The following is a 57,671-nucleotide window of genomic DNA, read 5'->3' as shown; positions in this document are numbered from 1 at the left end:
ATTCATTTTTCCTCCTAATTATTTAGCTAATCTATAGATTGCTTCTATGTATATTTTTAATAATGTATCCAAAGTTTCTAAAGGAATACATTCATTTTTTTGATGCATTGTATCAGGTGTTTCTTTAAGTAATGCTCCAAAAGCTACACAATTTTTAACAGCCTTAGCATAAGTTCCACCACCTATAGCAATAGGTTCACAATCTTCATCTTTTGTAATCTCTTTATAAATATTTGTAAGTTCTTGTACTAAGAAACTATCTTTTTTAACATATAAAGGAGTTTCTTTTTTTCCACCAACAAATTCAATTCCATATTTATTAAGTAATGCAAATAATTTATTCTCTAGTTCTTCGACTTTTAATGTAACAGGATATCTTGTATCAAGAGATACATATAAATATCCATCTTCAACATACGCTTTTCCATAATTCATAGTTATTTCACCAGAAGGCTCATCTTTAAAATAAAGTCCTGCTGATTTTCCATTAAATTCAAGCTTTATATTTTCTCCAAAATATTTAGCCATTTGAGAAAGTCCTGTAATTTTTATTCCAGTAACATAAATAAATGATAATAACGCCGAAAGAGAATTATATCCTAATTCTGGATGAGCAGCATGGGCTGCCTTCCCATAAGAAATAAGCTCTAATTTATTATCTTTTTCTTCACAAGTTATTTTATATTCATTTGCAAAATTATATTTTTCTAGTTCTTCTATAATAAGATTTTTATATTCTAAAGGTAAAGTTAAAAAAGTTTTTTCAGGAACAGCATTAAATACTTTTCCTCCTTGAATAGAAAAATTGTCATCACATTTTATTTTTAAAAGTCCTCTTAATATTCCTTTTTCTGCAAAAGTAACAGGAAAACTACTGTCTGGTGTAAATGATAAAGTAGGCTCAGGCATTTTTAATGTATCAAAATAATGTTTCATACAACCCCATTCTGTTTCTTCATTTGCTCCAATTATCATTCTAATTTGTTTTTTTAGAGGAACTCCCATATCTTTTAAACATTTCATTGCATAAAGACATATCATTAAAGGCCCTTTATCATCTAAAGTCCCTCTACCATACATTTTATTATCAACAATCATTCCAGAATAAGGCGGATAATCCCAACCAGTTCCTTCTGGTACAACATCAACGTGCCCTAATATTCCTAAAGATTCTTCTCCTTCTCCAAAAATTATATGTCCAACATAATTATCAAAATTTTCAGCTTTAAATCCTAATTCTTCTCCTACTTTTAAAAAATGTTGTAAAGCTTTAGCTGGTCCTTCACCGAAAGGCATTCCAGGTTTTGGTTCTTCTTCAACACTTTTTATTTGAATTGATTCTTGAAGTGATGAGATTAATTGTTCTCTATATTTTAATACTTCTTTTTGAATATCCATTTACTTGACACCTCTTATTAATTATTATGGCGGAAGCGTATAGGAATCGAACCTATCATGGAACTATGTCCCACCAATACAGTTTTGAAGACTGTTGAAAACACCAGTTTTCTGCCGCTTCCATCTTTCTAAGAATAGTATATCAAAAATTTTAAAAAAAATAAACAAATTACATATGTATTTTATCTATTTTTTTGATTTATGTCAATATAATTTTTTTATTAATAAAGAATAATTTGTAATTTTTTTTTAAATATGATAAAATAATAAGGATGTACTATAGAATTTAACAATTTTTAATAATGTAATTAGGAGGTTGATAAGTGGAAAAAAAAGGTATTTCTATTGAGAATCTTTCAAAAACTTTTGACGGAGTTCAAGTTTTAAAGAATATTAATTTAAATATTCAGCCAGGAGAATTCTTTTCTATTTTAGGTCCTTCTGGATGTGGAAAAACTACTCTTTTAAGAATTCTTGCTGGATTTACAGAGCCTGACTCTGGTATAGTTTATTTAGGAGATAAGGAGATAACCAAGTTGCCCCCAAATCTAAGACCTATAAATACTATATTTCAAAAATATGCTCTTTTTCCTCATTTGACTGTATTTGAAAACATAGCATTTTCTTTAAGATTAAAAAAAGAAAATGAAGAATATATAAAAACAGAAGTTGCTAAAATGTTAAAGATGATTGACTTAGAAGAACATGCAAATAAAAAACCAAATCAATTATCTGGAGGACAACAACAAAGAGTATCTATTGCTAGAGCACTTATAAACAAACCTGAAGTATTACTTTTAGATGAGCCTTTATCAGCATTAGATGCTAAACTTAGACAAAATTTACTTATTGAGTTAGACAATATTCATGAGGAAGTTGGAATTACATTTATATTTATAACTCATGACCAACAAGAAGCTCTTTCTATTTCTGATAGAATAGCTATTATGAATCAAGGAAATGTTTTACAAGTTGGAACTCCAGCAGAAGTTTATGAATCTCCAGCAGATATATTTGTTGCTGATTTTATAGGAGAAAATAATTTCATTGAAGGAGAAGTTATAAAAATAAATGGTGATACTTGTGCTACTCTTGTAAATCCTAATTTTGGAGAAATTCTTTTTGAAATGGATAGAAATGTAAAAGTAGGAGATAAAGTTGTAGTATCAGTTAGACCTGAAAAAATAAAAGTTACTAAGAAAAAACCTGAAAATTTAAACTGGAAATATAATACATTGAGTGTTTATGTTGATGAAGTTATTTATACAGGTTTCCAAAGTAAATATTTTACATGGGTAAATGGAGATAAAAACTTACTTATAAAAGCATTTAAACAACATGACATTTTCTTTGAAGATGATGATACAGATGTAAGCTGGGATGAAGAAGCATTTATATCATGGAACTTTGAAGATAGTTATCTTGTTGAGGTAAAGTAAAATGAAAAATAATAAAAAAGGTATTCTTTATACTGTACCTATAACAATATGGCTAACAGCTTTCTTCTTAATCCCTATGCTTATTGTTTTGGTATATTCTTTTCTAAAAAAGGGTATTTATGGTGGAGTAGAATTAAAATTTACTCTTGAATCTTTTAATATTTTTAAAAATCCAATATTTTTATCAATTGTTTATAAAACTCTTTTTATAAGTATATTAGTAACTGTAATTACAATAATTATTGCAATACCTACAGCATATTTTATTGTTCGTTCTAAATACAAAGAAAAACTTATTTATTTAATAATAATTCCATTTTGGACAAATTTTCTTATAAGAATATATGCTTGGATGGCAATTTTGGGAAGTAATGGATTTATTAATATGTTATTAAAAAAATTTGGATTTATAGATAACTCTATACAATTTCTTTACAATACTTGGGCTGTAATATTAATTTCTGTATATACAAGTTTACCATTTGCAATATTACCATTATATGCTACTATAGATAAATTTGATTTTTCTCTTATGGAAGCTGCCAGAGATTTGGGTGCTACTAATAAACAATCTTTCTTTAAAATATTTTTACCTAATATAAAAAATGGTATAATGACAGCTAGTATTTTTACTTTTGTTCCTATGTTAGGTTCTTATATAGTTCCAAAACTTGTTGGAGGAACAAATTCTATATTCCTAGGTAATGTTATAGCTCGTCATCTAACAGAAACAAGAAACTGGCCAATGGCTTCTACTATCTCATCTGTGCTTATTTTAGTTACAATTATAATCCTTGTAATAGGACTTATAAAACAAGAGAGAGGTGAGTTAAATGGATAAAAGGAGAACATCATTATTTTTCTTTTTATTTTCTATGATATTTTTCTATTTACCACTTATAGTCTTAGTAATTTATTCTTTTAATGATAGTAAAGCTATGGTATGGCAAAATTTTTCTTTAAGATGGTATAAAGAGCTTTTCCTTTATTCTAATGAACTTTGGAGAGCTTTTAGATATAGTGTGTTCATAGCTCTAATTTCTAGTTCAATTTCTACAATCATTGGAACTTTAGGAGCTATAGGACTTCATTGGCATAATTTTAAATTTAAAAAATATTTAAAAATAATCGTATTTTTACCATTAATTGTTCCTGAAATAATTATGGGAGTTTCATTATTAATATTATTTGTAACTGTAAAACTACAACTTGGACTTATGAGTATTATAATAGTTCATACAACAGTTAACATTCCATTTGTTCTTTTTATAGTTTTATCAAGATTAGCTGAAATTGATTATTCATTAGTAGAAGCTTCCTATGATTTAGGAGCTACAGAATTTCAAACTTTGAAAAAAATAATATTACCACTTCTTATCCCAGCAATAATTTCTGGATTTTTAATTGCTTTTACTCTATCTTTTGATGATTTTGTGGCAACATTCTTTGTAGCTGGACCAGGTTCTACTACATTACCACTTAGAATTTATTCTATGATAAGAATTGGGGTATCTCCTGTAATAAATGCTTTATCCGTATTATTTATAGGATTTGCAATTGTACTTACATTATCTACAACAAAATTACAAAAATATTTTATTCATTAAAATAAAAAAGAGGGTGTTGAATTTCAACATCCTCATTTTTTTCTATTTTTTATAAATAGCCCTACTATCAGCTTGATTTTGAGCCACAATAGTTACTTCTGATACTTGCACTCTATTTGGATAACTAGCAGTAGAAACTATTATATCAGCTATATCATCTGGAGTCAAAGCTTCAATTCCCTTATAAACATTTTTTGCTTTTTCAACATCTCCATTAAATCTTGTTAAACTAAAATCTGTTTCTACTATTCCTGGTTGAATATTTGTAACTTTTACTGGAGTTTCTATAAGTTCAAGTCTTAAAGCATCAGATATAAATTTAACAGCAGCTTTTGTAGCACAATAAACTCCTCCTCCAGCATAAGCATTAACTCCAGCTACAGAACCTAAATTTATAATATGCCCTTTATTGTATTTTACCATAAGAGGTACAATAACTCTTGTAACAAATAAAAGTCCCTTTATATTTGTATCTATCATTGTATTAATATCTTCAATAGAATTTTCATAAACTTTATTTAAACCTTTAGCTAATCCAGCATTATTTACCAATATATCTATATCTTTTAATTCTTCTGGTAGTGAATTTACAAGTTCTTCACAAACTTTTCCATCTCTTACATCTCCTATTAATAAAATTACCTCTACTTCAGGATATTTTATATTTATCTCTTCTACTAATTTTTTTCCTTTTTCTTCATTTCTAACCATTAGGATTAAACGAGCCTTTTCATCAGCAAACTTCATAGCACAACTTTTTCCAATACCAGCTGTTGCTCCAGTAATAAACACTTTTTTTCCTTCTAATTTACCCATTTTCTTCCTCCTACTAACTATTGATATATTTGTTTTTTATTTTCTCTACAGTATCATAAAGGTAACTGTTACTATTTATATCCACACTAAAATCACAAGATATTTTATAAAGAATTTCTCTTTTATTATATAATTCTACAATTTTTTTATAAGGGTCATCAACATTTAAAAGAGGCCTATGTTTTTTATTTTTTACTCTCTCAAAAATACAATCTATATCACAGTTAAGATATACAACAAAAGATGTATTTTTTAATTTTTTTATATTTTCATTATCTATAATTACTCCTCCGCCAGTAGAAATAACTATATTATTATCTCTAGATTCTTTATCTATTATTTTTCTTTCAAGCTCTCTAAAATATTCTTCACCATTTTCTTGAAAAATTTCAGCTACACTTCTTTTTTCAAGTTTTACAATTTCTTTATCTATATCTACAAATTTCATTTCTAAAGCTTTTGCTAAAGCTCTACCTACAGTAGTTTTCCCACTACCCATAAAGCCTATTAATGCAATATTCTCTTTCATACTTCACCTTCCATTTTCTAGTATAACATATTTCAACTATTATAACAAATTTTTTTATTTAACTATAATTTTAGTTTTTACTTATATTTAGAAAAGAATCTTTTTTATTAAAATAATTTGCTCATTCTTAAAATATAGGTTATAATACTAATATATTGAGATAAATTATAAAGGAGGATTTTTATGGACCCTATATTAGTTTTTGGACATAGGCACCCTGATACAGATTCTATATGTTCTTCTATTGCTTTAGCAAATTTAAAAAATCAACTTGGAGAAGAAGCAGTCCCTTGTAGATTAGGTGAAACTAATAATGAAACAAATTTTGTACTAGATTATTTTAATATAGAAAAACCTAAATTTTTATCTACAGTTAGCGCACAAATTTCTGACTTAACAAGAGTAGAAAAAAAAGTTTTATCTATTAATGATTCTTTAAAAGGTGCTTTAGATATCATGACTAAAGAAAACTTTTCAAGCTTACCTGTAATTGATGAAAATAGACAATTAAAAGGTTTATTACATGTATCAGATATAGCTAATACTTATCTTAACTTAGAGCATTCAGATTTATTTAGTAAATATACTACGACTTATGAAAACTTAATGAATGTATTAAAAGGTGAAATTGTAAGTGGAAACTATCCTTCTGGAATTATTCAAGGAAATTTAAAATCAGTTTCAGAACTTGATGAGGTTTTACCAGGAGATATAGTTGTTACAACTTATATAGCTGATGGAATTGATAGGTCTATAAAAGCAGGAGCTAAAGTCATTATAGTTTCTTGTAGTGAAGAAGATTTTATAAGCCCAAGAGTAACTTCTGAGTGTGCTATTATGAGAGTTCATTCAAATCTATTTAAGATTATAAGCCTTATAAGTCAATCTCTTTCTGTTTCGTCTATCATTCCAAAAGAAAAATTTTATTCTTTTAAAATAGATGAATTTTTACATGATATAAGAGATATTATGAAAGAAGCAACACAAACAAATTTCCCTGTTACAAAAAAAGATGGAACAGTTTATGGAACTATTAGAACTAAAAATTTAATTAACTTCACAAGAAAAAAAGTTATTTTAGTGGACCACAATGAAAAAGAACAATCTGTAGATGGATTACAAGATGCAAAAATTCTTCAAGTAGTTGACCATCATAAATTTGGAAACTTTATAACAGATGAACCTGTACAAATAAATGCTGAAATAGTTGGATGTACTTCTACAATCATCTATGATTTATATAAAGCTGCTAGAATTACACCATCTAAAGAAATGGCTGGACTTATGATGAGTGCTATTCTTTCAGATACACTTCTTTTTAAGTCACCTACTTGTACAACTAAAGATATTGAAGCTGTAAAAGAGCTTTCAAAACTTTGTGGAGAAACTGATTTTGAAGCTTATGGAATGAAGATGTTAATAGCTGGAACTTCATTAAAAAATATGACTTCACAAGATATCTTATCTATAGATATGAAAGAATTTACAATGAATGGAGTAAAAATTTCTATATCTCAAATAAATACTGTAGACATTGAAGGTATTTTAGAAAAGAAAAAAGATTTTGAAGATATAATGAATGTCAATAATGAAATTCATGATTATTCTCTATCAATATTAATAATTACAGATATTATTAAGTCTGGTTCTTATTTCTTAGCCGTAGGAGAAAAACAAAATTTAGTAGAAAAAGCTTTTGATGTAAAACTAGAAAATAATATTGTATGGCTTAATGGAATTATTTCTAGAAAGAAACAAGTAGTTCCTGTTCTTATGGTTACTAGCCAAACTCTTGATTAAAAAATATAATTTTAAGATAAAATAGTAAAGAGGTTATTGTAAAAAACACAATAACCTCTTATTTTTATTAAGAAAATTATATAACATTATTTTAATAGTTTATTAATTTTTTTATATACATTTTAAAAAATTTATTTTATAATATAACTATATAAAATTACATATAATTAAGGGGGAATAACTATGGTAGAACTTTTAAATTTAGCTTGGGATGATAATTATATATTTTTTAACTCACAAGATACAAATTATAAGTCTATTTTTGGTGCTGCTCCTTGTAATGAGTCAGTTACTTTTAATATAAAAATAAATGAAAAAGCTATGATAGATTCTGTATTTATCCATTTTTTTATAGATAATTTAGATATATCTCAACCTCCAAGAGAATATAGATATCATATGACATGTAAAAAAAATCTAGGAGAACCTGATGATATATACACATACACTTATAAAGTTGAAGATAAGCCTAGACTTGTTTTTTATTACTTTGAAATTATTTTAAAAAATGGTGAATTCAAATATTATGGAAATAATTATGATGGACTAGGTGGAATCGGTCAAGTTTATTCTAATAATCCTCGTAGTTATCAAATGACAACTTTTTATCCAGATAGTAAGACACCTGATTGGTATAAAGAATCCATTATCTATCAGATTTTTCCAGATAGATTTTTTAATGGAAACCCTTATGGAAATTTGTCAGCACAAAAAGAGAATACTTTTATCTATGGAAATTGGTACGATACTCCCATTTATATAAAGGGAGCTCAAGGAGAAATTCTTCGTTGGGACTTTTTTGGCGGAAATTTTAAAGGAATAGAAAAGAAAATAGATTACTTTAAAGAGTTAGGAATAAATTTAATATATTTAAACCCAATTTTCCAAGCTGCTAGTAATCATAGATATGATACTGGCGATTATAAAAAAGTAGATTCTATATTAGGAACAGAAGAAGATTTTAATAGTTTAATAACTACTTTAAAAGAAAATAATATCAATGTTATACTAGACGGAGTATTTAGTCACACAGGTAGGGATAGTAAATATTTTAATAGATTTAATCATTATGATTCAGTAGGAGCTTATAATTCTGTAGGTTCACCATATTATGATTGGTATACCTTTAAAAATTATCCAAATGAATATGTTTCATGGTGGGGAAATGATGATTTGCCTTGTGTAAATGAATTAAATCCTAGTTTTTTAGATTATATTATAAGAGATGAAGATAGCGTAGTAGCCAAATGGTTGGGTGTTGGTATAAAAGGTTGGCGTTTAGATGTTGCTGATGAATTACCAGGAGAATTTTTAAAAATTTTAAGAAAAAGATGTCACGAAATAGATAAAGAATCTATTCTTCTTGGAGAAGTTTGGGAAGATGCAACTAATAAAATTAGTTATAACCAAAGAAGAGAATACATGTGTGGAGAAGAATTGGATACTGTAACAAATTACCCATTCAAAAAAATTCTTTTAGACTTCTTTTATAATAAAGGAAATGCTGAAAAAGTCTGTAAATTATTTATGAATTTAAGAGAAAATTATCCAAAAGAAAATTTTTATGCTTTGACTAATATTATTGGAAGCCATGATGTTGAAAGAATATTATCTGTTTGTGAAGATATAGGAAAGTTCATGCAAGATTATCTTTATAAAAGAGGACTTCATAAAGATAAATTAATTATGAAAGATGACTTAGTAAAAAAATTAGGTCTTGATTTATTGAAATTATTTAGCCTTGTACAACTTACATTCCCAGGAGTTCCTCTTATTTATTATGGAGATGAAGTTGGTTTGAGAGGTGGAAAAGACCCTGATAATCGTAGAACTTATCCTTGGGGTAGAGAGAATCAAGAAATTTTATCTTGGTATAAATTTTTAACAAGAATGAGAAATAAACACTCCTTACTTTCTACTGGAGATTTTAGACAGTTTTATCTAAATGAAGATATTTATGGATATATTCGTTTCTTAGATAATGGAGTTGACCAATTTGGAAAAAATAGAGGAATGGATAACTTTATCATAGTTATAATTAGTAGAAATCCCCTTACATCATTTGATATAGATATAGATTTTTCTAATTTTGACGATATTCCATCTGTTAAAAAATGTAAATTTATATATGAATTAACTGATGGAAAAAGAAATATTCCAGCTTGTAGAAAATTGACTTTTAATATAAAAGATTTAGGATTTTTAGTTATTTCAAATACAGATATTTGTAGTTTATAAAAAATTTATAAATAAAAAAGAAGCATATAAATTTTTAATTAAAATAATAAATAAGGGATTTCACAAATTCTTTGTTAGAAAATGTGATATCCCTTATTTTTTTTATTTCTTACAAAATTTTATTATTTTTCAATATTATCTATATATTTTTTTATTCTAGTTAAAGCTTCTACTACAACCTCTCTAGGACAAGCAAAATTCATTCTTATAAATCCTTTTCCTTCTTCTCCAAACCAATGACCATAATCAATTCCTACTTTAATTTGCTCTTCAAAAGCATCTTCCATATCTTTTCCATATAAGTTATAAGCATTAAAATCTATCCATCCTAAATATGTTCCTTGAGGTATATTATATTTTAATTTAGGTAAGTTCTTATCAATATATTCTTTTGCAAACACCATATTACTATAAATATATTCTTTCATTTCTTCATACCATTCATCACTTTCTAAATAAGCCCCTTTTACAGCTTCAATGGCAAAAGCATTTGGTGCTCCAATATTATAAAGAGCCAAGGTTTGTTTATATTTTTCTCTCAATACAACATTGTGAATAATTATATTAGATACTTGCATTCCTGCTAGATTAAAAGTTTTACTTACAGCATTACAGATAATTCCATTTTCTAAATATTTCTCATCTAAATTTCCATAAGAGACAAATTTATTATCTCCAAAAATTAAATCAGAATGAATTTCATCACATATCATTAAAACTTTATTATTTAAACAAATATCTGCTACTTTCTCTATTTCTTCTTTTCTCCATACTCTCCCAATAGGATTATGAGGAGAACAGAAGATTATCATTTTAACATCTTTTTCTTTTATTAACATTTCCATTTTTTGAAAATCTAAATTATAATTATTATTTTCATCTTTTAATAATGGGCATGTTACTACAGTTCTTTTATTATTTATAATACTTCTTTTAAAAGGTCCATAAACTGGAGTAAATATCATTACACTATCCTTTTCTTTTGTATAAGTTTGTAAAATATAATTTATAGCTGGTACTACTCCCGGAGTATGACATATAGCTTCTTTAGGAATATCCCAACCATTTCTAAGTTTATTCCATCTTATGATTGCCTCATAATATTCATCATCTATTGCTCCATATCCATATATTCCATGATCTATAAGTTTTTTTAATCTATTTTGTATTCCATCAGATACTCTAAAATCCATATCTGCTACCCACATAGAAAGTAAATCTTCATGATTATTAAACATAGCCTTATAATATTTACTATTCCATTTTATAGAATTTCTTTTTCCACGTTTAATTATTTCATCAAAATTATATTTCATTTTTCCCTCCTCTATTCATTTAACTTATATTTAAATTATAACATATTTTTTTATCTTTATTATATATTTTTATTAAAACATTTTTATAATTTTCAGACATTATAGTTTTGAAATGATGCACTAATATATATTTTTTTATTCAAAAGTGTACTTTTTTCAAAATAATACTGTACTTTTTTTTTTATTATATGATATAATTATTTCATAAGGGATAATTCAAAACCCCATACTCCCTACATAAGTAATGTTATCTATGTCTCGCCCGCATTGATAACATTACTTTTTTTATTTCACTTTTTATTAATAAAAGAGAGACCTTCAGATTTCTCTATAAGTCTCTCTTCTTGAGGTTATACTATGATACTATTTTTCTTCTTTATCTTTTTTAACTTCTTCAATAACCTTATCTGCTACCTCATTTGGTACATAATCATATTTTAAAAATTCAAATTCAAATCTTCCTTTAGATTGAGTCATAGCTTTTAAATCAATAGCATATTCTAGTACTTCTTTTTGTGGAACCTCAACAGAAATTTTTTGTTCTCCATAAGTTAATGGGTCTATTCCTAAAATTTTACCTCTTCTTTTATTCATATCTCCCATTACATCTCCTGTATATTCTTCAGGAACTATTATTTCCATTTTTACAATTGGCTCTAACAATACTGGTGATGCTCCACTTTCCATAGCCTTTCTAAAAGCAAGAATTGCTGCCTGTTTAAATGAAATTTCATTAGAATCTACTGGGTGATAAGATCCATCAAATAATGTTGCTTTAAAGTTTATAACAGGATATCCTGCTAAAGGTCCTTTAAGTGCAGCTTCATGTAATCCTTTTTCTACTGCTGGTAAATATTGTTTTGGTACAACTCCACCTTTGATATTATCTACAAATTCATATTCTTTATCATACAATGGTTCAAATTTAATAAATACATCTCCATATTGTCCAGCTCCACCAGACTGTTTTTTATGTTTTCCTTGTACTGAAACTTCTTTTCTAATAGTTTCTCTATAAGCTACTTTTGGTTTAGATAAAGTTGCTTGTACTTGGAATTTATTAAATAATTTACTTAAAACTATTTCAAGATGAGTTTTTCCTTGACCACCAATTAACAATTCTTTAGTTTCAGAATTTCTTATAACTTTTAAAGTTGGATCTTCTTCAGATAACTTTTGAAGACAAGTACTTATTTTTTCATCATCAGATTTTTTTGTAGGTATTACATTCATAAATATACAAGGTCTTGGGAATTTCATTTGTTCATAAACTATTGGACTATTTTTATCACATAAAGTATCACCTGTTTTTGTATATGTAAGTTTTGTAGTAGCAGCTATATCTCCAGCCACTACTCTTTCTGTATCTCTTTGTTTTATACCTCTTACAAAATAAAGGTTACTTAATTTTTCTTTTTTATTTTGACTAGCATTTAAAACTTCTACATCTTTTGTAGCTATTCCAGAATTAACCTTAAATAAAGATATTTTTCCAATAAATGGGTCAACTATAGTTTTAAATACAAAAGCTGAAAATGGCTCTTGCATGTCAACTTTTCTTATTATTTCCTCTTTAGTATCTGGATTTATTCCTAAAACTTCTCCACCTTTTGATTCAACAGGAGTAGGCATATAATCATATATCATTTCAAATAAAGTTTGGAATCCTATTCCTCCAATAGCAGAACCTACAACTACTGGAACTACATCTCCATTTACAACTCCTTTACGAAGTCCTTGTTGTATTTCATCATGAGTAAATTCTTCCCCATTAAAGAATTTTTCCATAGCTTCTTCACTTGTTTCAGCTACAGCTTCTACAAGAAGATTTTTTACACTTTCAAAATCTTCATGTTCTACTAAAGGTCTATCTTCACATAAATCTCCTGTAAAGATTCTACATTTATTTTCTACAACGTTTATAAATCCCTTAAATTCTTCTCCTTCTCCTAAAGGGATACAGAATGGAGCAATTTTTTTACCAAATTTTTCTTTTAATTCAGTAAGAATTTTTTTATAATTTATAGCTCCTTTATCCATTTTATTAATAAATATTATTCTTGGTATATTTCTTTCTTCTAACAATCTCCAAGCTTTTTCTGTTCCAACTTCTATTCCAGCACTAGCATCTATAACAATAACAGCTCCTTCAGAAACAGTTAAAGCTGATAAAACTTCTCCTCTAAAATCTGCATATCCTGGAGTATCCAAAATATTATAAATTTTATCTTGATAATCTAAAGATATAACAGAAGTATTTATTGAAAATTGTCTTGTTATTTCTTCATCATCATAATCTGATAAAGTATTTCCTTTTTCAATAACACCAGGTTTTGCAACAACTTTGGCTCTATATAAAAGTGCTTCAACAAGTGAAGTTTTTCCTGAGCCTCTGTGTCCTAAAAAGCTTACATTTCTAATTTGATCAGTAGTATAGTTTTTCATAGTTATAACCCCTCCTGTAAAAATTATTTTAGCAATTTTAACCTCATATTATGTATATAGCTTATAAATTTTAAAAAATCAAGTATTTTTTGAATTTTTTTAATATTTTTAATACAATTAGATTTATATATATTCATTATTTTATATAAAAATTATTTGTTATAAAAAAATAAGGACATCTTAATGATATCCTCTTTTCTTTAAAATCTATATTAATTTTCTATATTAGTTTAATTTTTCTAAGAAATTTTTTCCAGGTTTAAATTTGATTCCTCTTCTTGATTCAATTTGAACTTCTTCTCCAGTTTTAGGATTTCTTCCAAGTCTTGGAGCTCTTTGTACTACTTCTAATTTTCCCCAACCGATAAAATTAACGTCTTCTCCAGATAATAGTGTTTCTTGAATTAAATCTAATATAGAATCTATTTTTTTCTCTGCTTCTAATTTAGTATCAAATACTTCCTTTAAATATAATATGTTTGCTAACTCTTTTTTTGTCATTACTTTTACCTCCAAAATATATATAAATTTTTAAATAATTATAACCTAAAAATTTTTTGCATAGCTTATAAGTTATATCATATTTTACAGATATTGACAAGTGATTTTTTTTATTTTTTTTAATATTTTCATTGATTTTATTTCTTTTATGTTTTTTATAAATATGATATAATTTTATTATAATTTTATTTTGAGGTGTTATATTTTTATGGAAAAAAATTACTATTTCGACCACAGTGCTACATCAAATCCAAAACCACAAATTGTTATAAACTCTGTTGTTGAAGCATTAACTACTTTTAATGGAAATCCTAGTAGAAGTTCACATAAAAAATCTATAGAACTTGAAAGAAAAGTTTTTGAAGTTAGAGAAAAACTTGCTAATTTTTTTAATATTAAAAATCCTTTACAAATAGCTTTTACAAAAAATTCTACTGAAGCCCTTAATTTTGCTATTAAAGGGATTAATTTAAAGGATTGTCATATCATTACATCAGTATTAGAGCATAATTCTGTTCTTAGACCTATAAATTATCTAAAAGATGAGAAAAATGTAAAAGTTTCTTATATTACTCCTGATAAAAATGATGAAATAGTCATGGAAAATTTAGAAAAAAATATTACACCTAACACAAAAGCTGTTATTATTAATCATATTTCAAATGTTACAGGTTATATTTTTAATTTAGAAAAAATTGGAAAAATTTGTAAAAAATATAACTTAATTTTTGTTGTAGACGTTTCTCAAAGTGCTGGATATTATAAAATAGATATAGAGAAATATAATATAGATATTCTTTGTTTCACAGGACATAAATCATTGTTAGGTATTCAGGGTATAGGAGGAATATATGTAAACGAAAACATAAACCTTACTCCTATTATAGAAGGTGGAACAGGTAGTTATTCAAAACTTCCTAGACAACCTTCAAAAATGCCTGAAGTTTTAGAAGCTGGTACATCTAATGTTCCTGGTATTTTAAGTCTTGGAGCAGGTATAGATTATATTGATTCTATAGGACTTGATACTATTTTTAAGCATGAATACAAACTTACTAAATATTTTATTGAAGAAATTTCTTCAATAGATTCTATTATTATATATGATAATTTTAATATTCCTAGAGGACCTGTTGTAGGTATTAATATGAAAGGAATAAACGCCTCTGAATTAACTAATATTCTTTCTGAAGAATTTAATATTTTTACAAGAGGAGGTTTCCATTGTGCTCCTTTAGCTCATAAATATTTAGGAACATATGATTTTGGATGTGTTCGTTTTTCATTTGGATTTTCTAATACAATAGAAGAAATTGACTATTGTGTTAATTCTTTAAAAAAAATAGATAATTTTTTAAAAAATAACTTATAACTTTTCTTTTATTTTCAAGCTTTTATCATTTTTAATAAATATTTTATATTTTTTTTATTGACAAAGAGTATTTTTTTTGGTATGATATACCTTGTTCGGGGATATAGCTCAGTTTGGGAGAGCGACGCACTTGCACTGCGTAGGTCAGCGGTTCGATCCCGCTTATCTCCACCATGCCTAGGTAGCTCAGTTGGCTAGAGCATACGGTTCATACCCGTACGGTCGATAGTTCGAATCTATTCCTAGGCACCATTTTTAAAATACATATATTTATACTTGGGGATATAGCTCAGTTTGGGAGAGCGACGCACTTGCACTGCGTAGGTCAGCGGTTCGATCCCGCTTATGGCATTCTGTTAAGATTAACACTTGAGATTTTCAAGTGTTTTTTTATTCTAAAAAATCTAATCTTTCTATAAAAAATAAAGATATCACAAAATTATGATATCTTTAAAAATTTATTAATTATCCTATTTATTTTTTATATCCACATTTTGGACAAATACCATTTTCATTTAATGATATTCCACATAAAGGACAACGTTCTATATTATTTTTAGTAATAAACTCTTCAGAAGCGGCATTTACTCCACTTGTAAAAGTAATTTTTGCTATATTTAATTTATCTTTTAATAAATCATATACTATTTTTATCATTCCCTCTACTGTTAATGTTTCTTTTGTTACTACCAATCTACAATCTGGATAAGCAGTGGCCAATTCAGTTTTAAAAGCTATTCCTTTCATAGTATTTTGTGGATGTCCATCTTTTATTCCTGTTTCTTCATAAACTTTTAATATAACTGGTAATAAAGGATCATCCTCTCTTAAAATCAAAGCATGATCAAAGTTTTTCAAAAGATCCCAAGCAATTTTTTGGATTTCATTACAAGGAAATACCATATTAACTCCCTCATTAATAGAATCTTCTACTTCTATAGTTAAAACACCAGTATGTCCATGTAAATATTGAGCTTCCCCTTTAAATTTATAAAATCTATGTGCGTATTGTAAATCAAATGTTGTTATACTTCTCATTTTCCTACCTCCTATTTTTTAATTAATAATAGTAATAATTACTATTATTAAAATAATAATATCATATTTATTTTATTTTGTCAACAAAAAAATACTATTTTTTTACAAAATTACATATTATTATTCTTATAGAAAAATAATTAAACATAAAAAATAAATAAGTGACTTTATTAAATTATCATGATATAATATTTAAAATTTTATAAATATTTAAATTAAAACTATCTATATGTGAAAGAGGTTTATTATGAAATATTCTAAACAAAGAGAATTAATTTTAAATTATGTATTAAATCATAATGATCATCCTACAGCTGATACAATATATACTTCATTAAAAAAAGATAATCCAAAATTAAGTTTAGGTACAGTATATAGAAATCTAATAAAATTAACTGAGTCAAATGAAATAAAAAAAGTTTCTTTACCTGGAGAAGTTGATAAATTTGATAAAAACTTAAGTCCTCATGCACATTTAAAATGTAATATTTGCGGTTGTTTAATAGATATTAATAGTTTAGAAATAGATAATTTTATAAAAAGTATATCTAAAGAACAAGATATAAAAATAGATAATTTCAATATTATTTTTGATGGTGTTTGTAAAAATTGTAAAAATAACTAATCATATTTTTATTTCTTTTTCTCTCTTTTTATTTGACTTTTAATTAATTAATGAGTTATAATATAGATGTAGGAATCATTATCACATCTTGTAAGGAGGAAAATATTTTATGGAATTAAAAGGAACTAAAACAGAAAAAAATCTATGGACTGCATTTGCTGGAGAATCTCAAGCAAGAAACAAATATACTTATTATGCTTCTAAAGCTAAAAAAGAAGGATATGTGCAAATAGCTGAATTATTTGAAGTTACTGCTAATAATGAAAAAGAACATGCTAAACTTTGGTTTAAACTTCTTCATGGTGGAATGCCTTCTACTATTGAAAACTTAAAAGATGCTGCTGCTGGAGAAAATTATGAATGGACAGATATGTATGCAACTTTCGCTAAAGAAGCTAGAGAAGAAGGATTTGAAGATATTGCAAAAGTTATGGATGGAGTAGCAAAAATTGAAAAAGAACATGAAGAAAGATATAGAAAATTACTTGCTAATATAGAAAATCAAGAAGTTTTCAAAAGACTTGAAATCCAAGTGTGGGAATGTGGAAACTGTGGACATTTACATATAGGAACTGAAGCTCCTTTAACTTGTCCAGTATGTGACCATCCTCAAGCTTATTTTAGAATTAGATGTACTAATTACTAATTATGATTATATATAATTTTTAGAGATAACTTTTTAGTTATCTCTTTTTTATTATTTAAAATTTATTAAAAAAGTCATAATTGTGACATATATTTTTTTTAAAATATTTTTGTTTTTTATAATACATTAGTTTTTTATTATTTTTTATTTCTTGTTGACTTTATAGTCATTTTATAGTATACTTTATTTTAGATGAAATTGACTATTTGGTCACTGGAGGGATAATTTTGAAAAACTCTAAAAAAAGAGAAGAGATAATTTCTACAGGAAAAAAATTAATTATAGAAAAAGGTTTTCTTAACACAAGTGTTGAAGATATTACAAAAAAAATGGGAATAGCAAAAGGTAGTTTCTATACTTATTTTAAATCAAAAGATGAATTTATTTTAGCTATTATTTCAGAAAAAATATTTCAAAGACGTCATAAAGTAAATGAAATTTTAGAAAAAGAGTTATCTTTTGAAGAAACTATAAAAGAATTTTTAGCTCAATCTTTATCTTTTCCATTAATAGATACTGAATCTTTTTTAATAATTATGAATCTTTTTAAAAATATAAATTTATTAAGTGAAAATGTAAAAATTTCTATTTTAGATAACACAAAATTAGGAAACCATGATATTTTAAAAATATTAAATAAATATAAAGATAAATTAGATTTATCTGATGAAAATGATATTGATAAATATGCTTATTTAATAAAAGCTTTTATCAATTCTTTTTATGAAAACTCTTTTAATCCTTTAATGAATTTTGAAAAAAAGGAAAGTCATATAACTATTTCTGAAATCGAAGATTGTATTAATAAGATAAATCTAGAAAAAGAAATAAATTTTATGACTAAAGCAGTTATAAAACTTATATTAAAATAAAATTTTTATATAAATGAGGTGGTACTTTTTATGAAAAAAACTTTAGGTTTATTTCTAATGTTAAGTGCTTTATCTTTTGCTAGAACTCTTAACTTAGAAGAAGCTATTGACCTATCACTTACTAATAGTAAAAATGTTCAAATAGCTGAAAAAAATAAAAAAATTGGAGAACTTAATCTATCTCGTGCTTTTAAATATGCCCTTCCTACAGTAGCTTATCAAGGGGTTTATACTAGATATGAACACGATACAAGAGAAGTTTATAATGAAAAAGGAATTAATGATGATAGTTTTAAAGTTCCTAGTAAAGATGGTTATTCTAGTAAAATCATAGCAACTTACCCTATTTTTCAAGGAGGAGCTATATTTGGTGGAATAAAAGGTGCTGCTGCACAAAAAAATATTCTTAATTATTCTTTCTTAAAAGAAAAAGTTGATACTAGAATAAGAGTTATCCAATACTATTCAAATGTAATAACTTATGAAAAAAATCTTGAAGCATTAAAAACTTCTGAAAAAGAATTGCAAACTAGAATGAAATTACAAGAAAAAAAATTAGAAGAACGTTTAATCATAAGAGCTGACCTTTTAAAAACAGAATATTCTTTACTTGATATTCAATCTCAAATAGTTAAAGTTCAAAATCAAATTGAAACTGAAAAGAAAAATTTAAAAATAGAACTTGGATTAAATATCAATGAAGAAATAGATTTAGAAGAATTATTTATTCCAGAAAATTTAAGTTCTAATATAGATTTTGAAAAAGATTTAATTACAGCTAAAACTCAAAGTCTTAATGCTTTAATCTCAAAAAATAAAGTAGAATATTCAAAAGCAGAAAAAATGGTAGCTTTAAGTGATAATCTTCCAAAAATAAGTGTTTTCGCTAGTTATGGTGGAACTGAAAGATTACATTCAAGTGATACTTTCCATGATGAAGAATGGAGAGGTGGAGTTCAAATAGACTGGGAATTATTTAGTTTCGGTAGTGGAATAGATGCTTATAGAGTAGCTAGAGAAAATTATAAAATTGAAGAATTAAATGATAATATAACTCAAGATAATATAGAAATTAATTTAGCAACTGCATATAGTGAAGTTTTAAGATTAGAAAAATATAGAGTTGCTATGAAAAGTTCTTTAGAAGCTTCTCGTGAAAATTATGAGATTGATAAGAAAAGATATGAGGCTGGTCTTTTATCTACTCAAGATTATCTAAATTCAGAAGCTCAATATAGAACTGCTCAAATGAACTTTAATTCAGCTGAAAGTAGTTATCTACTAGCTTTTGAAAATTATAGATCACTTATAATCTAATTGTATAAAAAATTTTAATGGAGGATAGAAATGAAAAAATTACTTTGTTTATCTTTACTTTCTACTTTTATCTTTATAGGATGTGGAAAAAAAGAGGAGGTAAAAGAAGTTGTTGTTAAACCAAAATATGTTGTTACTGAAGAAGTTCAGACTAGAGAACTTAGCCAAACTTTTAGAAGTGATGCTGTATTAGAGCCTGAAAATAAAGTAGACCATACTACAGAAAAAGGTGGAACTATTGAAAAAATCTATAAAAAAAATGGTGATTATGTAAAAAAAGGTGAAGTAGTTATGAAACTTTCTGATGCTGATACAGAAGCTGCCTATAATTCATCAAAAGCTTTATTTAATGTTGCTAATAATAATTTTAAAAAATTCAAAAAATTATATGCTGAAGAACTTATTTCTTATTTAGAATATGTAGAATATGAAAATGCTTACTCTACAGCAAAAGCAAATTTTGATGTAGCTAAAAATAATTATGAAAAATTATTTAGAAAAGCCGATATTGATGGAACTGTTGGAAATTTATTTGGAAAAGTTGGAAATGAAGTTGAAGGAAATACTACAATATTTACAGTAGTTGATGATAATTTAATGGAAGCTTATGTTGGATTCCCTGCTGAGTGGCTTGGACAAATAAAAGTAGGTGGCCCTTTATCTGTTGAGGTTCCAGCAATTAATAAAACCTTAGAGGGAACTATTTTAGAAATTAACCCTATTGCTGAAAGCGATACTAAAAAATATAAAATTAAAGTTGGAGTTAAAAATCCAGAAAAAACTATTAAAGATGGTATGTATTCATATGTAACTATTCCTGTTGGAAAAGTTTCTGCTATGTCTGTTCCTGATGAAAGTATTTTCATAAGAGATTTACTAAATTATGTATTTATTGTAAAAGATGGAGTTGCTAAGAGAGTCAAAGTTGAGGTTGGAGCACAAGATTCTACTTATACTGTTATCTCTTCTGATGAAATTAATTTAGGAGATAAGGTTGTAGTTAAAGGAATATTTGGACTTGAAGATGGTAACAAAGTTACAGAATCAGTTTCTAATGATATAAAATCTGAAGAAACAAAAAATAGTAAAAATTAATAAATTTAGGAGGAAAAAATGACACTAGCAGGTTTATCAATTCGTAGACCAGTTACAACAACAATGCTTATGATTTCAATGATTTTCATAGGGCTTATAACTATGTTTACTATGAAATCTGAATTATTACCTAATATGGATATCCCTGTTGTAACAATTACTACAACTTGGACTGGAGCAGTTCCTGAAGACGTTGAGACACAAGTTACTAAAAAAATAGAAGAAGTTTTACCCAATGTTGAAGGTATTGATAAAATAACATCAACATCTGCTTTTGGAAAATCTACAATAGTAGTAGAATTTAACTTTGGTATAAATGCAGATTTAAAAGTTACAGATATTCAAAGGGAAATTTCTAGAATTACAAATGATTTACCAGCAGATGCTGATACACCTGTTGCTAAAAAGATAGAAGTCGGAGCTGGTAATCTTACATTAATTACTATGTTTACTGGAGAAAATAGATCAGAGCTTAGTAGTTTTATTGAAGAATATTTAAAACCACGTTTTGAAAGAATTAGTGGTATTGGAGAAGTTAATGTCTTTGGTAACCCTGAAAAGCAAATCCAATTATTAATTCATCCAGATAAATTAGCTGCTTATAATCTTTCGCCAATGGAATTATATGATATTATAAACTACTCAAATAAAAATATTCCATTAGGAACCATAGATACTGGTAGTAAGCAAATAGTTGCTAGATTTATGGGAGAAACAAACTATATTGATGAAATTAAAAATATAATTATTAATAGTAATGGAAATACTTTAAGAGTATCTGATGTAGCTGATGTTGTTCTTACTAATGAAGATTTTACTGACTTAGGTTTTTTAAATCAAGAAGAAGGTATGGTTGTTGCTGTAGAAAAATCTGCTGATGGAAGTACTATTGATTTGAATAAAGGAGCTTATGCTGCATTAAAAGACCTTGAACCTATTATGCCTCCAGGAACAAAATATCAAGTTCTAATGGATGCTTCTGAAGATATTAATATGTCTATTGCAAGTATCAGTAGTAGTGCTTTCCAAGCTTTAATTCTTGCTACAATTATACTTTTAGTTTTCTTAAAAAATATAAGAGCAACTTTCTTAATTACATTAGCTCTACCTGTTGCAATTATATTTACATTTGCTTTCTTATCTTTTAGTGGAACATCTATCAACTTAATTTCATTAATGGGATTATCACTAGGAGTAGGAATGCTTACTGATAACTCAGTTGTTGTTATTGATAATATTTATCGTCATATGACAGAATTAAATTCTCCTGTTGCTGAAGCTTCTGATAATGGTACAACAGAAGTTACAATGTCTATCATAGCTTCTTCTCTTACAACTATGGTTGTTTTTATTCCTATACTATTTATCCCTGGTATAGCAAGAGAAATATTCCGTGATATGTCATTATCAATTATTTTCTCTAACTTAGCAGCCCTTATAGTTTCACTAACTCTTATGCCAATGGTTGCTAGTAGATTTTTAAGTAATAAAATTAATATTACTAGCGAAGGAAAAATCTTTGCTACTGTAAAACAAAAATATTTAAAACTTATTACTTGGGCTATTGAAAATAGATTTAAAACTGTTGGAATAACTTTAGGTGTTTTCTTTGCTACAATTTTAGTTTGTGGAAGATTCTTAAAAGTTGAATTTATGCCTAAACAAGACCAAGGAAGATATTCAATAGTAGCTGAGCTTGGAAATGGACTTGATATTAAAAAATCTGAAAGAATAGCTAAACAAATAGAAGAAATTATAAAAAATGATTCTGCTACTGGATATTATTTTGATTTTATCACTAATGATACTGTAGCTATAAACGTTGACATTGGTAAAAAAGATACAAGAGATGAATCTGTATTTGATGTTATTAATAGAATAAGACCTCAAGTAGAAAAAATTCCTGATGTTAGAATTAGTTTATCAGAAAGTTTTGCAATGAGAGCTCCTGAAAGAGATGTTGAAATAAATATTATGGGACCAAATTATAACGAACTTAAAACTATTGGTAAACAAGTTGTTGATAAGATTAAAGAATTTGATGGTGCTGTTGATATCACTTCTTCATTAGACCCAGGTACCCCAGAAGCTAGAATAGTTCTTAATAGAGAAAAAATTAGAGCCTATGGAATTAATCCAACAGTAGTTGGACAAACAATAAGTTATTTTGTTTTAGGAGGAAATAGAGGAGACACAGCGACTGTTAAAACAGGAGTTGAAGAACTTGATATACTTGTTAGATTACCAAAAGAAAAAAGAAGTTCTTTAACAGATTTAGCAAATTTAAATATTAAAATAGGTGATAATAAATTTGTAAAAGTTTCTGATGTGGCTGATATAGTTACTGTTGAAGGTTCTTCAGAAATAAATAAACAAGACAGAATATATTCAGTTTCTGTCTCTGCCAATGATGGTGGAGTAGGACTTGCAGCTCTTCAATCTGAATTAGTTAAAGCTTTCAAAGAATCAAATCCACCTTCTACAGTTTCTTATAAATTTGGTGGAGATTCAGAAAATTTACAAGATGCATCTAAGCAATTAGGAGCAGCTTTAGGAATTTCTATATTCTTAATATATGCTTTACTTGCTTCTCAGTTTGAAAACTTTGTTTTACCTATAATTATTCTAGGTTCTTTCCCTCTAGCATTTATTGGTATTTTAATTGGATTAGTTTTATTTAGACAACCAATTGATGTTATGGTTATGGTTGGTATTATAATGCTTGCTGGTATAGTTGTTAACAATGCAATTGTTTTAATAGATTTTATCAAACTTACTAGAGAAAGAGGTTCTGATAGAAAAACTGCAGTTATTGAATCTTGTAGAACTAGACTTAGACCTATACTTATGACTACAATGACTACTGTTTTTGGTATGTTACCTCTAGCTTTAGGTGTTGGAGAAGGTTCTGAAATTTATAAAGGAATGGCTGTAACAGTTATGTTTGGTCTTTCTTTCTCTACTTTATTAACACTTGTAGTTATTCCTATTCTTTATACTTTAGTTGAAGATATGAATAATCATATTTTAAACTTTTTACAAAAAATAATTACTCCTATTAGAGAAAAAATGGCTGAAAAAGCTCAAAACTATGAATCTAAAAGAAAAAATAAATAATTTTAAAGGAAATAAAGGCTTTAGTTAGAATAATTTTATATAAAAATTAAATTTTTGAATATAGGAGGAAATATTATGCGTGAAGAATTCTTACATTTTAAAATGATGATGGTTTATATTAATGAGGCTCAGAAAAGTAGATTAGAAGAATTTTTTGATGAAATTAATTTTTACTATTATGGCATTCATAAAAAAGTTGAAACTGTTTGGAGTGAAAAATTAAAACATAAAAATACTAATATCTGGCCTGGAACAGATTGTATATTTCTTTTAACTGTTCCTGAAAAATCTGTTGATATGATGCTTAAATATCTCAAAACTTTTAGAATGTCTTTACCTCAAGGTATTGCAATGTCAGTAGGAATTCTTCCTATGGATAGAGTTATTCCTAGACTATATGTAGAAGATATTCCTGTTGATGAAGAATTACTAGAAAAATTAAAAAATAAACATATTAAATAATATAAAAATGGAGGCTGAATTATTAATCAGTCTCCATTTTTTCTTTCCATTGAAACCATTTTTCTAATTTTTCTATTTGTTCATAAATTAGAAATTCATATTCTTTTAAAATTTTCTCTCTATTTTTTACATTCTTATTATATACATTCCAAACATCATCTAAATTAAATAAATCTATATTTTCTAACTTAGCTAATTGTGGGTCTATATCTTTAGGTACTGCTAAATCTAAAAAAGTATATTTTTTATCTGTTTTTATTTTATTTTCTAGTTCTTCTTTTTTTAACACAAGATGTGGAGCAGAAGTAGCACTTATTATAATATCAGATTCTATTACTGCTTCATTTTTTTTATTAAAACTTATTACATTTACATTTTTATAAATATTTTTTATTTCTAAAGCTTTATGTTCTGTTCTATTTGTTATTGTTATATTTTTTGTATTTTCTTTTATTAAAAGATGTAATATACTTTGTGCTAAATCACCTATTCCCAAAATTAAAATTTTTTTATTCTCCAATATATCTATTGAATCTTTTATAAATTTAAGTGATATAGCTTCTAAAGATAAAGCATTGTGAGATATCTCACTTTCTGTTCTAAATTTTTTTCCTAATTCTATTCCTTTATTAAATACCACATTTAACAATTTACTACTTGTATCTTTTTCTAAAGAATTCAAATAACTTTTTTTTATTTGAGCTAAAATTTGGTCTTCTCCTTTTATTATTGAATAAAATCCACAACTTACTTTAAATAAATATTTTATTGCTTCTTTTTCAGATTTAAAAAATATTTTTTCGAATTTAAAAAATTCTTTTACTTTAGTTGTATTCAAAAAATCTTTTAAAGAATTTTTACCTAAATCTATATAAAACTCTACCCTAAGACATGTTATAACACTTATATATCCTTCAATACAACCATCTATTTTTAAATTTTCAATAAACTTCTCAGGATTTTTTTTTATAAAATTTTCTCTTTTTTCAGTATCATATTCTAAATGTGATATCCCAATAACTATAAAATTTTCTAATTTCATTATAATATTATTTCTCCAGTTTTTACCCATCTTGCTATATCTTTAGCATGATAAGTTATAATAATATCTGCTCCTGCTCTTTTCATAGCATACATATTTTCCATAACTATATTCTTTTCATTAATCCATCCATTTTTACTTCCTGCTTTTACCATGGAATATTCTCCACTCACATTATAAGCAACTACTGGTAAATTAATTCTATCTGACACAGCTTTTAATACGTCTAAATAAGCAAGAGCTGGTTTTACCATAATAAAATCTGCTCCTTCTTCAATATCAGCTTCTATTTCTCTAAAATATTCTTTATTATTCCTAAAATCCATTTGATATGTTTTTCTATCCCCAAAACTAGGAGCTGAATCAGCTGCATCTCTAAAAGGTCCATAATAGCTTGAAGCATATTTTACACTATAAGCCATTATTGGAATATCAACATATCCATTTTCATCTAAAGTTTTTCTAATACCTTCTATTCTTCCATCCATCATATCTGAAGGCGCTACTATGTCAGCACCAGCTTTTACATGAGATAAAGCTATTTTAGAAAGATACTTCAAAGTTATATCATTATTTACATCACACTTATTTAATATACCACAATGTCCATGAGATGTATATTCACACATACAAACATCTGTGATTATTAAAATTTCTGGAAATTTCTCTTTTATAAATCTAACTGCCTTTTGTACAATTCCATTATCATTATAAGCCTCACTACCAATTTCATCTTTTATTTTTGGAATTCCAAATAATAATATAGATCTTATTCCTAACTCAACTATTTCTTTTAATTCATTTTCTAAATTATCTATTGATATTCTGTATTGATTAGGCATAGAATCTATCTCTTCTCTAATATTTTCTCCTTCTTCTATAAACAGAGGATAAACTAATTGATTTAAATTAATTGTTACATTTTTTACCATTTCTCTCATTATTGATGATTTTCTTAACCGTCTAGTTCTTGTAAACATTTTATATTCTCCTTATATAATAAATTGGGACCGATATACATCGATCCCATATTTATCATTATTTAGTTAGATTTTACAACTTAAGAAAAACTATTAATCTTCTTTAGAAAAGTCCATAGCAGCTAATCTCTTATATTGTTTCCATCTTCTTTGAGCATCTGCTTTATTTTTTATAAATAATTCTTCAGCTTGACTAGGATTTGCTTTTTTCAATGTAGCATATCTTACTTCACCTAATAAGTATTCTTCATATTTATCCCAGTTAGGCTCTTTGCAATCTATTGTTAATGGATTTTTACCTTCTGCTTCTAATGCTGGGTTATATCTAAATATTGGCCAGTATCCGCATTCAGTAGCAAGTTTCATTTCTAATTGAGATTTGTTCATTCCTTTTCTAATTCCATGGTTAATACATGGTGAGTAAGCTATGATAATTGAAGGTCCTTGGTGAGCTTCAGCTTCAGCTATAGCTTTTAAGAATTGTTGTTGGTTAGCTCCCATAGATACTTGAGCAACATAAATATGTCCATAAGACATTGCTATTGCTGCTAAATCTTTTTTCTTGAATGCTTTACCAGCAGCAGCAAATTTTGCAATTGCTCCTGTAGGAGTTGATTTAGATGCTTGTCCTCCTGTATTAGAATAAACTTCTGTATCTAATACAATTACATTAACATCTTCATTAGTTGCTAATACATGGTCTAATCCTCCATAACCAATGTCATAAGCCCATCCGTCTCCTCCAACTATCCATTGAGATTTTTTAACTAGATATTGTTTTAGTGAAAGTATTTCTTTAGCTACTTCACATCCACATGCTTCTAAAGCTGGAACTAATTGATCTTTAACTTCTCTTGTTACAACAGAAGAGTTTCTATTTTCTATCCATTTTTTGAATAGAGCAGCTACTTCTTCTCCAACTTGATCCATTGATTTTTCCATTACAGTTTGAATTCTATCTCTTAAAGCTTCTACTGCAACATGCATTCCCATTCCATATTCAGCATTATCTTCAAATAATGAAGATCCCCAAGATGGTCCATGTCCTTCAGCATTTTTACAATATGGAGTTGATGGAGATGATCCTGAATAAATTGAAGAACATCCAGTTGCGTTAGCTACCATCATATTTTCTCCAAATAATTGAGTTATTGCTTTTAAGTATGGAGTTTCTCCACATCCTGGACAAGCTCCGTTGAATTCAAATAGTGGTTGAGCAAATTGAGATCCTTTAACAGTATTTTTAGCCATTAAATTATCTTTATAAGTTACCTTATTATACATATATTCTGCATAAATATCTTCTTTATCTTCTTTAGCTGTATCAATAGGTACCATTACTAATGCTTTTTCTTTAGCTGGACATACATCAGCACAAGATCCACATCCTGTACAATCCATTATTGACACTTGCATTCTATATTTTAATCCATCAAATCCTTTTCCAATAGGGTTAGCAACTTCTAATCCTTCTGGTGCATTAGCAACTTCATTTTCATCTAATAAGAATGGTCTTATTGCAGCATGAGGACATACATATGAACATTGTCCACATTGGATACAGTTAGCCATTTGCCATTCTGGAACCATTACTGCAACTCCTCTTTTTTCATAAGCTGCTAATCCATTTTCCATAGTTCCATCTTCATATCCTTTGAAAGCTGAAACTGGTAAATCATATCCTCTTACATGGTTAACTGGATAAGAGATATTTTCAGCATATGCTTTAGTCTTATCTTCACATCCACATCCACAAGAAGAACAACATTCATCTGAACAAGCTTTAGTTTCTACTGGTAAATCTTTCCAAGCTGGATCTACAGTAATTTCAACTAATCCATCTGCTCCTACATCGATAGCGTCCCAGTTTAATTTAACAATGTCGTCTCCTTTTTTAGCATAAGATTTTTTAGCATAGTCTTTCATATATTGTTGAGCTTCTTCAAATGGAATAATATCAGCTAATTTGAAGAAAGCAGATTGCATTATTGTATTAGTTCTATTTCCTAATCCTATTTCTCTAGCAAGTTTAGTTGCATTGATTATATAGAATTTTGCATTTTTCTCAGCTAATAATTTTTTGAAGTCATTAGGGATATGAGTTAATACTTCATCTTTATCCCATACACAGTTTAATAAGAATGTTCCACCATCTTTTAAATTGTTAATCATATCATATTTTCCAACATAAGCTGGTACTGAACATGCAACAAATGAAGGTGCATTTAATAAATATGTAGATTTAATTGGTTTTTTACCAAATCTTAAGTGAGATCTAGTAACTCCTCCAGATTTTTTAGAGTCATATGCAAAGTATGCTTGTGCATATAAGTCTGTTTTATCTCCAATAATTTTTATTGAGTTTTTGTTTGCTCCAACTGTACCATCAGATCCTAATCCAAAGAATAAGCATCCTTTTAATCCAGGTTGAGAAACAACTGTATGGTTAGTTAATGGTAAAGATGTGAAAGTAACGTCATCTTCAATACCAATTGTAAATCCATTTTTAGGTTCATCTTTTGTTAATTCATCATATACTGCAAATATTTGAGCAGGTGTTGTATCTTTAGATGATAATCCGTATCTTCCTCCAACTATTACAGGAGCATTTTCCATTCCATAGAATAAAGCTCTTACATCTAGATATAGAGGTTCTCCAATTGATCCAGATTCTTTTGTTCTATCTAATACAGCAACTTTTTTAGCTGTTTTAGGGAATACATCAAAGAAATATTTAGAAGAGAATGGTCTGTATAAGTGAACTTTTACTAAACCAACTTTTTCTCCTTGAGCTACTAAATAATCAACAACTTCTTCTGCTGCTTCACAAACAGAACCCATTGCAACGATTACTCTTTCAGCTTCTGGATGTCCTACATAGTTAAATGGTTTATAATCTCTTCCAGTTACTTTTGAAATTTCTCCCATATAGTAATTAACGATATCTGGTACTGCTTCATAGAATTTATTTTGAGCTTCTCTTCCTTGGAAGTAAATATCATCATTTTGTGCAGAACCTTTAGTTACTGGAAACTCAGGGTTTAAAGCTCTTTTTCTGAATTTCTCTACAGCTTCCATATCTATTAAGTTTTTAAATACTTCATAATCCATAACTTCAACTTTTTGAATTTCATGAGAAGTTCTGAATCCATCAAAGAAATGTAAGAATGGAACACTTGATTTAATAGCTGCTAAGTGAGCTACTCCTGCTAAGTCCATAACTTCTTGAACTGAGTTAGTTGCAAACATTGCAAATCCAGTTTGTCTAGCTGCATAAATATCTTGATGGTCTCCAAAAATTGATAATGCATGAGTTGATAGAGCTCTTGCAGATACATGGATAACACCTGGTAATAATTCTCCAGCTATTTTATACATATTAGGAATTTTTAATAATAATCCTTGAGAAGCTGTATAAGTTGTTGTTAAAGCCCCTGCTATTAATGAACCGTGAACAGTTCCTGCAGCTCCTGCTTCTGATTGCATTTCTACTAATTTTACTGGAACATCAAATATATTTTTCATTCCTTTTGCTGCCCATTCATCAGTATATTCTGCCATTGGTGATGATGGAGTTATTGGGTAAATTCCTGCTACTTCTGTAAATGCATATGATGCATATGCAGCAGCTTGGTTACCATCCATTGTTTGCATTTTTTTTGCCATGTTGTTTCCTCCCTTTGACTCTTAAATTTATTTATTTTATGTTTTTTGGCTAAAATTTAATTATAATTTTGTTACTATTTCAAAAGTATCTCTTGCTATTGCTAATTCTTCATTAGTTTGAATTTTGAAAACTTTTACTTTAGAGTCAGCTGCTGATAAATCAACAGTTCCTTTTTTTCTAACATTATTTATTTCTGGATTAATTTTTACTCCCATAAATTCTAATCCTTCTACTACTCCTGCTCTTACTCCTGGAGCATTTTCTCCAATTCCTCCAGTAAAACAAATTGCATCTAATCCACCTAATTGCGCTGCATAATTTCCTACATAAGCTCTTATTTTATAGATAAACATTTGCTCTGCAAGAATTGCTCTTTCATCCCCTTCAGCAACTCCATTTTCCATATCTCTACAGTCAGAAGATTTTCCATATATTCCTAAAATTCCTGATTGTTTATTTAATCTAGCATCCATTTCTTTATCAGAAAGATTTCTTTTTCCTTTAATGAATAATACTGCTGCTGGATCTATGTCCCCACATCTAGTTCCCATCATTACGCCTTGTAATGGAGTAAGTCCCATAGATGTATCTATGCATTTTCCATCTTTTACAGCTGATATAGATGCCCCATTTCCTAAATGGCAAACAATTATTCTTGAATGCTCTGGATTTCCTAATGTCTTTATACATTCTTCAGAAACAAACTTATGAGATGTTCCGTGGAATCCATATTTTCTAACTTTTAATTCTGTATAATCTTCATATGGTAAAGCATACATAAATGCTTTTTTAGGCATTGTTTGATGGAATGCTGTATCAAATACTCCTACATTAGGTTTTCCTGGCATAAGTTCCATACAAGTCTCAATTCCCATTAAGTTAGCTGGATTATGTAAAGGTGCTAACTCATTATTAGCTTCAATAGCTTTCATAACTTCTGGAGTTAAAAGAACTGATTTTGCAAATTCTTCTCCTCCATGAACAACTCTATGTCCTATAGCATCAACTTCATCTACTGATGCTACAACTCCTATTTCTTTATCAGTTAAAGTGTTTATTAATAATGTTAATGCTTCTTTATGTGTAGGCATAGGACTTAAAAATTCTTTTTCAAAATCTTTAGCTGGAACTTCGTATTCCATTCTAGAACCGTCTATTCCTATTCTTTCACATAATCCTTTTGCAAAAACTTCTCCATTTTCAGGATTTAGTAATTGATATTTTAAAGATGAGCTTCCACAATTTATAACTAAAACTTTCATTTAAAAATACACTCCTCAATAATAATTTTATGTTTTTAAATTTTTAATTAATCTTCTACTCCACACATTGCACAAGCTTGTGTTGAAGTAACTGCTGTTAATACAACAATATCTTCTGCTGAACATCCTCTTGATAAGTCATTAATAGGTGATGCTAATCCTTGAATGATTGGTCCATAAGCATTTGCACCAGCTAATCTTTGAACTAATTTATATCCTATATTTCCTGCTGCTAAAGTTGGGAATATTAATACATTAGCATTTCCAGATACATCTGATAATGGAGCCTTAATTTCTCCTATTGATTTAACAATAGCTGCATCGGCTTGTAATTCATCATCAAATCTAAATCCAACTTTTCTTGCTCTTAATATTGCTCCAGCATCTTTTACTAAATCAACACATTCATGATTTGCAGAACCTTTTGTAGAGAAAGTTAATAATGCTACTCTAGGATTAATTCCTGCTATTGATTGAGCTGTTTCAGCTGCTGAAGTTGCTATATCAGCTAATTGTTCAGAAGTTGGTCTAGGAATTACTGAACAATCTCCAAATAATAAAATATTTCCAAATAAATCTTGTTTTTGTGTTAATTCCATAACAAATACAGAGGAAACTGTTTTTACTCCTGGTTTAGTTCCTATAACTTGAATTCCTGCTCTTAATACATTTGCTGTAGGTGATAAAGATCCTGATACCATTCCATCTGCATCACCCATTTTAACTAACATAGCACCTAAAAAGTTTACATCTGTTGTTAAAATTTCTTTTGCTTTTTCATAAGTCATTCCTTTTTTTGCTCTCATTTCTGCAAATTTGTGAGCATATTCATCCATTCTTTCAAATTTTTCAGGATCAACTATTTTTGCTCCTTCTAAAGAAATTTCATAAGCTTTAGCATCTAAAGCTATTCTTTCAGCATTTCCTATTAATACTGGACGTGCTAATTTTTCTTTTAAAATTTCTGCTGTTGCTCTTAAAACTCTTTCATCTGTTGATTCTGGTAGAACTATTCTACTGTAAGCTTGTAAAGCTTTTTTTCTAACTTTTCCTAAAAAACTCATTTTTTAGCCTCCCTTAAATAATCCATTTCACTTTAACTTTTATGTAGAAACTTTTAACTGTTAAACAATATTAAACATTTTTTTAAAACTTTCACATATATATTAACAAATTTTCAAAATTTTTACAATATTTTTTAAAAGTTTTTTGTATTTTTTCTTAAATATTATTGTAATATTTAGAAATTTTTAATCAAAAATAGCATCTATATAATCTTTAATATTAAATTCTCTTAAATCCTCTATTTTTTCTCCCACACCTATATATTTAATAGGTTTCTTTATCTCTTCAGATATACTGAACACTATTCCACCTTTTGCTGTTCCATCAAGTTTTGTAACTATAAATCCTGTTAGTTTTGTAACTTCATTAAATATTTTTGCTTGTGTAAGTCCATTTTGACCCGTTGTTCCATCTATGACTAAAATGGATTCATATCTATTATGCCCTAATTTTTTTTGTATGATATTATTTATCTTTTCAAGTTCTTTCATAAGATTACTTTTATTATGTAATCTACCTGCTGTATCTATAATTAAAATATCTGCTTTTTTATCTTGAGCCACTTGAATGGCATCAAAAACTACAGAACCTGGGTCACTTCCTTGCTCTTTTTTCACTACTTCTACATCTGCTCTTTTTCCCCATTCTTCTAATTGTTCTATGGCAGCGGCTCTAAAAGTATCTGCTGCCCCAACAATTACTTTTTTTCCTTGAGATTTATATTTTTTAGCAAGTTTTCCAATAGTTGTAGTTTTTCCAACTCCATTTACTCCTACAACTAATATTACATTAAGTTCTCCATCAATTATGTCTAATTGATTTCCTTCACTGATAAGAAATCTCTCCATAACTTCTTTTAGAACTCCATAAATTTCTTCGGGATTTTTTATTCCTCTTTTATTAATCTCTTTTTCTAATTCACTTACTATTTTTACAGTCATATCAAACCCTATATCTGACTGAATAAGTAATTCTTCTAATTCTTCATATAAATCATCATCTATAGTAGTTCTTCCAGAAAAAATATTTTTTATCTTTTGGAATAATCCTTCTCTTGTTCTAAATAATTTTTCTTTTAGACTAACAAAAAAGTCTTTTTTCTCTTTTTCTTCTGGTTTTTTTTCTATTATTTCATTTTCTACTTTAATTTCTTCTTTTATTTCTAAATTTTCTGGTTTTTCTTCTAAAGTAATTTCTTTATTTTCTTCTATATTTTTATTTTCATCTTGAGAAATTTGAGAACTTAAAGTTTCAGGTTTTACTTCAACCTCTCCTTGTTTAATTTCTTCAATCTTTTTCTTTTCATTTAGATTTTCTATAATAGTTTCTTCTATTTTTTCTTCTGTCTTTTCTTCTTCTATTTTATTTTCTTGTTCTTGAACTATAATTTCAAGGTTTTCTTCTTTTTTCTCCTCCTCTTTTTTCTTTCTTCCAAAAAGTTTATCAAAAAATCCCATTTCCCCTCCATAAAATAATTATTGACTTTTAGTAAATTATCTTTTCTTATCATCATATTTTACCACAATTTTAGTTTTTTTTCAATATTTATGCCTTTTCCCATAATACCATTGCAAAAAAAAAAATTATATTATAAAATATGAATAAATAATTTGAAAGTTTAAGAAAGGAAAAAAATGAGTTCTAAACATTTAGAAATATTAATTGATGAATTTAACAAACTTCCAGGAATAGGAAGAAAATCTGCTACAAGATTAGCTTTTTATGTGTTAAATACACCTGAAAAAGAAATTGAAACTTTTATTCAAGCTCTTAAGGATTCAAAAACTTTAGTAAAAAAATGTTCTGTGTGTGGCAATTATAGTGAAGAAGATATTTGTGATATTTGTAGCAATATTAATCGTGACCATGAAACAATTTGTGTGGTAGAAGACTCTAGAGATATTGTCACTCTTGAAAAGACTGGAAAATTTAATGGAGTTTATCATATTTTAAATGGAAAAATTGCACCATTAGATGGAATCACTCCAGATAAATTAAATATAAAATCTTTGTTAGAAAGAGTTAGTAAAGAAAATATTAAAGAAATTATTTTTGCTTTAAGTTCTGATTTAGAAGGAGAAACTACAGTTATGTATTTAACTAAACTTTTAAAACCTTTTGGAGTTGTAGTTTCTAAATTAGCTAGTGGTATTCCTATGGGAGGAAATATAGAGTTCGCTGATAATGCTACTATATCTAAAGCTTTAGAAGGTAGAGAAATTTTATAAAAAATTATAATTTGTTATACAAAAAAGCCTTGGAAAATATCCAAGGCTAATTTTTTTATTATTTTAATTATTTTTTAATTCTTTCAACATATTCGTCAGTTCTAGTGTCTATTTTAATCCATTCACCTTGCTCAACGAATAAAGGAACTTGAATTTCAAATCCAGTATTTAATCTAGCTGGTTTTAAAACTTTTCCAGTAGTATCTCCTCTTAATCCTGGTTCTGTATATTCGATTTGTCTTTCAACAAATGTAGGTAATTCTACTGCAACTGGAGTTGACTCATAGTATTCTACTGCAACTTCCATTTCTTCCTCTAAGTAGTTTAAAGCGTTTCCTAATTCTTCAGCTGATAATTCGATTTGGTCCCAAGTTTCTGGGTTAGAGAAGATGTAGTTAGTTCCATCATTATATGAATAGATACATTTAACTTTATCTAATCTGATGTCATCCATTTTCTCATCAGCTTTTAAAACTGTATCAACAATGTTTCCAGCGATTAGATTTTTCATTTTTAATTTCATTACCGCAGCATTTCTTCCAGATTTGTTGTACTCTGCTTTTAATACGATAAATGGATCATTTCCTATTTTGATAGTAGACCCTTGTCTTAATTCTTGAGCAAATTTCATTTTGTCCCCCTTTAAATTTCATTTATATATGTATATAATTTTTTTGTTAGATTACATTTTTCTAATAAAAATTTGCTATATTCTTCACAAATTTTATTTATTATAGAAAATTTTTCAAAGAAAATAGAAAAATCCTCATTTCCTCTTTCAAAAGAATTTGTTTCTCTATCATTATATTCTTCTAAAAGTTTAAAATATTCTTTTAACACTTCTTTTTCTTCTTCATTTAAAGAAATACTTTCATAAAATCTATCTAAAAAAGCTCTCAATTTCAACATATGAACTTTATCTTCTTGTAAATATATATGCCATAAAAAAGGTTTTCCTATAAGAAGAGCCCTAACAATAGAATCTTCTCCTCTTGTAAAATTAAAATCTACAGCTGATATTATTTTATCATATTCCTCCTGTGAAAAGAACTGAGCATTATACAGATATATTTTATCATATTTTTTCCACTTTAAAAAGTCCTCTGTTAAATTTTTTTCAAAAAATTTAGAAAAACTTTTTTGAGTTTTTTCCCCCATAAGAATCAAAACAGTTTCTTTTTCCTGTTTATTAAGAATTTCTAAAAGATTTTCAAAGTTTTTTTCATAAGAAAATATTGTTCCAACCATCTTGTTATTAAAATCAAAATCTGAAAAAAATTCTTTTAAAACTTTTTCTCTATTATTTTTTCCGTATTCTTTATTTTTCAAAAATTCTTCATCTATTAATATTCCACCACTTTTCTCTGAAAAACCTGGCATATAAAATATTTTCTTTAAAGTTTTAGAATCTATTAAAGATTGGTTTAGATGAAAATCCTCTATCCATTTTTCTCCTGAAAGATATTCTAAATTTATCCAAAGTTTTGACTGTACTTTTCCTAATTTTATATATTCTTCAAATATATCACAACCAAAAGCTTCTACTATTATATCAGAAACTCCAAATTCTTCAAAATTTTTTTTAAAAAAATCTTCAAATATATATTCTATTCCATTAATTACTTGATATTCTCTATAAGTAGCTTCTTTATTAATTTTTATTAATTCCTCTAACTTATTTAAAATAACCCTTATTCTTGCTTGAGGAAATACTCTTTTCATCTCTTTAGCAAATCTATAAACTACTCCAATATCTCCATAATTATCTATAACATCACAAAATACATCAATACTATTTGGCTTCATTTTTTATCCTTCTTAAATATGACTCTCTTGTTTTTTTCATCCATCTATTAGTAAATATCATAGCTCTACCTACAGCTACCATATCTAAAAGATTATTTTCTATTAAATAACTAACCTGTTCTTCTGTTCTTATATTTCTAACACCTATAACAGGAATATTAAGATATTTTTTTATTTGAACCCCCATATAAATAACCCAATCTAAATTAAAACTTTTTTCTTCTGGATAATTTTCAGAAAAATTATCTATTTTAGTTGCTTGTCTAAATCTCTCTTCTGGAATTCCAGTAGAAATATGTAATAAATCTACTCCTAAACTTTCTAAATATTTTGCAATTTCTATTCCATCAGATAAACTAGGTTCATTTCCACCCATTCTATATCCAAGAATAAAATTATCATCAAAAAGTTCTTTAGTTCTTTCAATTAAAGTTTTATTAAAATACATTCTTTTTTGAAAATTTCCACCATATTTATCTTCTCTTGTATTCCATAATCTTGAATTTAATTGTGATAATAAATATGTATGTGCCCCATGAATTTCTATTCCATCAAATCCACATTTTTTTGCTCTTTTAAAAGCTTCAACAAATTTTTCTAATATATTATCTAATACAAATTCTTCAATATCTTTTATATTCTTTCCAAACCCTGCATGATGAATTTGAATAAGCATAGGAATTTGGTATTTCTTACCAATTAAAGCTATTTTACTAAGTCCCTCTATAAAACTATCATTCCAAATTCCTAATTGATTTTCACGAAGTTTTCCGTCAGAACTTACACATGTAGCTTCTACTATTATCATTCCAACACCATCTTTTGCAATTCCTTCATACCATTTTAGAAGTTTATCTGTTACATAACCATCTTCCCCTATCATAGAAAATCTAACAAGAGGTGGTAAAACTACACGATTTTTTATCTCTATATTTTTTATTTTTAATGGGGTTAATATATTATTCATACTCTCACTACACTTAATAAAAAAATTCACAGAGTATATAATATCATTAAATTTCATTATGAGCAAGTGTTTTTTTATTTTTGATAAAAATATATTTTAATTTTTTATACTTTATGTTATAATAGAGCGAATGTTAAATTTTAAATATTTAGGAGGAATACTATAAATGATTTCTACAAGTAATCTATCAATGAGGTTTCCTGATAAAAAACTTTTTGAAGATGTAAACATTAAATTTACACCAGGAAACTGTTACGGATTAATTGGAGCTAATGGAGCTGGAAAATCTACTTTTGTTAAAATACTTTCTGGAGTTATCACTCCAACTGAAGGGGAAGTTATATTAGATAAAAACAAAAGAATGGCTGTTTTATCACAAAACCACTTTGCTTTTGAAGATTCAAAAGTTTTAGATGTTGTTCTTATGGGACACAAAAGACTTTGGGATATTATAGTTGAGAAAAATGAAATCTATGCTAAAGAAGATTTTACAGAAGAAGATGGAATGAGAGCTGCTGATTTAGAGGGAGAATTTGCTGAGCTTAATGGTTGGGATGCTGAATCTGAAGCTGCTACTTTACTTACTGGACTTGGAATAAAAGCTAATCTTCATGAAGCTTATATGAGAGATTTAGAAGAACCTTTAAAAGTTAAAGTTTTACTTGCACAAGCATTATTTGGTCATCCAGATGTTTTACTTTTAGACGAGCCTACAAACGGACTTGATATAAAAGCTGTTGCTTGGTTAGAAAACTTCTTAATGGACTTAGATGATACTACTGTTATTGTTGTTTCTCATGACAGACATTTCTTAAACAAAGTTTGTACACATATAGCTGACATAGATTATGGAAAAATTAAAATGTTTGTTGGAAACTATGATTTCTGGTATGAGTCAAGCCAACTTATGTTAAGCTTAATAGCAAATAAAAATAAAAAACTTGAACAAAAAAGACAAGAATTACAAGAATTTATAGCTAGATTCTCAGCTAATGCTGCTAAATCTAAACAAGCTACATCTAGAAAGAAACAATTAGAAAAATTACAACTTGAAGATATGCAAGTTTCAAATAGAAAATATCCATTTATTGAATTTAAACCTGATAGAGAAGCTGGAAACAATATGTTAAAAGTTGAAAATATTTCTAAATCTATAAATGGTGTTGAAATTTTCAAAAATTTATCTTTCACTATCAATACAGGGGATAAAGTAGTTATCATATCTGATAATGATATTTTAAAAACAACTTTACTTTCTGTTTTAGCTAGAGATTTAGAACCAGATACAGGAAGTGTTACTTGGGGAGTTACAGTAACTCACGCTTATATGCCTAAAGACAACTCTAAATTCTTTGATGGCATTGATTTAGACCTTGTTGAATGGTTAAGACCTTATTCTCCAGACCAACATGATGCTTTTGTTAGAGGATTCTTAGGAAGAATGTTATTCACTGGTGAAGAATCTCTTAAAAAAGCTAAAGTTTTATCAGGAGGAGAAAAAGTTAGATGTATGTTATCAAGAATGATGATGTCAGGAGCTAATGCATTATTATTTGATAACCCTACTGACCACTTAGACCTTGAATCAATTACATCTTTAAACAAAGCTCTTATAAAATTCCCTGGAACAATTGTATTTGCTGGACATGACCATGAGTTTATACAAACAGTTGCAAACAGAATTATAGAAATATTACCAGATGGAACTATAGTTGATAAGTTAATGTCTTATGATGACTATATCCAAATGAAGATAGAACAAGAAGATTAATAATTTATTATTTAGGTTGTGGGCATTTTGTCTACAACCTTTTTATTATATTTTCACTTAAGGAGTTTATATGCAACTATATAAAAAAAATCAAATTATAAATTTTTTAAAAAATTCTTTAGTTGTTTTCATATTATCTTTTTTTATTTCTAGCATTTCACATATCTTTATAACTAATGAATTAGATGTTTTCAAAGTCCTTATTAATACTTATAGAATATTTTTAGGTATTTTTCCTTTAGCTTTTTTCAGACAAAAAAACTTTCTCTTTAAAGATGGTCCTTTAAAAGCTACTGCATTAATTTTATATTATCTTATTTTAGTACCTGTTATAAATTTTTCATTAGGTTTTAATATTTCTACTCACTTTATGACTCCAATAAATGAATTAAAATATTTTTTCTATTTTTTATCTTTTATAAATATAATAGTACTAATAATTTCTCATATTATTTTATTAAAATATGTAGTAACTGACTTTTTCAAAAAAAGAAGAAAAATTAAAATAGAAGATATTGGTATTGTTATTACAACTTATATAACTTTTGCTATAAGTTTTGGACTTATATATACACTTATAAGTCTTTATAGTATTAATCCAGCTTTTAACAATATTAGTTCTAATTTATCTGGATTTGAATTTTATTTTAAACATATTTACTTTAGTTTTATTACTATTACAACTGTTGGATATGGAGATATCTATCCTTTGACAACCATTGGTGAATTTTTAGTTGTCCTTGAAATTCTAACTGGAATCATTTTAACAAATGTAATATTAGGACTAATTATCAGCTCTGGTATTTTAACTTCTAAAGATAATTTTTAATCTTTTTATTTAATTTATGATATAATTTATTTTAATAAATAAATTTTTAAGGTGAGTTTTTATGAATACAAAGCAAATTGATTTTTCTAATGGAAAAGTCATTGAAAATATATTTTTAGCAGCTTTCCCTATGATGGTAGCTCAAATATTAAGTCTTATGTACAATATTGTAGATAGAATATATTTAGGAAGAATTCCTAATGAAGGGACATTAGCTCTTGCTGGAGTAGGACTTTGTTTTCCTATTATTTCTCTTATTAATGCTTTTACAAATTTATTTGGAAGTGGTGGAGCTCCTCTTTGTTCTATCGAAAGAGGAAAAAAGAATTTAATTGAAGCTGAAAAAATTATGAACACTTCTTTTTATATGTTAATAATAGCTAGTTTGGTTTTAACTTTTTTAGGATTATTTCTTTCTAAACCTCTTTTATATTTATTTGGAGCTTCTGATACTCTCATAAATTACGCTTTACCTTATATAAAAATTTATCTTTTAGGTACAATTTTTACTATGATAGCCCTTGGAATGAATCCTTATATAAATTCTCAAGGATTTGCAAATATTGGAATGTTAACGATATTTTTAGGGGCTATTTCAAATATTATTTTAGACCCTATTTTTATTTTTAAATTTAATCTTGGAGTAAAAGGAGCTGCTATAGCAACAGTTATTTCTCAAATTATATCAGCTATATTTGTATTGAAATTTTTAACGGGTAATAAATCTGAATTAAAAATAAAAAAACCTATAAAATTAGAGAAAAAAAGAATAATTGATATTATAAGTCTTGGTACTGTAAGCTTTATTATGCAAGGAACTAATAGCTTAGTACAAATTTTTAGTAATAATATGCTAGGATTATTTGGTGGTGATTTATATATTTCTATTATGACAATTATAAATTCTATTCGCCAAATTTTAGATGCTCCTCTTTCAGCTCTAACTGATGGAGTTTCACCTATATTAAGTTTTAATTATGGGGCTAAAAAATATCAAGATTTAAAAAAGGCTATATTTATAACTACTTTTTTAGGAGTAGTTTATACTTGTATAATTTGGGGAGCTATATTATTATTTCCAGAATTTTTTATAAAAATATTTAATGATGATAAGATTCTTATAGAAAAATCTATATCATCTTTACATACCTATTTCTTTGCTTTTATCTTTCAAGCTTTGATGTATAGTGGACAAACCGTTTTTAAATCATTAAATAAAAAGAAATATGCTATTTTCTTTTCATTATTTAGAAAAGTTATAATTGTTGTTCCTTTAACTTATTTGTTACCAAGAATTAATAATCTTGGTGTACAAGGTGTATTTATGGCTGAACCTGTTTCAAACTTTTTAGGTGGATTATTTTGTTTTTCTGTAATGACAATTACAATCTTAAGAAAGTTAAAATAAAAAAATACACTTCTAAAAATAATTTAGAAGTGTATCTTTATATTTCTTAGGATTGATTTATTTTATAGCTATTTCTTTTCCTTCTTTTCTCCAGTTTGAAAATTCAGCTATACTTGTAAATAATACATCTGTAGAAGAGTTTAAAGCTGTTTCACATGAATCCTGAATTACTCCAATTATAAACCCAACTCCAACAACTTGCATTGCTATATCATTTGGAATTCCAAATAAACTACAAGCAAGTGGAATTAAAAGTAGAGAACCTCCAGCCACTCCAGAAGCTCCACAAGCACTAATAGCTGATAGAACACTTAAAAGTATTGCTGAGAAAAAATCCACTTGTATTCCTAAAGTGTGAGCAGCACTTAAAGCAAAAACAGATATTGTGATAGCTGCTCCTCCCATATTTATTGTAGCTCCTAAAGGAATTGAAACTGAATAAACTTCTTTATCTAATCCAAGTCTATCACATAAATCCATATTTACAGGAATATTCGCTGCTGAACTTCTTGTAAAGAAAGCTGTAATCCCACTCTCTCTTGTACATTTTAATACTAATGGGTATGGATTTTGTCTTATCATTATATAAGTTATTATAGGATTTACTACAAAAGCTGTAAAGAACATACAAGCTAATAATAATACAATTAGTTTTCCATAAACTAGTAAACTTGCTATTCCACTTGTACGCATTGAATTAAATATAAGCCCCATAATACCAAATGGAGCAAATTCTATAACAAATTTTACTGTATTTAAAACTACTTCTGATATTTCTATTATAACTTTTTTAGTATTTTCTGTAGCTTCTCTTAAAAAGAATCCAAAAGTTATACTCCAAAATAAAATACCTATATAATTTCCTCTTAATAGAGCATTAACAGGGTTATCAACTAAATTCATCAAAAGTCCTTTTAAAACTCCATAAATATTTTCAGGTGGTACTATAGAATTTTCTCCAGCCTTTAATACTAATTCAACTGGATATACAAAACTTCCTACTACAGCAACTACAGAAGCTATAAAAGTTCCAAAAAGATATAAACTTATAATTGATTTCATATTTGTTTTTTGTCCTTTTTGATGTTGTAATATAGCTGCCATAACAAGTACAAAAACTAAAACAGGTGCTATTGATTTTAAAGCTCCTACAAATAAATCTCCTAATAAAACAATTCCACTTAATTTCTCTGGAGCTATATAAGCTAAAGTTCCTCCTATTATTAAACCTACTATTATTCTTTTTATTAAACTAATACTTGTCCATTTTTTTAGTAACTCTCTCATTTCAAAATCTCCTTTTTTTATTTTAAACACATCTGTTTTTATATAGAAGACAGTATATCATAAATAAAATTTTTATACAACTATTTTTTTTACAAATCTAAAAAATCTTTGTATTTCAATATTTTTTTATTGATTTTCATATAAATTTAAAGTAAAATTAGAAATATTTATTAAGGAGAATTTTATGAATAAATCTATAAACGAAATTAAAAATATAATAAAAATAAACTTGAATAAAACATTAAACTTATTTACTAAAAATAAAGAGATAAATTTTTGTATTTTATGTGGGAATGATAAAAGAATTACAAAAGAGCATATAATCCCACAATGGACTTTTGAAAAAAATATAAAACTTGGTTTTTATAATGAAAACAGTTGTCTTTTTTCTTTTCATAATGCTTATCTTCCTTGTTGTCAAAAATGTAATTCTATTATTTTAAGCAAAGTTGAACAATATATAAGAGATATTTTAGCTAAAGAGGAAAAAAATTTTTCTATTCTAGAAAAAGAAAATATTATTTTTTGGCTAAAATATATTATATTTAAACTTGAAATTTTAGGTTTTGAAAAAATTGAAAGTAAAGATTTTAAAATAAAAAAAGAAAGTATTAATAATATAAATTTTTCTACTAATAAAAAAATTAATTATTCTTTAATTTTTGAAAATTTTTTAGAGGAAATAACAAAAGAAAATATTAATTCACTTATAATAAAAAAAGATATTGAAAATAAATATTTTAAATTTTCTTATAAAAAGGGAGAGTCTATCTTTTTAACTCTCCCACAATGTAATCTATCTATTTTTTATAAGTTTTTTGAGACCAAAAAATAATATTCATAACAGCAACTATTATCAAAGTTATTCCTATTGATACCCAAAATCCCATATCAATTCCTAATAAATTTGTTGTATTAAATAACTTTAACCAAATATTTGTCCAGTTCATAATTATTACCTCCTTTTATAATAATTCTCCAAAATGTTTTACATAGGCTTTCTTTAAACTTGTAGCAAGTCCCATATATAATAAGATACAAGGAATTAAATATCCAAAATATGAAGATGGTAAAGGTATAAATCCTATAGCTTTTCCAAAACTTGTGAAAGGAATTATTGTAAGAATTATTATTCCTGTAAAAGTTAGGAAAGTTAAAGAACCAGAAGCATGGCTTTGAATAAATGGAATTTTTTTTGTACGAATCATATGAATTACTAAAGTTTGACTCCACATAGACTCTACAAACCAACCAGCTTGAAACATAGCTATATAATTTTGTTTCATTTGAAGAAGTTCAGCTCCACTATAATGATTTACTAAATCATTAAAAAGTACTCCATGAGATACAAAGAAAGGACAGAAAATAAAATACATAAAAGCATAAGTTGTCCAATCAAATATAGAACTTGTAGGACCTAACCATATCATAAAGTTTCCTATACTTGAAGCATCCCATTTTTTAGGAAGTTTTATAAAATCTTCATCAACATTATCCCAAGGAATAGCTCCACAAGATAAATCATAAATTAAATTTAAAAGTATTAGATGGATACTTTCCATTGGCAAAAATGGTAATAAAGCTGAAGCAGCCAATACTGAAAACATATTTCCAAAATTTGAAGAAGCTGTCATTTTTATATATTTAATCATATTAGCATAAGTTTTACGTCCTTCTATTATTCCCTCTTCTAAAACCATTAAATCTTTTTCTAAAAGAATTATATCAGCTGATTCTTTAGCTATATCTACTGCTGTATCAACAGAAATTCCTATATCAGCTGCCTTCATAGCTGAGGCATCATTGATTCCATCTCCCATAAATCCAACTATATGTCCATTATTACGAAGTGAAGTAACAATTTTTGTTTTTTGTTCAGGAGATAATTTAGCAAATACATTTGTTTCTTCAACAGCTTTCATAAGTTCTATCTCACTCATTTTTTCTATATCAGAACCTAAAAGTAAATTATTTATTTCTAATCCAACTTGTTTACAAATACATCTTGTAACTTTCTCATTATCTCCTGTAAGAATTTTTGTTTTTACTCCATATTCTTTTAAAGTTTTTATAGCTTCAGTTGTAGATTCTTTTGGTGGGTCTAAAAAAGCTAAATATCCAATTAATACCATTTCATTTTCTTCATCTATTGAGTAAGTTTCAACTATTGGAATATTTGTTTTTTGTGCTATAGCTATAACTCTAAAGCCATCTTCATTAAATCTGTTTACTGTTTTTAAAATATTTTTTATAATTTTTTCATCTAATTCTTTTACTTCATTTTCAAGTTCTACATATTTACAAACAGAAAGCATCTCTTCAACTGCTCCCTTTGTAATCATTTGACGTTTTCCTTTTCTATCTTCAACTATTGTAGATAATCTTCTTCTTGTAAAATCAAAAGGAATTTCATCAATTTTATGATATTCTTTTGATAAATCCACTAATTGTGGATTTTCATTTTCTTCCTCTTCAGTTTTTTCAATTATTGCTAAATCCATAAGATTTTTATATCCTGTCTGAAAATAACTATTTAAATAAGCATGTCTTAAAATTCTTGTATCTTCTTTTCCTTCTACATCCATATGATATTCTAATACAACTTTATCTTGAGTAAGAGTTCCTGTTTTATCTGTACATAAAATATCTATAGCTCCAAAATTTTGAATTGAATTTAAATTTTTTACTATAGTTTTTTTCTTCGACATTGAAACAGCTCCTTTAGCTAGACAAGTAGTTACTATCATAGGTAACATTTCTGGAGTTAAACCAACAGCTATAGAGATAGCAAATAAAAAAGCCTCAAGCCAATTTCCTTTTGTCATTCCATTTATAAAAAATACAACTGGAACCATTACCAACATAAAACGAATTAAAACCCAAGACACAGAGTTTACCCCTTTAGAAAAACTTGTTTCAATAGATTCTTCTGATACAGATGAAGCAATATTTCCAAATAAAGTATCATCTCCTACTGAAATTACTAAAGCCAAAGCAGTTCCACTTATAACACTACTTCCCATAAAAGCAATATTTTGTAAATCAGTAATAGAAATATTTTCTTCTTCATTTATTTTAGAAATTTTTTCTATAGGGTCACTTTCTCCTGTAATAGCTGACTGACTTACAAATAAATCTTTTGCTTCTAAAATTCTTACATCAGCTGGTAACATATCACCAGCTGAAAGATGAATTACATCTCCTACAACTAATTCATCTAAAGGAATCTCTTTTTCTCCCTCTTCCTTTCTTATAACTGTACAAGTAGTTGTAATCATAGCTAATAATTTTTCAGCAGCATTTCCTGAACGAGATTCTTGAATAAATCTTAAAGCTCCTGACATAAAGACCATAATTAAAATTATACTTACTGTTAGAATAGAAATTTCTTCAGGATTATTTTGATATATTGGTACAATAATATCTGTAAATATTGAAACTATTGCTAAGAAAAATAATATAGCTGTAAATGGATTTACAAAAGATTCTACGACTTTTTTTAAAAGAGTTTTCTTTTTTTCATGAGTAACTATATTTTTTCCATACAAATTTCTGTGTTCTACAACCTTTTTTTCATCTAATCCCTTGATAGAACTATTAAACTTTTTTAATAATTCTTCACAGGCATTAGATGAAGAATAAAAAATCTTTTCTTTCATTTTCTCCTTTTTTAAAATTTTATTTTGTGTTTCAATAGTGTTACGAAAATTTTTATTAATTCTCATTTTCACCCTCCTTTGATTAAGTATTTTTGTTACATAGATATGATATAAAAAAGTCAAAATAAATAATATGGTTAAATTCTTGCGATTTTCTTGCTTTTTATCTTACTAATTTTTTTCTATGGTATAATATAAATATATAAGGAGGTTGTATGGAAAAAGATATATATTTAGATTTTTTAAGGTCTATAAGTTCTAAAGATATAAATGAGATTTATAAAATTTTTAATTCCTCTGAAAATGGACTTAAAAATTCTCAAATAAATATTAATAATAAAAAATATGGAAAAAATATAATAAATTTTTCTAAAAAACTTTTAATTTTAGATTGTTTGAAAAAATCCTTTTTTAATTTTTTTAATTTACTTTTATTTTTTATTGCTATAATTTCATATTTCATAGATGGTAAAAATTTTACTGAAAATAAAATGATGTCTTTTTTTATGATTATATTTTTATTATTAGGTGGTGGAATAAGATTTTTTCAAGAATTAAAATCTAATCTTAGAGCCAAAAATCTTTTTTCTAAAATAGAAAGTGAAATTTTTGTAAGAAGGGAAGGAAAAATTTTAAAAATTCAAAGTAAAGATTTATTAGTAGGTGATATTGTAATTCTTTCTGTTGGAGATAAGGTTTGTGGAGATATAAGACTTATTAAAAATAAAGTTTTAGTTTCTCAATCAGCCATCACAGGAGAAAGTAAGATTATAAATAAAACTTCTGATAAATTATTTTCTAAAAATTCTACTTATAGTAATTTAGATAATATAATTTATGCTGGAAGTAATATTTTAAGTGGAAATGGAGAGGGAATTATTTTATCAGTAGGAGAAAATACTCTTTATGGGAAGTTATTAAAAATTTTACAACTTCCTAAAAAAGATTATAATAAAACTTTTGATTCTTTTATTTTTACTCTTATTAAATTTATAATAATTTTTATTCTAATATCCTTTTTAATAAATGGTTTATTAAAAAAAGAGTGGTTGAATTCTTTTATTCTTGGAATATCCATAGCTATTGGTCTTACTCCTGAATTTTTTCCTATTGTTATCAATGCTTGTCTTACAAAAGGAAGTATTCAAATGGAAAAAAAAGCAACTATTATAAAAAATATAAATGCTTTAGAAAAATTTGGAAGTATGGATATTTTATGTGTTGATAAAACGGGAACTTTAACAAAAGATGAAATTTCTTTAGAATATTATATGGATATTTTAGGGAATGAAAGTAAAGAAGTTTTAGATTTTGCTTTTTTAAATAGTTATTATAGTGAAAATAAAAATTATTTAGATAAATCTATTTTAAAACTTTTGGAGATTCCTAGTCAAAAAAAATATTTTAAAACTTTAATAGATTCTAATAAAAAAATTGATGAAATTTCTTTTGATTACACAAGAAAATTTACAACTGTTATTGTAAAAAATAATAATGAAAAATATATTTTAGTAAAAGGAAATGTCAAAAATATATTTAAAAAATGTGGTTATATTAAATACAAAAATACTATTAAAAAAATTGATAATGAAAAAGATGAAGAAAATATTTATTCTGTAATAGATGAAGTTTTAGAAGATGGAATGAAAGTTTTAGCAGTTGCATATAAAAAAATTGATGAAAATTTTTCTATTGAAGATGAAAAGGATTTAATATTAGTTGGTTATTTAGTATTTTTCAATCCTCCAAAAGAAAGTGCTTCTCTTTCTATTGAAAATCTAAAAAAATTAAATATTAATATAAAAGTTTTAACTGGTGACCAAGAAAAAACTACTTATTCAATTTGTAAAAGATTAAATATTAAGCCTTTAAACCTAATAAGTGGACTGGAATTAAGTAAACTTAATAAAGAATCTTTAAAAAATGTTATTGAAAAATATAATATTTTTACTGATTTAACTCCTAACCAAAAAACAGAAATTATTGACATTTTACATTCACAAAAACATACTGTAGGATTTTTAGGAGATGGATTAAATGATTTAGGTGCTTTAAAAAATTCTAGTGTTGGAATTTCTGTTGATTCTGCAGTTGAAGAGGTTAAAAATATCTCTGATGTAATTTTATTAAAAAATGACTTAAATATTTTAGAGCAAGGAATATTAGAGGGAAGAAAGGCTTTTATAAATATCAATAAATATATTAAAATAACTTTCTCTTCAAATTTTGGAAATATATTTTCAATGGTTATAGCAAGTATATTTTTACCATTTCAACCATTGACAGCAGTTCAGTTTTTATTATTAAATTTAATTTATGATTTACTTTGTTTTACTTTGCCGTGGGATAATATTGATGAAGATGTATCTTTTTTTCCACAAAAAATATCCTCTAAAAATTTAGAAAGTTTTATGATATACTTTGGTATTATAAGTTCTGTCTTTGATATTGTAACTTTTCTATTTTTATATTATTTCTTGTGTCCTAAAATTTGTGGAGATTTATTTATAAATTTATCCAATGATTTACAAGATAAATTCATTGGATTATTTCATACAGGTTGGTTTTTAGTTTCTCTTTGGACACAGACCTTGATAATACAACTTTTAAAATCAAAAGATATATCAAAAAATAGTAAATTTTCATTTGGAATTTTAATTCTAAATATTATTGGATTGATAATATTTAGTTGTTTTGTATATAGTCCTATAGTAGAATATATTGGTTTTACATCTCTACCAATTTGGTATTTTATATTTCTATCATTTATTATTATAAGTTATATTTTTGTTGTAAATAAATTTAAAATATTTTATATAAAAAAATATAATGGACTTTATAATTAGGAGGATTTTTTATGAAAAAAATAAATTTTATATCTTTAAATTCCTCTTTTTTAAAGTGGTTATATGACAAAATAAAATATAGTAACATTGAGGAAGATACTTCTGAATTTTTAGAAGGTATTGATGAACTTTTAACATCAAAAACTAGGTCTTTAATGTTAGAATTAGAAGATGGAAATACAAATAAAAAAGAGATAGAGGAAATTGTCTGTGATTCTTTAGTTATTAACTACAAACAAAGAATAGTTACTCAAAATAATATAGAAGTTCAATTAACTCCAAAAGAATTTGATATTCTCTATTTTCTAGCTAAAAATAGAGGAGAAATTTTCACTAAAGAACAAATTTATCAAGCTGTCTGGGATGAAGAATATTATTTAGATGACAGTAATATTATGGCTTTTATAAGAAAAATTAGAAAAAAAATTGAAAAGAATCCTGATTCTCCAGAATATATTATAACTATTTGGGGAATTGGATATAAATTTAAAAGATAAAAATAAAAGGTTGTTACATTTTAATTTTTAATAGTAACAACCTTTTTTCTTTTTTATTTTTCTATTCCATATCTTTTCATCTTATTATATAGAGCATTTCTACTTATTCCTAAAGCAGAAGCAATCTGAGTCATATTTCCGTCATAAATTTTTATAGCTTTTTCTATCTCTCTTTTTTCTAATTCTACTAAAGGTAAAACTTTTTCCTCTACTTTTTCTATTACCCCACATTGATTTATTTCAATTCTATTTCCTAAATTATCGTGTGTCATACAATGGCATTCATCAAAATTTATATCATAAGTACTTATTCCATCTAATACAACAAAGTTTTCTACAAAATTTTGTAACTCTCTTATATTTCCAGGCCAACAATAAGATATAATTTTTTGGAAAAGAGATTTAGGAACTTTTGGAATAGGTTTATTTAATTCAATACTTTTTTCTTTTAATAAATGTTCTAAAAATATTGGAATATCACCTATTCTCTCTTTTAGTGGTGGAATATTTATATTAAAAGCATTCAATCTATAATACAAATCTTTTCTAAATCTTTCTTTTTTTATCTCATCTTTTAAACATTTATTAGTAGCTGCTATTACTCTTACATCTACTTTGGTACATTTTTTTGAACCTATTTTTGTTACACATTTATCTTGTAAAACTCTTAGAAGAGAAACTTGCATATTAAGTGGCATTTCTCCTATTTCATCTAAAAATATTGTCCCTCCATTAGCTAATTGAAATTTTCCTATATATCCTTGTTTATTAGCTCCTGTAAAAGCTCCACTTTCATAACCAAATAATTCACTTTCTATAAGTTCTCTAGGTATTGAACCACAGTTTACAGGAATAAATGGAAAATTTCTTCTTGAACTATTATTGTGAATAGCTCTAGCAAAAAATTCTTTTCCTGTTCCACTCTCTCCTGTTATAAGAATGTTACTATTTTCATCAGCTATCTTTTTACATTCATCAATAACTTTTAAAATTTGTGGGCTTTTACCTATAACATTTTCAAAGGTATATTTTTTTTCATTTGTATAAGAATCATTTTCATTTAAAATAGTTTTAAAAAAATCTTTTTGTTTTAATAAAATTAAATATTTTCCCTCTTCTTTTTGAGAAAAAATCATAAAAAATATATTTTTATAAGTTTTTGTTAATAACTTAAATCCCATTTTTAAATCTTCTTTTTCTTTTAATTCTTCTATAATCTCATTAACATTTATTTTTTCTCTTTCAAGATATCCATTAGCATATTTATTTGAATATTGAATTTCTCCTAAAATATTACATAAAATAACACCAATTTCTATTTCTTCTAATATTTTATAATCAAATTTCATAATTCCTCCATTGTAATTTTAAATTACAGTGTCACTAATAATTACATAAATTATACTATAAAAGATGACACTTTTCTAGTTTTTTATTTTTCTAAAATTTTTTTTATTGAAAAAATAAGATTTAAAATTTTTGGCATATTATTTGCTAATTTTATATAAGTTTAAAAAATTTTAAGGAGTATTTTATGAACAATAGAACAAAAGGAATTTTATTAGGTGTTATCGTTGGTTTAGCTTGGGGACTTGATTCTACTTTAATGGGAAAAATTAATGTTCCTCCTCTTGTGGCAGCTTTTTTTCATGATAGTTTTGCTTTCTTATGGATTGCTTTAACTTTACTTTTTTCTAGTCAATTAAAAGGAGTTTTTGAACTTTTAAAGACTAAAAAAGGAAAAGCCACAGCTGTGGCTGCTTTAGTAGGGGCCCCTGTAGGAATGAGTGCCTATTTACTAGCCATAAAATATGCTACAGCTCCATACGCTTCTAGTATATCAGTTATTTATCCAGGAATTGGTGCTCTTCTTTCATATTTCTTATTAAAAGAAAAACTTACTAAAAGAGCTGTTCTTGGAATTTTCATTAGTCTTTTAGGTTCTTTTATGTTAGGGTTTAAACCTACTGGAGATATTCCTGAAACTTTTGGAACAGGAATTTTATTTGCTCTACTAGCTGTTTTAGGTTGGGCCTCTGAAGGAGTTATTATTGGTTTTGCTATGAAACATATAAAAGATGAAGACCATATAAAAGCAATTCCACAACAATTTTTATGTTTAAGATACTTTATCTCTATGATAATTTATGGATTTATAGTTGTTCCTCTTTCTGGTGGTTGTAGTATAGCTTTTGAAGTTATAATTAATGGAACTGTTTTCAAATTCGGTGGAATAGCTATTCTTGGAGCTATAACATATCTTTGTTGGTACAAAGCTGTTGATTTAATTGGGGCAGCTATGGGAACAGCCCTTAATTCAACTGCTGCCTTATGGACAATTATATTTAGTATTGTTCTTTTTGGAGCTCCTATAAATTTACATCTTATAATTTGGGGATTAGTTATTGTAACTGGAGTGTTTATTTTTGCTATTGAACCTAAAAAAAGATAAAGGAGAAAATCATGTTAAAAGAAGAAATCATTGAAAATATGCAAAAAATAGTTTCTGAATGTATGGGAGAAGAAAATCCAGCTTGTGTCACTACTTGTCCTATGCATACAAATGTGAAAGAATATATTAGACTTCTTAGAGAAGGGAAAGGAGAAGAAGCTCTACTTACAATCAGAGAAAAATTATTTTTACCTGGAACTTTAGGAAGAATTTGTGCTCACCCTTGTGAAGGAAAATGTAAAATTAATGAGATAAACTCTCCTATGAGTATTGCTGGTTTAAAAAGATATATAGCTGATAATTATGATGATGAAAAATTATGGAGTTTAGAAAAAGAAGACTATAAAAATAAAAATGTAGCTGTTATTGGAGCTGGTCCTTCTGGATTACAATCTGCTTTAGACCTTATTAGAAAAGGATATGGAGTAACTGTTTTTGAAAAATTACCTGTTAAAGGTGGAATGATGGCTGTAGGTATTCCTGAATATAGATTACCTAGAAATATTCTTAATAGAGAGATTAGTTATTTAGAAAAATTAGGCGTAAAATTCCAAATGAATTGTGAAATTGGAAAAGATATAGAATTTGAAACTCTTTTAAAAGAATTTGATTCTGTAATTGTAGCTGTTGGAAAACATAAAGGTAGAGTTGGAACAAATCTTTCTTCTAAAAATATTTTAAGTGCTAGTTCTTTCTTAAAAGAAGCTGCTCTATCAAAAGATAAAAAATTAGATTTAGGAAAAACTGTTCTTGTAGTTGGTGGTGGAGATGTGGCCATGGACTGTGCTAGAACTTCAAGAAGAATTTCTGGAGTTGAAAAAGTTTATTCTGTATGTTTAGAGGGTTCATTTGATGAAATGGCAGCATCAAAAGAAGAAGTTAAGGGAGCTTTTGAAGAAGAAATAGAATTTTTACATGGTTATGGAGTTAAAAACATAAGTTTAAAAGATGATTCTTCTATTGATAAAATAATTTTGAAAAAATGTTTATCTCTATTTGATGAGAATCATGTATTTTCTCCAAAATTTGATGAAAATCAACTTAAAGATATTTCTTGTGATACTATTATTTTTGCTATAGGTCAAGAAGTTGATAATAGTTTTGCAATTAATTTACTTTCACAAAAAAGAAATTCTACTTTTGAATGTGATAAAGAAACTCTTCAAAGTAAAGATATTGAAAAAGTATTTATTACTGGAGATGCTAGTGGAGAATCTGTAATTGTAATACAAGCTATGGCAACTGGTCGTCGTGCTGCTGAATCAGTAGATAGATTCCTTAGTGAAAAAGATTTAAAAGAGGGAAGAGAGATTTCAGATACATCTAGTTATGATACAAAATTAAGAAGAGATGTTGACTGGATAGATGTTTTAGAAAGAAGAGTATCTATGCCTCACTTAGACCCTAAAGAAAGAATAAAATCTTTTGAAGAGGTTTCACTTGGATATACTCAAGAACAAGCTCAATTTGAAGCTGATAGATGTCGTCAATGTGAATGTAGACTTTGTATGAAAGAATGTATGATGTTAAAAGATTATACTTCTTGTCCAAAAGAGTTATTTAGAGATTATTTAGAAAAAGGATATCAACATATGGAAAAAATGATTGCTTTTTCTTGTAATGAATGTTCTCAATGTACTATTAAATGTCCAAAAGATTTAGATTTAAAATCTAATTTTATAGAACTAAAAAGACAATATATCAGAGACAATGGAAATAAACAAGTTATAGAAAATCTTGTAGATAGTGATAGAATACAAGCTTTAGAATGTAATCCTACTTATTGTACATCTGTCCAAGAGAAAAAATCTCCTAAATATGTTTTTGTACCTGGATGTACAATTCCAGCATATAAACCTGAATTAGTAGAAAAAGTTTATGCTCATTTAAAAGAAACTTTAGGTGATGATGTTTCAGCTATGTTGAGATGTTGTGGAAAAGTTACTAATATGATAGGAGAAGAAGATAAATTTAAAATTAGAAATAAAATGGCTAATGATGAGATTGAAAAAATTGGTGCTGATACAATTATAACAATTTGTCCATCTTGCTATAAAACTTTTGTTTCTACAAGTGGAAAAAAAGTTATTTCTTATTGGGATTTAATGAGGGAAAAAATTGGTTTACCAAAAGAAAGTTTAAATAAAGGTATAAACAGTGATGTTGTATTTAATATCCATGATTCTTGTGTAACTAGAGATGTATCATCTCACCATGAAAATATTAGATGGATATTAAAAGAACTTGGATATAAATATGAAGAAATGAATAATATAAAAGAAAACACTAGATGTTGTGGAGTAGGAGGAATGGTTTGTTCTTCTAATCCAGCTCTTTATGAAAAAATTTATACTAGAAGAGCTAATGATTGTACTCAAGATTCTGTAATAAGTTATTGTGGTTCTTGTAGAGGAACTTTAGAAGCAGCTGGAAAAGATTCTTTACATATTCTTGATTTAATATTTGGTGATACTTATACAGAAAGTACTTTTGAAAAAAGAAGTTATAAATCAGAAGATGAAATGTGGGAACATAGACTTCTTACTAAAAAACTTTTGGATAACACAAAATAATATATAAATTTTCCATTCTATCTAATCAATAATGTTGATTAGATAAAAAGAAAAAGGACTAAAGAATTTTTATAATAGATTATTATAGAAATTTGATTAAGTCCTTTTTTTATAAAAAATTATTTAAAAATTTTTATTTTTTTATTTTAATTACTTCATCTTTAATTTTTATTTCGCTCTCATAAATTTTTATCATTTCTGGTTTTCCATCAGCTGGAAATACAAAAGTACTTTTTACAGCAGCTTTTTTTGGTATATTAACATCATCAAATGGTCCTAAAGAGAAAACTGCAAAGCCATCAGTATCTAAAAGTTGTAAAGATTTTTTCTCATGAAGATTTGTTAATCTTATCATTTTATCTGTCTCATTTTTTAAACCAACTACCACTTTATATCCTAATTCATCTTCTGTTACAGTTAAAACTGAAGCTTTTATATTTTCTTCAAAAAGTTTTTTATCATAAATGATTAAAGCTTCATCTAAGCTTTCTCCATCTTTTCTTCCCATATCTACACCATCTTTTACACCTTTTAAAATATTCTTTCCTGTAGATACTGCTTCTGATACCACTGAAGATACTACTTCTGTTACAGCAGATTTTTCTTCTGAATATGATACTATAGAAACTAATAATCCTAAAACAAAAATTATTTTTTTCATTTTCTCCTCCTTACATTAACATATCATAGATTTTTTATATGCCCTCTTATATTTAATATTTTTTCTTAATGGGTTTTATCTTATTTGTTACCACATTAAATATATAAAAGGAGAATCATAGCCTTTTTAATCCCTACTTTGATAATATCAACATATCAAATTTATTTTAACAAGTCAAGAAATATTTTATTATAATTTTTCTTTTAAACAAAAAACAGCCCATAATGGGCCATTTTTTGTTTTTTATTATTTATGACTTTTCTTTATTTAAACATATTTATTGCTGTTATAATTACAGGCATTTGGAATATATCTATTAAAAATGCTCCTGTTAAAGGTACTATTAAATATGGATTTACTGTATAACCATATTTTGAACTTACCTCTTCCATATTTATCATAGCATTTGTTGTAGCTCCAAGACCTGAACCACACATTCCTGATATCATTACAGCAGCATCATAATCTCCTCCCATAGCTTTAAATACTATAAATCTTGTATAAACCCACATAAATAAAACTTGAGCCATTAAAATTATTAATAAAGGTACAGCTAAAGCAGCTAGTTCCCATAATTTTAAAGAAATTAAAGCCATTGATAAGAAAATATTTAATGAAGTTTCACCAATGATATTTAAAAGATTTCTATCTAAATCAAGCCATTTGAATTTAATATTTAAATTGTTAAAAATAATTGCACAGAACATAGCCCCTACATATGAAGGTAAAGCAATTCCTAATTGAGATTTTAAGAAAGTACTTAAAGCAATTCCTAGAGTCATTACAATTGAAAGCATTGTTACATGGCTCATCATTGAATTAAAAGTAATTTCTCTTCTTTCTGTAGATGATTTTTTCTCAACTTGGTCTTTATTTACTACATCTTTTGGTTTTAAGTTAAATTTTCTAATTAAATGAATAGCTAATGGTGAACCTAAAAGTCCTCCAGCTATAAGTCCGAAAGTAGCTGCTGATAAAGCTACTGTTAATCCTCCAGTTACTCCTAATTCTTCTATTGTTTGACCAAAAGCTCCAGCTGAACCATGTCCTCCTGACATTGAAACTGAACCAGCCATTACTCCTAATAATGGATTAATTCCAGTTACTTTTGCAAGACTTACACCTATTACAGTTTGCATAAATGTCATAACTCCACTTAAAAGCCAGAAGATGATTAATAATTTTCCACCTTTTTTTAATCCCTCTATTGAAGAACCTAATCCTATTGTTGTAAAAAATACAACCATAAAAGGAGTTTGGAAAGTTGTATCATAAGATATACTTCCTACACCAATAACTCTTATAATTAAGTGAATAGTTGCAAATAAAATTCCTCCTAATACAGCTGCCGGTATTCCAAATCTATCAAGAAAAGTTAATTTTTCTTTCATCTTTTTACCAACAATTAAAGAAATTAATCCAATAGCAATAGTTCCTATCATATCAAAGTTAAACAAAACTCCTAGTTCATTGAAACCAAAATTCATACTTTACCCCCTCTAACTTTTATTTATTTTTTTAAATTTAACATTACATCATATATTAAAGCCCCTGCTAATTTGGAAGTTCTACTATCTATATCATAAGTTGGATTTACTTCCGCAAAATCTATACATACCACTTTTCCTGTTTTCATTATTTCTCTTAATATTCTCTTTCCTTTTTTGGGACATAATCCCATTATTGTTGGAGCTGAAACTCCTGGTGCTTGTGCTGCATCAAATACATCCATACAGAAAGTTATATATACTTTATCTACTTTTTCTATAAATTCTTTTAACTTTTCTATTATATAGTTTTCTTCATATTCTTCATCTAACATTAATACATTATATTTCTCTGCTGTTTCTATTAATCTTTTTGTATTTCCTTGTTTTTTAAATCCAACTATACTATAAAAAGCATTTTTATCACTATCTAATATTTGTTTAAAAGATGTTCCTGATGTTGCTCCATTATCATATGGTCTTATATCTAAATGAGTATCAAAGTTTATAAGTCCTATTTTTTCATTCTTATATACTTTTCTTACACCACT

At 26.6% G+C, this 57,671-nt stretch carries 46 protein-coding genes and 3 tRNA genes (1 of these 49 running past the window's edge); 24 read left to right on the top strand and 25 right to left on the bottom strand.

Going from position 1 to position 57,671, the window contains the following annotated elements:
* The 3 genes from fabG to T364_RS0107165 all read right to left on the bottom strand — a co-directional run.
* A protein-coding gene (fabG, locus tag T364_RS0107175) for a 3-oxoacyl-[acyl-carrier-protein] reductase (protein WP_027128966.1) crosses the window boundary here: on the bottom strand, window positions 1–6 show its 5' portion. The gene continues 720 nt to the left of window position 1, outside the view; only the first 6 of its 726 coding nucleotides appear in the window; its start codon is at window positions 4–6; its stop codon lies beyond the left edge, outside the window.
* A 12-nt stretch (window positions 7–18) separates the two neighbouring features.
* A complete protein-coding gene (gene pepV / locus T364_RS0107170) occupies window positions 19–1,398 on the bottom strand; it encodes a dipeptidase PepV (RefSeq protein ID WP_027128965.1) in 1,380 nt (459 codons plus the stop codon).
* 27 nt (window positions 1,399–1,425) lie between these two features.
* A tRNA-Sec gene (locus tag T364_RS0107165) sits at window positions 1,426–1,520 on the bottom strand.
* 201 nt (window positions 1,521–1,721) lie between these two features.
* Between T364_RS0107165 and T364_RS0107160 the strand changes: the two genes are divergently transcribed.
* Genes T364_RS0107160 through T364_RS0107150 form a run of 3 tightly spaced genes read left to right on the top strand, consistent with a single transcriptional unit; the run spans window position 1,722 to window position 4,444 of the window.
* Entirely contained in the window at window positions 1,722–2,837 is a 1,116-nt protein-coding gene (locus tag T364_RS0107160) for an ABC transporter ATP-binding protein (RefSeq protein ID WP_027128964.1), read from the top strand.
* 1 nt (window position 2,838) lies between these two features.
* Window positions 2,839–3,678 (top strand): ABC transporter permease, encoded by an 840-nt coding sequence (locus T364_RS0107155; protein WP_027128963.1) that lies wholly within the window; start codon window positions 2,839–2,841, stop codon window positions 3,676–3,678.
* Complete coding sequence (locus T364_RS0107150; protein WP_027128962.1) at window positions 3,671–4,444, top strand: ABC transporter permease; 774 nt, start codon at window positions 3,671–3,673, stop codon at window positions 4,442–4,444. The genes T364_RS0107155 and T364_RS0107150 overlap by 8 nt, the downstream gene beginning before the upstream one ends.
* Window positions 4,445–4,486: 42 nt before the next feature.
* Here the strand turns inward: T364_RS0107150 and T364_RS0107145 are convergent, their stop codons facing one another.
* Together T364_RS0107145 and T364_RS0107140 are read right to left on the bottom strand one after the other, a co-directional pair.
* Window positions 4,487–5,260 carry an SDR family NAD(P)-dependent oxidoreductase gene (locus tag T364_RS0107145; RefSeq protein ID WP_027128961.1) on the bottom strand — a complete coding sequence of 258 codons (774 nt, stop codon included), beginning with the start codon at window positions 5,258–5,260 and terminating at the stop codon, window positions 4,487–4,489.
* Window positions 5,261–5,273: 13 nt separating this feature from the next.
* Window positions 5,274–5,789 (bottom strand): shikimate kinase, encoded by a 516-nt coding sequence (locus T364_RS0107140; protein WP_027128960.1) that lies wholly within the window; start codon window positions 5,787–5,789, stop codon window positions 5,274–5,276.
* Window positions 5,790–5,972: 183 nt separating this feature from the next.
* Between T364_RS0107140 and T364_RS0107135 the strand changes: the two genes are divergently transcribed.
* Together T364_RS0107135 and T364_RS10690 are read left to right on the top strand one after the other, a co-directional pair.
* Window positions 5,973–7,589 carry a putative manganese-dependent inorganic diphosphatase gene (locus T364_RS0107135; RefSeq protein WP_027128959.1) on the top strand — a complete coding sequence of 539 codons (1,617 nt, stop codon included), beginning with the start codon at window positions 5,973–5,975 and terminating at the stop codon, window positions 7,587–7,589.
* Window positions 7,590–7,772: 183 nt separating this feature from the next.
* Complete coding sequence (locus T364_RS10690) at window positions 7,773–9,827, top strand: glycoside hydrolase family 13 protein (protein ID WP_051532686.1); 2,055 nt, start codon at window positions 7,773–7,775, stop codon at window positions 9,825–9,827.
* A gap of 122 nt (window positions 9,828–9,949) precedes the next feature.
* Here the strand turns inward: T364_RS10690 and T364_RS0107125 are convergent, their stop codons facing one another.
* The 3 genes from T364_RS0107125 to T364_RS0107115 all read right to left on the bottom strand — a co-directional run bounded on the left by T364_RS0107125 (window position 9,950) and on the right by T364_RS0107115 (window position 14,089).
* Complete coding sequence (locus tag T364_RS0107125; RefSeq protein WP_027128958.1) at window positions 9,950–11,143, bottom strand: MalY/PatB family protein; 1,194 nt, start codon at window positions 11,141–11,143, stop codon at window positions 9,950–9,952.
* A gap of 363 nt (window positions 11,144–11,506) precedes the next feature.
* On the bottom strand, window positions 11,507–13,588 hold the full coding sequence (gene fusA / locus T364_RS0107120; protein WP_027128957.1) for an elongation factor G: 2,082 nt from the start codon (window positions 13,586–13,588) through the stop codon (window positions 11,507–11,509).
* 225 nt (window positions 13,589–13,813) lie between these two features.
* Window positions 13,814–14,089, bottom strand: coding sequence for an HU family DNA-binding protein (locus tag T364_RS0107115; RefSeq protein ID WP_027128956.1), 276 nt, complete (start codon window positions 14,087–14,089; stop codon window positions 13,814–13,816).
* 208 nt (window positions 14,090–14,297) lie between these two features.
* On the opposite strand from T364_RS0107115, the gene T364_RS0107110 reads away from it, so the two are divergent.
* The 3 genes from T364_RS0107110 (at window position 14,298) to T364_RS0107100 (ending at window position 15,713) form a co-directional block, all read left to right on the top strand.
* On the top strand, window positions 14,298–15,461 hold the full coding sequence (locus tag T364_RS0107110) for an aminotransferase class V-fold PLP-dependent enzyme (RefSeq protein WP_035945548.1): 1,164 nt from the start codon (window positions 14,298–14,300) through the stop codon (window positions 15,459–15,461).
* Window positions 15,462–15,558: 97 nt separating this feature from the next.
* Window positions 15,559–15,635, top strand: a tRNA-Ala gene (locus T364_RS0107105).
* Between the two features lies 1 nt (window position 15,636).
* A tRNA-Met gene (locus T364_RS0107100) sits at window positions 15,637–15,713 on the top strand.
* Window positions 15,714–15,935: 222 nt separating this feature from the next.
* Here the strand turns inward: T364_RS0107100 and T364_RS0107090 are convergent.
* Complete coding sequence (locus T364_RS0107090) at window positions 15,936–16,499, bottom strand: 6-pyruvoyl trahydropterin synthase family protein (RefSeq protein ID WP_027128954.1); 564 nt, start codon at window positions 16,497–16,499, stop codon at window positions 15,936–15,938.
* A 247-nt stretch (window positions 16,500–16,746) separates the two neighbouring features.
* On the opposite strand from T364_RS0107090, the gene T364_RS0107085 reads away from it, so the two are divergent.
* The 7 genes from T364_RS0107085 to T364_RS0107055 all read left to right on the top strand — a co-directional run bounded on the left by T364_RS0107085 (window position 16,747) and on the right by T364_RS0107055 (window position 24,633).
* On the top strand, window positions 16,747–17,124 hold the full coding sequence (locus T364_RS0107085) for a Fur family transcriptional regulator (protein ID WP_027128953.1): 378 nt from the start codon (window positions 16,747–16,749) through the stop codon (window positions 17,122–17,124).
* Window positions 17,125–17,233: 109 nt separating this feature from the next.
* Window positions 17,234–17,770: a rubrerythrin gene (gene rbr, locus T364_RS0107080; RefSeq protein WP_027128952.1), complete on the top strand. Its 537-nt coding sequence runs from the start codon at window positions 17,234–17,236 to the stop codon at window positions 17,768–17,770.
* Window positions 17,771–17,997: 227 nt separating this feature from the next.
* Window positions 17,998–18,642 (top strand): TetR/AcrR family transcriptional regulator, encoded by a 645-nt coding sequence (locus T364_RS0107075; RefSeq protein ID WP_027128951.1) that lies wholly within the window; start codon window positions 17,998–18,000, stop codon window positions 18,640–18,642.
* 30 nt (window positions 18,643–18,672) lie between these two features.
* On the top strand, window positions 18,673–19,959 hold the full coding sequence (locus T364_RS0107070; RefSeq protein WP_027128950.1) for a TolC family protein: 1,287 nt from the start codon (window positions 18,673–18,675) through the stop codon (window positions 19,957–19,959).
* A gap of 30 nt (window positions 19,960–19,989) precedes the next feature.
* Window positions 19,990–21,054: an efflux RND transporter periplasmic adaptor subunit gene (locus tag T364_RS0107065; RefSeq protein ID WP_027128949.1), complete on the top strand. Its 1,065-nt coding sequence runs from the start codon at window positions 19,990–19,992 to the stop codon at window positions 21,052–21,054.
* Between the two features lie 18 nt (window positions 21,055–21,072).
* The gene (locus T364_RS0107060) at window positions 21,073–24,171 is read left to right on the top strand and encodes an efflux RND transporter permease subunit (RefSeq protein ID WP_027128948.1); all 3,099 of its coding nucleotides are present in this window, start codon (window positions 21,073–21,075) and stop codon (window positions 24,169–24,171) included.
* A 75-nt stretch (window positions 24,172–24,246) separates the two neighbouring features.
* A complete protein-coding gene (locus T364_RS0107055; protein WP_027128947.1) occupies window positions 24,247–24,633 on the top strand; it encodes a PG0541 family transporter-associated protein in 387 nt (128 codons plus the stop codon).
* Window positions 24,634–24,655: 22 nt separating this feature from the next.
* Here T364_RS0107055 and hemA read toward each other — a convergent pair whose 3' ends face one another.
* From hemA to ftsY, 6 genes are all read right to left on the bottom strand, one after another.
* Window positions 24,656–25,678 (bottom strand): glutamyl-tRNA reductase, encoded by a 1,023-nt coding sequence (hemA, locus tag T364_RS0107050; RefSeq protein WP_027128946.1) that lies wholly within the window; start codon window positions 25,676–25,678, stop codon window positions 24,656–24,658.
* Window positions 25,675–26,655 (bottom strand): porphobilinogen synthase, encoded by a 981-nt coding sequence (hemB, locus tag T364_RS0107045; protein WP_027128945.1) that lies wholly within the window; start codon window positions 26,653–26,655, stop codon window positions 25,675–25,677. The genes hemA and hemB overlap by 4 nt, the downstream gene beginning before the upstream one ends.
* 93 nt (window positions 26,656–26,748) lie before the next feature.
* Window positions 26,749–30,321 (bottom strand): pyruvate:ferredoxin (flavodoxin) oxidoreductase, encoded by a 3,573-nt coding sequence (gene nifJ / locus T364_RS0107040; RefSeq protein WP_027128944.1) that lies wholly within the window; start codon window positions 30,319–30,321, stop codon window positions 26,749–26,751.
* Between the two features lie 60 nt (window positions 30,322–30,381).
* Entirely contained in the window at window positions 30,382–31,584 is a 1,203-nt protein-coding gene (locus T364_RS0107035) for an acetate/propionate family kinase (protein ID WP_027128943.1), read from the bottom strand.
* 47 nt (window positions 31,585–31,631) lie between these two features.
* Complete coding sequence (pta, locus tag T364_RS0107030) at window positions 31,632–32,648, bottom strand: phosphate acetyltransferase (RefSeq protein WP_027128942.1); 1,017 nt, start codon at window positions 32,646–32,648, stop codon at window positions 31,632–31,634.
* 186 nt (window positions 32,649–32,834) lie between these two features.
* Entirely contained in the window at window positions 32,835–34,106 is a 1,272-nt protein-coding gene (ftsY, locus tag T364_RS0107025; protein ID WP_027128941.1) for a signal recognition particle-docking protein FtsY, read from the bottom strand.
* Window positions 34,107–34,283: 177 nt separating this feature from the next.
* Here ftsY and recR point away from each other — a divergent pair, with 177 nt between their 5' ends.
* A complete protein-coding gene (recR, locus tag T364_RS0107020; protein ID WP_027128940.1) occupies window positions 34,284–34,877 on the top strand; it encodes a recombination mediator RecR in 594 nt (197 codons plus the stop codon).
* A 67-nt stretch (window positions 34,878–34,944) separates the two neighbouring features.
* Here recR and efp read toward each other — a convergent pair whose 3' ends face one another.
* The 3 genes from efp to T364_RS0107005 are packed head-to-tail and all read right to left on the bottom strand — an operon-like array spanning window position 34,945 to window position 37,650.
* Window positions 34,945–35,508: an elongation factor P gene (efp, locus tag T364_RS0107015; RefSeq protein WP_027128939.1), complete on the bottom strand. Its 564-nt coding sequence runs from the start codon at window positions 35,506–35,508 to the stop codon at window positions 34,945–34,947.
* Window positions 35,509–35,519: 11 nt separating this feature from the next.
* Window positions 35,520–36,683, bottom strand: a complete 1,164-nt coding sequence (earP, locus tag T364_RS0107010; protein ID WP_027128938.1) for an elongation factor P maturation arginine rhamnosyltransferase EarP — start codon at window positions 36,681–36,683, stop codon at window positions 35,520–35,522.
* Window positions 36,670–37,650: an NADH:flavin oxidoreductase gene (locus T364_RS0107005; RefSeq protein WP_027128937.1), complete on the bottom strand. Its 981-nt coding sequence runs from the start codon at window positions 37,648–37,650 to the stop codon at window positions 36,670–36,672. The genes earP and T364_RS0107005 overlap by 14 nt, the downstream gene beginning before the upstream one ends.
* 166 nt (window positions 37,651–37,816) lie before the next feature.
* Here T364_RS0107005 and T364_RS0107000 point away from each other — a divergent pair, with 166 nt between their 5' ends.
* The 3 genes from T364_RS0107000 to T364_RS0106990 all read left to right on the top strand — a co-directional run bounded on the left by T364_RS0107000 (window position 37,817) and on the right by T364_RS0106990 (window position 41,658).
* A complete protein-coding gene (locus tag T364_RS0107000; protein WP_027128936.1) occupies window positions 37,817–39,421 on the top strand; it encodes an ABC-F family ATP-binding cassette domain-containing protein in 1,605 nt (534 codons plus the stop codon).
* A 70-nt stretch (window positions 39,422–39,491) separates the two neighbouring features.
* Window positions 39,492–40,250 carry a potassium channel family protein gene (locus T364_RS10680; RefSeq protein WP_051532685.1) on the top strand — a complete coding sequence of 253 codons (759 nt, stop codon included), beginning with the start codon at window positions 39,492–39,494 and terminating at the stop codon, window positions 40,248–40,250.
* A gap of 61 nt (window positions 40,251–40,311) precedes the next feature.
* The gene (locus T364_RS0106990) at window positions 40,312–41,658 is read left to right on the top strand and encodes an MATE family efflux transporter (RefSeq protein ID WP_027128935.1); all 1,347 of its coding nucleotides are present in this window, start codon (window positions 40,312–40,314) and stop codon (window positions 41,656–41,658) included.
* A 57-nt stretch (window positions 41,659–41,715) separates the two neighbouring features.
* Here T364_RS0106990 and sstT read toward each other — a convergent pair whose 3' ends face one another.
* Window positions 41,716–42,945, bottom strand: a complete 1,230-nt coding sequence (sstT, locus tag T364_RS0106985; RefSeq protein WP_027128934.1) for a serine/threonine transporter SstT — start codon at window positions 42,943–42,945, stop codon at window positions 41,716–41,718.
* Between the two features lie 184 nt (window positions 42,946–43,129).
* Between sstT and T364_RS0106980 the strand changes: the two genes are divergently transcribed.
* The gene (locus T364_RS0106980; RefSeq protein ID WP_027128933.1) at window positions 43,130–43,780 is read left to right on the top strand and encodes a hypothetical protein; all 651 of its coding nucleotides are present in this window, start codon (window positions 43,130–43,132) and stop codon (window positions 43,778–43,780) included.
* Here T364_RS0106980 and T364_RS11190 read toward each other — a convergent pair.
* Together T364_RS11190 and mgtA (T364_RS0106970) are read right to left on the bottom strand one after the other, a co-directional pair.
* Window positions 43,746–43,895, bottom strand: a complete 150-nt coding sequence (locus T364_RS11190; RefSeq protein WP_027128932.1) for a hypothetical protein — start codon at window positions 43,893–43,895, stop codon at window positions 43,746–43,748. The two genes, T364_RS0106980 and T364_RS11190, sit on opposite strands and share 35 nt — an antisense overlap.
* A 15-nt stretch (window positions 43,896–43,910) precedes the next feature.
* A complete protein-coding gene (gene mgtA / locus T364_RS0106970) occupies window positions 43,911–46,670 on the bottom strand; it encodes a magnesium-translocating P-type ATPase (protein WP_035945545.1) in 2,760 nt (919 codons plus the stop codon).
* 149 nt (window positions 46,671–46,819) lie between these two features.
* On the opposite strand from mgtA (T364_RS0106970), the gene mgtA (T364_RS0106965) reads away from it, so the two are divergent.
* Window positions 46,820–49,450 (top strand): magnesium-translocating P-type ATPase, encoded by a 2,631-nt coding sequence (gene mgtA / locus T364_RS0106965; protein ID WP_027128930.1) that lies wholly within the window; start codon window positions 46,820–46,822, stop codon window positions 49,448–49,450.
* 11 nt (window positions 49,451–49,461) lie between these two features.
* Window positions 49,462–49,947 (top strand): winged helix-turn-helix domain-containing protein, encoded by a 486-nt coding sequence (locus tag T364_RS0106960; protein WP_027128929.1) that lies wholly within the window; start codon window positions 49,462–49,464, stop codon window positions 49,945–49,947.
* Window positions 49,948–50,000: 53 nt separating this feature from the next.
* Here the strand turns inward: T364_RS0106960 and T364_RS10675 are convergent, their stop codons facing one another.
* The gene (locus T364_RS10675; protein WP_211249030.1) at window positions 50,001–51,296 is read right to left on the bottom strand and encodes a sigma-54 interaction domain-containing protein; all 1,296 of its coding nucleotides are present in this window, start codon (window positions 51,294–51,296) and stop codon (window positions 50,001–50,003) included.
* 185 nt (window positions 51,297–51,481) lie between these two features.
* On the opposite strand from T364_RS10675, the gene T364_RS0106950 reads away from it, so the two are divergent.
* Together T364_RS0106950 and T364_RS0106945 are read left to right on the top strand one after the other, a co-directional pair.
* Window positions 51,482–52,399, top strand: coding sequence for a DMT family transporter (locus tag T364_RS0106950; protein WP_035945543.1), 918 nt, complete (start codon window positions 51,482–51,484; stop codon window positions 52,397–52,399).
* Between the two features lie 11 nt (window positions 52,400–52,410).
* Window positions 52,411–54,972: an FAD-dependent oxidoreductase gene (locus tag T364_RS0106945; RefSeq protein WP_027128927.1), complete on the top strand. Its 2,562-nt coding sequence runs from the start codon at window positions 52,411–52,413 to the stop codon at window positions 54,970–54,972.
* A 133-nt stretch (window positions 54,973–55,105) separates the two neighbouring features.
* On the opposite strand, the gene T364_RS0106940 is transcribed toward T364_RS0106945, so the two are convergent.
* The 3 genes from T364_RS0106940 to T364_RS0106930 form a co-directional block, all read right to left on the bottom strand.
* Window positions 55,106–55,633, bottom strand: a complete 528-nt coding sequence (locus tag T364_RS0106940; protein ID WP_027128926.1) for a hypothetical protein — start codon at window positions 55,631–55,633, stop codon at window positions 55,106–55,108.
* A 263-nt stretch (window positions 55,634–55,896) separates the two neighbouring features.
* The gene (gene gltS, locus T364_RS0106935) at window positions 55,897–57,120 is read right to left on the bottom strand and encodes a sodium/glutamate symporter (protein ID WP_051532684.1); all 1,224 of its coding nucleotides are present in this window, start codon (window positions 57,118–57,120) and stop codon (window positions 55,897–55,899) included.
* Between the two features lie 23 nt (window positions 57,121–57,143).
* Window positions 57,144–57,671, bottom strand: a 528-nt coding sequence (locus T364_RS0106930; protein WP_027128924.1) for an arginase family protein, incomplete at its 5' end; no start/stop codon positions are given.

The sequence above is a fragment of the Fusobacterium perfoetens ATCC 29250 genome (assembly GCF_000622245.1).
In the GTDB taxonomy this organism is placed as follows: Bacteria; Fusobacteriota; Fusobacteriia; order Fusobacteriales; family Fusobacteriaceae; genus Fusobacterium_B; species Fusobacterium_B perfoetens.
Note: the sequence above shows the minus strand (reverse complement) of the source record. Positions and strands in the feature narration are given on the sequence as shown.

What these genes read in the sequence shown, in the direction of transcription:
- pepV (WP_027128965.1), bottom strand. Translation starts at nt 1,398, where the DNA reads ATGGATATTCAAAAAGAAGTATTAAAATATAGAGAACAATTAATCTCA.
- T364_RS0107155 (WP_027128963.1), top strand. Translation starts at nt 2,839, where the DNA reads ATGAAAAATAATAAAAAAGGTATTCTTTATACTGTACCTATAACAATA.
- T364_RS0107150 (WP_027128962.1), top strand. Translation starts at nt 3,671, where the DNA reads ATGGATAAAAGGAGAACATCATTATTTTTCTTTTTATTTTCTATGATA.
- T364_RS0107145 (WP_027128961.1), bottom strand. Translation starts at nt 5,260, where the DNA reads ATGGGTAAATTAGAAGGAAAAAAAGTGTTTATTACTGGAGCAACAGCT.
- T364_RS0107140 (WP_027128960.1), bottom strand. Translation starts at nt 5,789, where the DNA reads ATGAAAGAGAATATTGCATTAATAGGCTTTATGGGTAGTGGGAAAACT.
- T364_RS0107135 (WP_027128959.1), top strand. Translation starts at nt 5,973, where the DNA reads ATGGACCCTATATTAGTTTTTGGACATAGGCACCCTGATACAGATTCT.
- T364_RS10690 (WP_051532686.1), top strand. Translation starts at nt 7,773, where the DNA reads ATGGTAGAACTTTTAAATTTAGCTTGGGATGATAATTATATATTTTTT.
- T364_RS0107125 (WP_027128958.1), bottom strand. Translation starts at nt 11,143, where the DNA reads ATGAAATATAATTTTGATGAAATAATTAAACGTGGAAAAAGAAATTCT.
- fusA (WP_027128957.1), bottom strand. Translation starts at nt 13,588, where the DNA reads ATGAAAAACTATACTACTGATCAAATTAGAAATGTAAGCTTTTTAGGA.
- T364_RS0107115 (WP_027128956.1), bottom strand. Translation starts at nt 14,089, where the DNA reads ATGACAAAAAAAGAGTTAGCAAACATATTATATTTAAAGGAAGTATTT.
- T364_RS0107110 (WP_035945548.1), top strand. Translation starts at nt 14,298, where the DNA reads ATGGAAAAAAATTACTATTTCGACCACAGTGCTACATCAAATCCAAAA.
- T364_RS0107090 (WP_027128954.1), bottom strand. Translation starts at nt 16,499, where the DNA reads ATGAGAAGTATAACAACATTTGATTTACAATACGCACATAGATTTTAT.
- T364_RS0107085 (WP_027128953.1), top strand. Translation starts at nt 16,747, where the DNA reads ATGAAATATTCTAAACAAAGAGAATTAATTTTAAATTATGTATTAAAT.
- rbr (WP_027128952.1), top strand. Translation starts at nt 17,234, where the DNA reads ATGGAATTAAAAGGAACTAAAACAGAAAAAAATCTATGGACTGCATTT.
- T364_RS0107070 (WP_027128950.1), top strand. Translation starts at nt 18,673, where the DNA reads ATGAAAAAAACTTTAGGTTTATTTCTAATGTTAAGTGCTTTATCTTTT.
- T364_RS0107065 (WP_027128949.1), top strand. Translation starts at nt 19,990, where the DNA reads ATGAAAAAATTACTTTGTTTATCTTTACTTTCTACTTTTATCTTTATA.
- T364_RS0107060 (WP_027128948.1), top strand. Translation starts at nt 21,073, where the DNA reads ATGACACTAGCAGGTTTATCAATTCGTAGACCAGTTACAACAACAATG.
- T364_RS0107055 (WP_027128947.1), top strand. Translation starts at nt 24,247, where the DNA reads ATGCGTGAAGAATTCTTACATTTTAAAATGATGATGGTTTATATTAAT.
- hemB (WP_027128945.1), bottom strand. Translation starts at nt 26,655, where the DNA reads ATGTTTACAAGAACTAGACGGTTAAGAAAATCATCAATAATGAGAGAA.
- nifJ (WP_027128944.1), bottom strand. Translation starts at nt 30,321, where the DNA reads ATGGCAAAAAAAATGCAAACAATGGATGGTAACCAAGCTGCTGCATAT.
- T364_RS0107035 (WP_027128943.1), bottom strand. Translation starts at nt 31,584, where the DNA reads ATGAAAGTTTTAGTTATAAATTGTGGAAGCTCATCTTTAAAATATCAA.
- pta (WP_027128942.1), bottom strand. Translation starts at nt 32,648, where the DNA reads ATGAGTTTTTTAGGAAAAGTTAGAAAAAAAGCTTTACAAGCTTACAGT.
- ftsY (WP_027128941.1), bottom strand. Translation starts at nt 34,106, where the DNA reads ATGGGATTTTTTGATAAACTTTTTGGAAGAAAGAAAAAAGAGGAGGAG.
- recR (WP_027128940.1), top strand. Translation starts at nt 34,284, where the DNA reads ATGAGTTCTAAACATTTAGAAATATTAATTGATGAATTTAACAAACTT.
- efp (WP_027128939.1), bottom strand. Translation starts at nt 35,508, where the DNA reads ATGAAATTTGCTCAAGAATTAAGACAAGGGTCTACTATCAAAATAGGA.
- earP (WP_027128938.1), bottom strand. Translation starts at nt 36,683, where the DNA reads ATGAAGCCAAATAGTATTGATGTATTTTGTGATGTTATAGATAATTAT.
- T364_RS0107005 (WP_027128937.1), bottom strand. Translation starts at nt 37,650, where the DNA reads ATGAATAATATATTAACCCCATTAAAAATAAAAAATATAGAGATAAAA.
- T364_RS0107000 (WP_027128936.1), top strand. Translation starts at nt 37,817, where the DNA reads ATGATTTCTACAAGTAATCTATCAATGAGGTTTCCTGATAAAAAACTT.
- T364_RS10680 (WP_051532685.1), top strand. Translation starts at nt 39,492, where the DNA reads ATGCAACTATATAAAAAAAATCAAATTATAAATTTTTTAAAAAATTCT.
- T364_RS0106990 (WP_027128935.1), top strand. Translation starts at nt 40,312, where the DNA reads ATGAATACAAAGCAAATTGATTTTTCTAATGGAAAAGTCATTGAAAAT.
- sstT (WP_027128934.1), bottom strand. Translation starts at nt 42,945, where the DNA reads ATGAGAGAGTTACTAAAAAAATGGACAAGTATTAGTTTAATAAAAAGA.
- T364_RS0106980 (WP_027128933.1), top strand. Translation starts at nt 43,130, where the DNA reads ATGAATAAATCTATAAACGAAATTAAAAATATAATAAAAATAAACTTG.
- T364_RS11190 (WP_027128932.1), bottom strand. Translation starts at nt 43,895, where the DNA reads ATGAACTGGACAAATATTTGGTTAAAGTTATTTAATACAACAAATTTA.
- mgtA (WP_035945545.1), bottom strand. Translation starts at nt 46,670, where the DNA reads ATGAGAATTAATAAAAATTTTCGTAACACTATTGAAACACAAAATAAA.
- mgtA (WP_027128930.1), top strand. Translation starts at nt 46,820, where the DNA reads ATGGAAAAAGATATATATTTAGATTTTTTAAGGTCTATAAGTTCTAAA.
- T364_RS0106960 (WP_027128929.1), top strand. Translation starts at nt 49,462, where the DNA reads ATGAAAAAAATAAATTTTATATCTTTAAATTCCTCTTTTTTAAAGTGG.
- T364_RS10675 (WP_211249030.1), bottom strand. Translation starts at nt 51,296, where the DNA reads ATGAAATTTGATTATAAAATATTAGAAGAAATAGAAATTGGTGTTATT.
- T364_RS0106950 (WP_035945543.1), top strand. Translation starts at nt 51,482, where the DNA reads ATGAACAATAGAACAAAAGGAATTTTATTAGGTGTTATCGTTGGTTTA.
- T364_RS0106945 (WP_027128927.1), top strand. Translation starts at nt 52,411, where the DNA reads ATGTTAAAAGAAGAAATCATTGAAAATATGCAAAAAATAGTTTCTGAA.
- T364_RS0106940 (WP_027128926.1), bottom strand. Translation starts at nt 55,633, where the DNA reads ATGAAAAAAATAATTTTTGTTTTAGGATTATTAGTTTCTATAGTATCA.
- gltS (WP_051532684.1), bottom strand. Translation starts at nt 57,120, where the DNA reads ATGAATTTTGGTTTCAATGAACTAGGAGTTTTGTTTAACTTTGATATG.